Raw genomic sequence first — 56,991 nt, 5'->3', positions numbered from 1 at the left:
TAGAAAATTTCATTTATTCTCCTTTTTGCTCTCTGTATTTTTTTATCAATATTTTTGCTGTGTCAAAATCAAGTTGATCATCTATTACCATTTTTTTAATTAATGAAATATAAGCGTCATTTTCTATTTGATCATTCATTTGCATTTTTTGTATAAGTCGATCAAGTCTCAATCGCACGGTAGGATATGTTATATGATACAATTTTGCAACCTCTTTTAAAGAGCCAGATGACATAACAAAATTTTTTATAAATGTGATATCTTCATCACTTAAATTGTATATCCATTCTTGCGCTTTTCGTCTCATTACCAACCCCTTTCTTTAATATTATTGATATTATCATTTAATAATGTTAAAGTCAACTGCTAATATTATGTTATTTACATCTTTTTATCTTAATAATCATTCGAAACCTCAAACTTGTAAAGATAAGGTTTTCAGATTCGAGGTTACTCTCAACCCCCTTGCTTTTGTTTATATTTCTTCAATCATCAGTTATAAAAAACAGAAGCATTTTAATCAGTTCACCATATCGGTTTCATTTTGTGTTATACTATTTTATAAGATTTTTTTGTCGTCGCTGCCGCTTCGGTCGGTGCAAAGCGGACATCTACCAGATGTCCTGCACCCTTGTATTTGCCCTTATCAGAGTTCGTAAATCTATATGGAAGATATAATATAAGGGAAAGCTCACCTGCTGGTCTGAGTCTATTGGGACAGTATATTTATTATGAGGCACTGGTGGTACACGGAAGCGGCGATAAACTGGAAGGTTATGGAGGTAAACAAAATGAATGATAGCAAGTTAAAGGGTATAGCAGTTATTCTATTTGGAGTACTCTTAAGTGCAAGTGGCGCAGAAATGAATCGAACGGTATTGGCAGGTTTTAGCGATTTCCCGTTTGCTCTTATTGGGATAATTGTTGGAATTGTTGGACTTATAATGGTTTTCAAAAATAATAAAGGATAACAAACTAAGAAATTGTTTGGTATTACAGCGGAAGAACTTTTGAAAAAAGCACGGTAAAATGCTGACTTATCAATTGAAAAATAATTATTTTGTATGGAATATTTGCATGACCCCATAAGTATGCGGCAAATGTGGAGCCGTGGTCTTTCTCGATGGGCAGGAAAAATTCCGGCAGTTTGCACATGTATTACATAATTGCTTGAGATTTGTGTGCGTTTTTGTATCCAGATGCAGGATCAGAGTTGCTGTCTTAAGCGGCCGGAGCATCTGCCCCTCGGTAAGCCGGATGCCATCCGGGGCAAGCCGCCCATAAATCTGTGGGAGCAGGTCAAGGGAATAGGTATCTCCCAGAAAAGATAATTCTGCAAGATACAGGCGGCTCTGACGTTCTACCACATGTGCAAACGCTTCATAAGACTGTGATAAAAGCATCAGGCTGATGCAGTCCACAATGTAAGCTTCCTGGATCTGTTCATGGTTCAGATATAATTCCGACAGTTCATCCACTCCGTTCCCAAGCGTCACAAGCCCATAGGCATAGTGAGGCAGGGAAACCCCGTCTAAATCCTGATCCAGAGAGTAATACGCATAGGATTCAACCAGGGGAAGAAGTGCCGTATAAATTGCCTGAATATGGGGCAGGTCATCCGGAGGGAAATGGAAACGGCTGCAAAATTCGTTCCAGTCACCGGAGGATAATCCGGGAGTAAGTTTACATTTCATGGGATACATCCTCCTTATCGGAAGCTGCCATAACGGCTGCAATTTCCTGAAAGCGGCCCGTGACCTTATCATAGTTCTTTCGGTGATGGGGAAAGCCACAGTTTATGCAGGATTTGATACCATTTTTTAAATATTCACAGTTTCCACCACAGGATTTCCCAAGTGTATAGAGGGGACAATAACAAAACAGGCAGTTAAAGTCCTCCTCCGGAATTCCTTTATGGCATGGAAAATATTCACATTTTTTATTTTGAAAAAACTTATAATATTCGCTCAAAATGGTTTCCTCCAATCAAAGCACAATCATAGCATAATTATATCGGAACAACAAGCGGATCGCAAGAAATGCGAATGACATAAAAATTGCATTTCAGTGGGAAATGATACCTTTTGCCCCTTTTATCATTACAATATTTACATCTTTTTAAGAGCGCAGGTATAGTGGCTCAGGCAATTGAGGGATTGAAGCAAAAAGTTGAAAATTAAATAAAAAATACTTGACTTAAAGTTAACTTTAAATGGTATATTATGATAGATAAAATCGGAAGGAGAATTTATTATATGTATATCGAAAAGATTAACGGACCGGAAGATGTGAAGAAATTAAATATAGAAGAGATGACAGCTCTCGCAGAAGAAATGCGTCATGCATTATTAAAGAGGGCAAGTATTCACGGCGGGCATTTTGGCCCGAATTTTGGTATGGTAGAGGCAATCATTGCACTGCATTATGTTTTTGAGTCCCCAAAGGACAAAATGGTATTTGATGTTTCCCATCAGACCTATCCGCACAAGATGCTGACCGGTCGAAAAGATGCCTATTTATATGAAGAACATTACGACGACGTGACGGGATACAGCTGTCCGCAGGAAAGTGAACATGACCATTTTACGATCGGACATACCTCTACATCCGTCAGTCTGGCATGCGGTCTGGCAAAGGCAAGGGATCTTCGTGGGGAAAGTGCAAATGTGATCGCAATTATCGGAGACGGTTCTTTAAGCGGAGGAGAAGCCTTAGAAGGAATGGATTTTGCAGCAGAATTAGACAGCAACATGATCATTGTAGTAAATGACAATGATATGTCAATTGCAGAAAACCATGGAGGACTTTATTCAAATCTGAAATTACTCCGCGAGACAAACGGACAGGCAGAGTGCAATTTATTTAAAGCCATGGGACTTGATTATGTCTATGTGGATCATGGAAATGACTTAAGGGAACTGATCGGGGCTTTCAAACAGGTAAAAGACAGTAAGAAACCGGTTGTTGTCCACATTAATACATTAAAGGGAAAAGGTTATAAACCGGCAGAAGAGCATAAGGAAGAATGGCACTGGCATCTTCCATTTGATATTGAGACCGGAAAATCCCATTTTCCGGAAGTGGAAGATTATTCTTCGGTGACCTGTGAATATCTGATTGAAAAGATGAAACAGGATCCGACAGTTGTTGCAATTACATCCGGAACCCCGACGATTCTCGGATTTACGCAGGAGAAAAGGAAACAGGCCGGCCGGCAGTTTGTAGATGTGGGAATCGCGGAGGAGACAGCGATAGCACTTGCTTCCGGAATTGCCAAAGGTGGCGGAAAGCCGGTATACGGTGTGTATTCCAGCTTTATCCAGAGGACGTATGACCAGATTTCACAGGATCTGTGTATTGACGGGAATCCGGCAACGATTGTTGTGTATACGGGATCGGTATTTGGCATGACGGATGTTACCCATCTGGGACTGCAGGATATTCCGATGCTTTCCAATATTCCGGGACTGGTTTATCTGGCACCGGCAACAAAGGAAGAATATCTGTCAATGCTTGACTGGAGCGTGGAGCAGAAAGAAATGCCGGTTGCGATCAAACTTCCGGGCGGAGACATGATTTCGGATGGCAGAGAAGTCACAAAAGACTGGAGCCAGCTCAACACCTATGAGGTAACGGAGAAGGGAAGCAAAATTGCACTGATCGGACTCGGAACATTTTATTCCCTGGCACTGCAGACCGCAGAAATGCTGGAGAAAAAAGGTATTCATGCAACGGTAATCAACCCGTATTATATTACCGGACTGGATAAGGGACTGCTGGAGAAGCTGAAGGCAGACCATGACACGGTAGTTACACTGGAAGATGGCATCCTGAATGGTGGTTTCGGAGAAAAAATCGCAAGATTTTATGGAAGCAGTGATATGAAAGTCTATAATTACGGATTGAAAAAAGAATTCCTTGACCGGTATGATGTAAATGAGGTATTAAAAGAGAATCATCTGACAGCAGAGCAGATTGTAAATGACGTATTATAGAAGGCAGAAATAAACAACAAACCTTGTGAGAATCGACACAATATGGTAAAATATAACATACTAGAGCTTATTTTGCATAGTGGTTAGAATAGCGGGCTCATGGAAGGAGCGGTATCATATGAAGAATAAAGATTCGAAAGCAAGGATGCAGATGATTTTCGGGATACTTTTGTTTGCGTTTATTTTTATGGCAGAGTTGTATGCCATAGTCAATTTCCCGAAGATGTTTATTGTTCTGGCTGTTTTGGCAGCAGCAGATCTGATATGCCTGTATGTTGCAATCAGAGGCGTGATTTCAGTATATGAGACAAAATATGCCCGGAGAGAGGAACAGTATGAGAGTATTTTCAAGTCGGAAAAGGCATCATATCTCATGCTGAAAAAATATTTTGAGGAAATATCGGTGAAGCTTGCATATATGGAAGAGGCATCTAAGATTCCGACAGAGGAAATTGTCAATGCACAGAAGGGAATAGCGAAAGTAATTATCAAGCGGTCCCATGAGAATACCGATGCATTGATGAATTCATACGAACAGCTGATCGACCGGTTTGATACGTTCCAGAAAGGAATGGATGGGTTCGGTACAGTTGCGGGTGCTTATAAGGACGAGATTCTTTCAGCCTGTAAGGATGAAATTTCTTCGGTGCAGAAGGATGGAAAAGAACAGGAACATTCACAGGATAAAGAGATAGCCGCAAAGCTGCAGGAAATCATTATTGCAATGAAAGATATGGAACTGCGCCTGAATCAGACCATTATGAACAGTCAGAAAGTGGTTGTTTCCCAGCCGCAGGTTTCTGTACCTGTGGCAACACCTGTAGAGCCACAGCCGGCACCGCAGAATCATGTGGAAGAAATACAGGCAGAGCCGGAGATTTCACCAGAGCCGGAAGAAAGTATGGAGCCGGAGCCTGAGATTTCGCCGGATCTGGAAGAAAGTATGGAGCCGGAGCCTGAGATCTCACCGGAGCCGGAAGAAAGTATGGAACCGGAGCCGGAGATTTCACCGGAGCCGGAAGAAAGTATGGAGCCGGACCCGGAGATTCTGCCGGATATACCGGAAGGGGAGAGTTTTGAGCCGGAGGAAGAGCCTCCGGTCATGGCAGCGGATGAGATTATCCCGCCGGACCCGGAAGAATCCATTGAGGAAGCAGAAGAACTGGTAGAACCGGACCCGATTCCGGAGGATGCGATTGTTGAGGAAGCGAATGATGAGAACCTGCCGGAGGAAGAACTTTCGCCGATGCCGGATCTGTCCGATCCAAACCGCGCCATGAGCCCGGATGAAATAGCTGCCCTGTTTGCAAATATGGGCAATGACGACAATGCGGATAAAGCCGGGGAACCTGTCGAAGAAACGGTGGAACCGGAGGATATTCTCGAGCCGATTGAAGAGCCGGAAGCCGTAAAAGAAGCACCTCTTCAGCCGGAAGAACCGGCAGATCCCAATAAGGCATTAAGCCCGGATGAGATAGCTGCCCTGTTTGCAAGTATGGGAACCTGAAAAGAATAAAATAACAGGCAACGGACGCCATCTGTTCCACGTAAAAACGTGTGACAGATGGCGTTTTGCTATAAAAATGCCATACAATGAAAAAAAATAGTTGCATTTCTTTTCCATTGTGTTATACTTAGGTCGTTGCAATTTAATAGTTTAAAGCAGAGTAGACACATGTGCGTTAAGTGCCGGATGAACAGGGAGTTGTCACCCGGACGAAAAGAGAATCTTGCGGTACATGAGTCGCATCCCGCTGCATCCGAAGATAATATTATCTCCAGTTGTAGTACGGTGAGGTCTGCAAAGGAGGTAATTTTTTTATGAAAAAATTCGTTACTTTGTTCACCGATTCTTTCCGTGAATTAAAAGCGGTAAGAACCATCACTACCATGGCAATGCTTGCCGCAGTTGCTGTGATTCTAGGATTTTTCTCCATTGAATATGGACAGTTTATCCGTATCGGCTTTTCTGGTATTCCAAATGGTATCATTGATTATCTGTTTGGACCGGTAGTTGGAGGAATCTTTCATGGTGCGTTGGATATCATCAAGTATATGATGAAACCGACCGGACCATTTTGCCCGCAGTTGACACTGGTTGTCATTTTGGCAGGAATCCTGTATGGCTGCTTTTTTTACAAGAAAAAGCTTACCATATGGCGCGTATTGGCAGCGAAATTTGTAGTTATGCTGATCTGTAATGTGATTCTGACAACGCTTTGTCTGACCGTGTTATATGGACAGGCATTTATGGTGATTCTTCCGGCGCGTGCACTGAAGAATCTGATTATGTGGCCGATAGATTCGGTGATCTTTTTCGCTATTACGAAGGCGCTGGAACAGATTGGTCTGTTTCGGATGTTTCAGAAACCTGCACTGGCAAAATCCGCAAATATGCAGGGAAACTAAAACTTCATAAATAATAACAAAACCGTCCGAAATCTGAGATTCATCAGACTGCGGACGGTTTTTTGCAGATTCATTTATTTGCGAATGGGATGGGTGGCAATATGTTTTAAAATGCGGACAGCTGTCTGCATGCCTTCCACAGAGATGTGTTCGTATGGTCCGTGAAAACCGTAACCGCCGGTACCGAGATTTGGACACGGCAATCCCATAAAGGACAGTCTTGCGCCGTCTGTACCGCCACGGATCGGACGGGAGAGCGGTGTCAGACCTTCGGAGGCAATTGCCTGTTTTGCCAGATCCACGATTTCCATTTTATCTTCAATGACAGAGAGCATATTCTCATACGAATGTTCGATGTCGAGCGTGACGGTTTCCGGTCCATATTTCTGATTCATGGATTGTGCAACGTCACGCAGATTCTGCAGCCGTTTCTCAAATGTAGTTTTGTCATGGTCACGAATGATAAAGGAAAGGGTGGCGGAAGCCACATCTCCGGACATATCGGTCAGATGATAGAATCCTTCCCGGCCGTTGGTGTGTGCCGGCGTTTCCGCTTCCGGAAGCCGGGAAACAATTTCACATCCCACCAGTGCCGCATTGACCATAATGTCTTTTGCTTCGCCCGGATGAACATTTACACCTTTAATATGAAAGATGGCACTTGCAGCATTGAAATTTTCATAAGCCACTTCGCCCTCGTAATCGCCATCTACCGTATACGCGTAATCAGCCTGAAAGATCGAAAGGTCAAACAGATCTGCACCGGCACCGACTTCTTCATCCGGCGTAAAGCCGATCCACAGTTCTCCGTGAGGGGTGCCTTCTGCTATCAGTTCTTCGATGGCAGTCATGATTTCAGCAACGCCAGCCTTGTCATCCGCACCTAGAAGTGTGGTGCCGTCTGTAGTGATCAGTGTTCTTCCTTTTAAAGAAGTAAGGGATGGAAAATCGCTCACCTTTAAAACATTCTGACTGCCTTTTAACAGGACATCGCCACCGTCATAGTCGGGAATGATCTGTGGTCTGACATCCTTTCCGGAAAAATCCGGGGCGGTATCCATGTGAGCGATAAAGCCGATGGACTTACAGTTTTCCATGCCCGGTGTGGCAGGAAGCTTGGCATATACATAGCAGTGATCGGTGAGGAGTATATTGGTAAGACCGAGAGTTTCCAGTTCCTGCTTTAAGGCTTTTGCAAGCGTGAACTCACGCTCACTGCTTGGAATGTCACTGCAGGATTCATCGGAGGTTGTCCAATAGCTGACATATTTTAGTAATCTTTCTTCTACTTTCATGTTAAATTGTTCCTTTCAAATATGCTTTTAAAAAAATTTAAAAAAAATAAAAAAAGTGCTTGCTTTTTTAATACTCCTATTATATAATAACTCTTGTCTTAAGGAAAGACACAAAACAAACAATTTAAAAATGCGCGATTAGCTCAGCTGGCAGAGCACCTGACTCTTAATCAGGGTGTCCAGGGTTCGAACCCCTGATCGCGCACTCGCAAAGCTTATTTTGATTGAATCAAATGGCAAAAGAACTCTTGACGAACAATGTGATTCGTTGGGGGTTTTTTTATTATATAAAATGCAAATAATTATAGAAAGAAACCATAGGGGGAAATATGGAGAAAGTATATGAGTATGCAGCCGCGGTTCTGGCAGAGGTCAAACGTGCGATTGCGGGGAAAGATGCCTGTATTACCAAAGCTTTTGCTACAATTCTTGCGGGAGGGCATATTCTGATTGAGGATGTGCCGGGAGTGGGAAAGACAACACTTGCCATCGCCTTTTCGCGCGTCATGGGACTTTTGGATCACCGTGTACAGTTTACACCGGACGTGCTTCCGGCAGATATTGTAGGATTTAACATGTACCAGAAAGAGACGGGACAGTTTGTGTACCATCCGGGAACGATCATGTGTAATCTGTTTCTTGCGGATGAGATCAACCGGACTTCGCCAAAGACACAGTCCGCGCTTCTTGAGGTGATGGAGGAGGGCAAAGTAACGGTGGATGGTGTGAGCCGAAAAGTGCCACAGCCGTTTGTTGTCATTGCAACACAGAATCCCAAAGGCAGTGCGGGAACGCAGCTTCTTCCGGAATCACAGCTGGATCGGTTCATGACCTGCATGAGCATGGGGTACCCGGATCTGCAGAGTGAGATGGAAATTGCCCAGGGAAAAACGATGACGAAAGCGGAGGATCTGCAGCCGGTTCTTCTTCCAGAGCAGCTGTGGGAGATGCAGCAGTATGTGGAACAGATTTATGTGCATGATAATGTTGCAAAATATATCGTACAGCTGATGGAGGCTACCAGAAAAAATGCTTACATTGAGCTGGGGGTAAGTCCCCGTGGCACGATCGCATGCGTGCGGCTGGCAAAAGCATGGGCATTTTTGCAGGGAAGAAATTATGTGATTCCGGATGATGTGACGGACATTTTTGCGGATGTGGCAAAACACCGTATTGTGCTCAACACAAGGGCACGGATCGGACATGTGACAGTCGATGCCACCCTGCAGGAAATTCTGTCGGATGTGGACAAACCAACAACATACAAAAGACTTAGGGGATAAACGTGGGCAGTTTTCTGATTGGAACAGGGGTGACGCTTGTCACATTTTATATAGCGCTGATCTATGGAAGCATTGCGATTGGGCTGATTGGGTTTGCGGAACTGGTACTGATGCTGCTTGCATGTTTGTATCTGCTGATTTATTGCAGACATATCACGGCAGATATCAGGATTCCGCTTACCGTGGCGGAAAAAGGGAAAAAAGTTACGGTACAGCTTACCGTGGATCAGACCATGTTGTTTCCGGCAGCAAAAGTGCGTTACCGTGTGCGCTGTAGAAATACATTTGCCGGGTATGCCAGAAATTTCTGGTGGAACGGTGCCGGACTGATGCGCGGAATGCAGTGCATGGAAAAGCGTGTCGTGCTTTCTCATGTGGGAAGTTATGAGTATGAGCTTGTAAAAGTACGGATTTATGATCTGACCGGTCTGTTTTATGTGCATAAAAAAATAAAGAGATTTGCAGATATACAGGTGCTGCCAGAACTGGATGCTGTGGCAGTACAGGTGTCGGAGCGGGTACGCAGATATTTCGGAGAAGCGGAAAGCTACGATGATTTTCAGCCGGGAACAGATGTCAGCCAGATCTTTGATGTGCGGGAATATCGTCCGGGGGATCGCCTGCAGCGCATACACTGGAAACTCTCCGCCAAATCGGACGGGCTTCTGGTGCGGGAGGACAGTCAGCCGCTTGCCTGTGCGGTGGTATTTTTGCTGGACATGCTGCCACAGATGGCAGGAAAAGGCCGGCATATGAGGCGCAGCAGGGAAGCCTATGCGGAAACCTTTCTCACAATTGCGGCAGATCTGGTGTATTCGATGATGGATGCCGGCTGCCCGCATTATGTGGCATGGCAGGAGGAAACAGAAATCAAACGGTTGCGCGTCGAGGATGAGGAAAGCGTGTATCTGTTTTTGATGCAGTTTATGGAATGTCAGAAGGAAACGGCCGGTTTACTGCGACAGAGATATGAGCAGCAGTATCGCTGCGAGCACCCGGTACACAGGCTGGAACTGACACCGGAGCTTTTTCTTGTGCTGGATGGACAGACACTTGCGGATTTTGGTGGAGATAACTGGAGACAGAAGCTGGAAGAAATGGAGCTGGTATTGTGAACAGGAAGGACAGGAGAGGGAATAAAACCACATATTTGTCTGGCAATACCGGTATCCGGCTGATCTGTGAGGCGGTTGCTGTGGAACTGCTGTTTTATGCAATGCTTGCGATTTTCCGGAGTGCATTCGGATGGCAGCTGCCGATCCGTGCGCTTGGTAAACTGCAGGTGGCCATGCTGGTAAGTCTTGTGCTGTTTATCGTGGGAGTTCCTGTGACCGGAAAATATCAGAGGGTCTGCAAGGTTGTGCTTGAAATCGGATATCCGGCGGCACTCGTACTGTTTGGAATTTTTCACCGGAGAAAACTGACAGAGAGCGGAAAAATGCTGTTTCAGGCATATCTGTCATATTGGAATAAACAGTATGGAACAAATTATATGACCGGGGCCGGGACGGAGATGCGGTATACTTATATGCTGGCGTTTTTATTGGCAGTTGTTGTGCTGTTAAGTCTGATGTTTCGATATGTGACCGGTGTGCGGCTGGTTTTGCTGCTTCCGGATATAACAGCGTTGTCGGTTGCTCTTCTGGTCAATGCCAGACTGGGCTGGAGTGGAATTGCACTCTTTTTCGTGGGAACCGTGCTGGTGTCTGCGGCACCATGGACGCACATGGATGTAAGGGTGGCTGACGGTCGTACCCATGTATGGATGCAGCTACTGTCTTATGCTGCAGCCGGTGTGTTTGCCGTGATTCTTGTCTCGGTGAGCAGCTATGCGTTTTCCGGTGTGGCAAAGCAGATTCCGAAAAAGTCACCGAAGTTTTATGCGTTTCAGAGACAGGTGGAAGAACGTGTGAAAAACCTGACGTTTTCGGGGATAACTTTGCAGGGATCGCGGGAACATGTGGATAATACAACACCGGACTATACCGGAAAAACCGTATTTTCGATAGAAGCATCGAAAGCCCCGGCGGGCAAACTGTATCTGAAATCATTTGCCAGTGGCACATATCAGAACGGTACATGGGTAAATGAAGGGAAAACGTTTGCGCACGAAGTGGATAAGGCGGGATACCATCGCAGTGATGTTGCAATGTTAATGCAGCAGAATGCCGGTGAACTTGTAAAATACATCCGTTCGAGTGAGCTGGCAGAGGATGAAACACAGACGGTTTCGTATCAGATTTCCTATCGGGCACTGGGGTTAAAAAACGCGTATATGCCTTATTTTTCAGATTTGCAGACAGCCGGTGGGAAGGTCTGGCTCAGGGATGATACGGTGGTACGTAAAAAGAGGGCAACGGGAAAGGTTTCTTTTGAGGGACTGGATGAAAATACGGATCTGCGCGATGTTTTTGACAGGTTTTGTATGGTCCACGGAGAAACAGATACGGATCTGCAGCAATGGTATGATGCCTATGCGGACAGTAGATACCGTAAATTTGCCACGGATGTTCCGGCAGTGGGAGATTTTATTACACGAAGGCTGGCTCTGGAAAGTATCGGATATGGCGTGTATGAGGAAAACGGCACCTATGTGGCGGATCAGATGGAAACAGGCGGGTTATACGATGAGGATTGGCTGGCGGATACGGATGGAAACAATTCCGGACGGGCAGAAAGACAGATAACTACCAACAACATCCGGCAGAATCTTGCGACACAGGTTGCTAACTGGCTGGGTAACGAAAATACCTATAACTTATATCTGAATCACATCCCACAGGGGAAAGATACCATTGCTTATTTTCTGGAAACCGGACATGAGGGATATTGTATGCATTTTGCCAGCGCGGGTGCGCTGATTTTACAAAGTCTGGGAGTTCCGGCGCGTTATGCATCGGGATATGTGGTGGAACCATCGGCATTTCATAAAGAAAAGAAAGGCTATCAGGCAGATGTGCCGGACTACAATGCGCATGCATGGGTGGAAATTTATCTGGAAAATATCGGATGGGTGCCGGTGGAAATGACTCCGGGCTATACGAATGACAGTGCAAAGCTGCCGACGACTCCGGAATTGCGCGATACGTGGAAACAGCGGCATGAAGAGCACAAAGATGCGGCGGAGCAGAATCCGCAGACGCAAATGCAGACGAAAAACGAATCGCCGTCAGAAACACAGATGGAAACACAGCAGCAGACAGAAAGTCAGATGACGGAGAAGGAGACAAAGCGGCCGGTAAAAAATAATGGGAAAAAGAACCACACGCGAGATCTGCAAGTGTTTTTTGCGGTGTGTCTGACATTGGCTGCCGCGGTTCTGGTGCTGGTACTTGTGGCAAAATGGATGCGTATTTACCGGGAACAATTGCTTATGGAGTTGCGCAACCGGCAGAATCGTCATGCGGTATACCGGATCAACCGGCGGATTTACCGGGGATTACATCAGCGAAGTTTTGGCATGAAGACCGATGCGGACTATCTGGAAAAGCTGATGACAACCTATCCGTCCGTTCCGGCGGAGGATTGGAAGAAGTATCTGTGCATTGTGCAGAAAGCGGTCTTTTCCGAAGAAGAGATTTCACAGGAAGAAGCACGGTTTTGTTATCGGCTGTACCGGAAGTACAGAAACCGGCGGATTTTGGGAAAGTAGGATAACGGAAAAACCGCCTCCTTAGCGGGAGGCGATCAGTTTACATATCGGGTTGCCCTTAGAAGAAAATTTTTCTTCGTATTCGGTCATGATATTTCCTTCATTCATGGATGGATCATGGTGCAGGTCACGGGTGGAGGCATTAAGATGCCAGCGGTCGGAAGTTTCGATTTCCTCGAGAGAAAACGTAAACAGGTCCTGATTGTCTGTTTTAAATTCCAGCCGTCCGTCGGCTGCAAGAAACTGGTCATAGCGGTCTAAAAATTCATGGGAAGTCAGTCGGCGTCTGGCATGGCGGTCCTTTGGCCACGGGTCGGAAAAATTCAGATAGATCCGGTCAACTTCTTCCGGTGCAAAAATTTCCGGAAGTTTTGCGGCGTCTTCACACAGAAAATGAACATTTGGAAGCTGCAGGGTATCCATTTTCTGGACTGCGCGCAGCAGTACACTGGTGTAACGTTCGATGCCGATATAATTGATTTCGGGATGTAACGCAGCAAGATCCATCAGAAATCTGCCTTTTCCCATGCCGATTTCGATATGGATCGGATGGTCATTTTCAAAAAAGGCATGCCATTGTCCGCGGTGTTCTGCCGCATTCTGTATACAATATGGGCTGGCTGCCACAGCTTCATTGGCACCCGGTATATTTCTTAGTCTCATAGTAATTTCTCCTTGGAAAAGATAAATTCAGTTTTGCTAACTGTAAGAATACTATTACTATATACAAATTTCGTCCGTTCGGCAAATAAAAATTGAACGATTATGGAAATAATGGTATTATAAATATAAGAAAATCAAGAATTGGGGAGCCTTATGAAAATAAAAAAATACACCCGTGTAACAGCATTTTTTCTTGCCGTATGCACGGTTTTACTCATGTTACCGTTGTCTGTGCGTGCAGATGAGTACTGGCCGGACGGGGTAAAAACGCAGTCCAAAAGTGCCATTGTGATGGAAGTCAATACCGGCACCGTTTTATATGAAAAGAAGAGTCACGAGAAACATTATCCGGCGAGTATCACAAAGATCATGACGGTTCTTCTGGCAATCGAAAACTGTGATATGGATGAGGTCGTTACGTTTTCTGCGGATGCGGTATTTAAAAATGAGGGAGATACTTCCCATATTGCCCGGAATCTTGGAGAAAAACTGACGATGGAGCAGTGTCTGTATGCGGTTATGCTGGAGTCTGCCAATGAATGTGCTTATGCGGTTGCGGAGCATGTGGGGCAGAAACTGGGTGGTGATTACCGGACGTTTATTGACCTGATGAATAAGCGTGCAAAGGAATTGGGATGTACGGATACGCATTTCAATAACTGTAATGGTCTGCCGGATGAAGATCACTGGGTCAGCGCGTATGATATGGCACTGATTTCCGCAGAGGCATACAAAAACGAGACGTTCCGGATGATTGCAGGCAGTCCAAGCTATACACTTCCGAAGACCAATAAATGCAAGGCGGAATATCCGTGTCACAATCACCATAAAATGATCTACCCGTTTCGCGGGGACAGCTCTCATTTGTACAAATACTGTACTGGCGGAAAAACCGGCTACACGACAGTGGCGAATAATACTCTGGTGTCTTTTGCGGAGAAAGACGGAATTACTCTGGTGTGTGTGGTGATGGATGCGGCAACACCGGATCATTATACGGATACCAGAAAATTATTTGATTACTGTTTTGAAAATTTCCAGGCGCTGAATATTTCGGAAAACGATGCGGGTCTGGCAAAGGACAACGGAAAAAATTACGGGGTTTTGAACAACAGTGAACCTTATGTAAAGCTGGATGAGGATGCTTATATCATTATGCCAAAAGGAGCACAGTTTTCCGATGCATCCTATAAAAAGACAGAATCTGCAAAAGGAAAAAAGAAAGTTGCAAGGCTTGCATACACATATGCCGGTCATGAGGTCGGCAGTGTGGATATAGTAAAAACCGGAGCAGAGGTAAAAGATAATTATTACGTCAATACCGATAGCGGGCAGAAGAAAAATGAACGTGTCATACGGATCGATCCTGCATGGCTCATTGTTGCGGGAGTGGTTATTGTCGCAGCAGTGGTTCTGTTGTTTCTGGCAAAACGGGCATATGATAATTTTTATGTGATCCGTCATCAGATAAAAACGAAAAAAAATGATAAAATGCGTTTTCGTGAGAAGAAACGAAAGAAATACAATCGCAGGAAGGACAGGTTTTTTTAAATCGTTCAAATAAAGCGAAAATGCTTGCGTATTTGCCGCAAACAGGTATAATTACAATTGATGGATTTCATTTTAATAATGAAATTGGAGGTTACCATGTCACAATCTGTTACGATAAAAAGTAATAAATACGGAATTAATCTTGTCTTAGACCCGGAGATTGGGTTTGATGAGTTATTGAAGGATGTTGTCGAAAAGTTCAAAGCATCCAGTACATTTTTTAAAAATGCAAAACTGGCATTGTCCTTTGAAGGAAGAAAACTTTCGGAAGAGGAAGAACAGCAGATCATCTCAGCAATTGAAAGCAACACATCGATTGAAATCCTGTGTATCGTTGAAAATGGAACAAGACAGGAAGCTGTCATGAAAGAACAGGTCGAGGCGTTTTACGATGCCGTACAGCAGCAGTATGAGAATGCCGCAGCAGGAAACGGGCCGGAGCAGTTTTATCGTGGCACTTTAAGGTCGGGACAGGTGATTTCGAGTGAATCGAGTGTCACGATCATTGGCGATGTCAATCCGGGAGCCAAAATTATTTCCCAGGGAAACATTGTGATTCTTGGGGCATTAAAAGGTAACGCACAGGCAGGATGTATGGGTGATCGTAACTGCTTTATTTTTGCGCTGGATATGCAGCCGATTCAGATTCAGATTGGGGATCTGATCGCAAAGAGTCCGGACAAGCCGGAACCGAAACGTCGTACACTCCGCCGGTCAAAGACACCGGAAGTGGAAGCACAGATCGCCATTGCAAGAGATGGAAATATCTATATTGAGCCAATCACCAAAAATATATTAAATAACATTTAGGGACGTAGGAGGAATAAGTTTCATGAGCGAAGTAATCGTTATCACATCAGGAAAGGGTGGTGTAGGTAAGACCACAACCACAGCAAACATTGGTACAGGTCTTGCACAGTTAAACAAGAAAGTTGTAATGATTGATACCGATATCGGACTGCGTAACCTGGATGTGGTTATGGGTCTGGAAAATCGTATTGTATACAATCTGGTAGATGTTGTGGAAGGAAAATGCCGTATCCGTCAGGCACTGATTAAGGATAAGAGATATCCGGAATTATGTCTTCTTCCGTCTGCACAGACCAGAGATAAGGATGCAGTGACACCAGAGCAGATGGTTGCACTGATCAATGAACTTCGTGAAGAATTTGATTATATTTTACTGGATTGCCCGGCCGGTATCGAGCAGGGATTTAAGAATGCGGTAGCAGGTGCGGATCGTGCACTGGTTGTTACGACACCGGAAGTATCTGCGATCCGTGATGCCGACCGCATCGTAGGACTCCTTGAGGCAAACGAGATGAAACGGATTGACCTGATTGTAAACCGTCTGCGTGTGGATATGGTAAAACGCGGTGAGATGATGACAGTAGATGATGTAACCGATATTCTGGCAGTAAACCTGATCGGGGCCGTGCCGGATGATGAGCAGATCGTTATTTCCACAAACCGTGGTGAGCCACTGGTTGGAACCAACTGTCTGGCAGGAAAAGCATATTCTAATATCTGTCATCGTATTATGGGAGAAGAAGTTCCATTCCTGAACCTGAATGAGAAGCAGGGGGTATTGGAAAAATTAAAAGATATCTTTAAGAAGAATTAGAGGGGGGTACTTATTGTGGGAATAATGGATTTATTTAAGAAAAAGACTTCCGGCAACGTCGCAAAAGACCGCCTGAAGCTGGTGCTGGTTTCTGACCGTGCCAACTGTTCTTCCGAGATGATGGAGATGATGAAGAATGACATTATTGAAGTGATCTCACGTTACATGGATATTGATGCGGAGGCGCTTGATGTAAAAATCACCGAGACAGAGTCCGATTCCAATAACGGAACGGTACCGGCACTTGTTGCTAATATTCCGATCCGTGATATGAAGCATCGTCCGGACCCGAGATAGAAATTACAGAGTACATAAGAAAATGCCCGGCAGGTTCCTACTTGCCGGGCGTTTTTACAACAGGGGTTTATATGATACGAACAATGTTCAGATCGGAATCAAGGAGAAGGACATCAGCTCTTGCACCAGGCGCAAGAGTGCCGATGGTATGTTCTAACCCGATACTTTTTGCCGGATTGTAGGTGGCAGCTTTGACAGCGACAGCAAGTGGAATGCCAAAATTTACTGCATTTTTCATACAGTCAAAAAGGTTTGTTGCTGAACCGGCAATAGTTCCGTCTTTTAAGGTGGCGAGCCGTCCCTTTTTCGTTACAGGTTGTCCTCCGAGTTCATATGTTCCATCGTCCATACCTGTGGCACGCATGGCATCACTGATCAATATCATGCGGTCTTCGCCAAACATACGAAAGGTATTCCGGATAACAGATGGGTGGATATGTATGCCGTCACAAATTATTTCGGCCATGGCATGTGGGCAGTCAGTGGCTGCACCGATAATACCTGGATTCCGGTGATGCAATGGTGGCATGGCATTAAATAAATGCGTGACATGACTGGCTCCCGCAGCGAAAGCGTTTTGGGCAATTTCATAGGATGCCGTGGAATGACCGAGGGAGATGGTCAGCTGGGAATGAAATTCCCGGATAAAAGCATCCGCGCCTGAAAGTTCCGGTGCAATCGTAATGATGCGGATTTTGTTATCGCATGCCTGGGAAAGACGTCGGAACATATCGATATCCGGTGCGCGAAGATAGCTTGCTTTTTGTGCACCTTTTTTTTCAGGAGAGAGAAATGGTCCTTCCATGTGGATTCCTGCGATAAAAGCATGGCTATTGTCATCTGGAATTTCGCGCGTCGATGCAAAGGCTGTCAGCAACTGGTTTTCCGGTAAAGTCATGGAGGTTGGACAAAAAGCTGTTACGCCGCAGGAACGAAGATATTTTGCAATTTTTAAAAGTCCTTCCGCGCTGCCGTCACTGAAATCACATCCCATAGCACCGTGAATATGGATATCGACAAGTCCTGGAATTACATACAAACCGGATGCATCAATAATGGTGTCATCTGTCGTATCAGCAGAATCCATTGCGATGCGATGGGTATCGCTATCAATATGCAAATCTTTTGTCAGGAAAGATCCGCTTTCTTCCCAGACAAGTCCGTTTTTTATAATCATAAGGAACTCCTTTACAAAAGCAATAAATATTAAATAAGATTTTTTTCAATGATACGTGATAGTGCAGCTTCATCGGCAACAATGGAAACATCATCGTGCAGCTGCAGTATGGATGCGGGCACCTGGGGAGTAATTGGACCAAACAGGGACTGATACAGGGCATCTGCTTTTCCTTCTCCATTTGCGATTAACAGGATATGTTTTGCCTCCATAATATTTTTGATTCCGGTCGTATATGCGTGAGTAGGAACTTCATCAATGGAATCAAAAAAACGGGCATTTGCCTGAATGGTTGTTTTTGTCAGTTCTACACAGTGGGTTTCTTTTGCAAATGTATCGGATGGTTCATTAAAGCCAATATGTCCATTGTTACCAATACCAAGAAGTTGTAAATCAATGCCGCCAAGCTGGTGGATAATCGAATTGTAACGGGTACATTCTTTATCAACATCTTCTTCCATACCATTTGGAATATAGGTATTTTCCGGTTTGATATTTACATGATCAAAAAGATTGTGACGCATGAAATAAGCGTAGCTTTCCGAATTGGATGCGTCAAGTCCTTTGTATTCATCCAGATTGATGCTGTGGATCTGCGAGAAATCCAGATCCCCTTTTTTATACCAATTGATGAGCTGTTTATAAGTTCCAATTGGCGAGGAACCTGTGGCGAGACCAAGTACTGATTCTGGTTTCAAAATCATCTGTGCGGAGATAATATTTGCTGCCTTGCGGCTCATTTCATCATAATTTTTTGTTTTGTAGATTCTCATAAATGTCCTCCTTGTTATGGTTCTCGTTTATTTGAGAATAATTATAGAATTAAAAACCCAAAAAAGCTATATCTTTGAAGAAAACGGAAAGAACTATCAAAAAATGGAGTGAAAACACAAATATAAGGAAGTATAGGAACTGTTGCGGAAACTACTTTCAGAAATTATGACTAAAGATTGTATTTTATAGGTAGATTCGCTATAATTGCATGTAAAATAAAAAAGGCAGGCATAAGTGGAGAAAATGGTATGGTGGGAACAAGTGAGAATATTGGGAATTACAAACAAAGAACCGTCAGGATCCGATTGGTGAAACTGACGGAAGAACAATATGGCAATGTGTGGATCACAAATCTTATTACGGATGCCCCGGTTACAAGAGATGCAATTCCATCCCGCCATTTGCTTTTCATAGGAGATTCGCTTACCGCTGGATATGGAGTGGATGGAATAAATGGGATTAGTGCATTCCGGACAGCGGATGAAGATGTGACTAAAACTTATGCATATCAGGCAGCAGAGATGCTTCATGCAGACAGCAGGATTGTTGCATATAGTGGGAATGGGGTATTATCCCGCTGGATTGCCCCGGAGCAGGATACACCTTATACGAAAAACATTCTTCCCGAAATTTTTCCCTATATACAAAACGAAGTTCCAGATCTGATCGTGTGTAATCTGGGGACGAATGATGCAAGTTATGTGAGGCAGATTCCTTCCCGCGAGCGTGCGTTTGTAGAAAAATATACGGATTTTATACAGCAGCTGAAGAAGGTTTTTGCTGATGCGAAAATGCTTCTGCTTTATGGTCTGATGGAACAGACATTATGTGAAAAAGTACAGGAAACCGCGCAGCGATGTGGCACAGAGTTTCTGAAGCTTCCGTTGCAGAATCCGGTCAATGGCATGGGAACAGATGGGCATCCGGGTGCCAGGACGCAGCAGGAAATTGCGTTATATGTGGAAAGATATATGGAACAGATGATGATGTGGAGAACAGATGAACGATGATTATATGATCTCATTTCAAAATGAGACAAAACAGACAATAGAAGCATCCTATAAAAAAATGACAGCGGTTGAACGCAGTGTGGCAGATTTTTTTATTGGTAATAAAGATGATATGGATTTTTCTTCTAAAAATATATCCCGTGTGCTGTATGTATCTGAGGCTACTTTGTCAAGGTTTTCCCAGAAGTGCGGATACAAAGGATATCGGGAATTTATTTTTTCTTATGAAAGAGACTTAAAATTTGAACAAAAAAGCGAGGGAACAGAAAAGGATGTCGGATTATTTGCGCGTCGCGTACAAAATTCGTACCAGAAACTGTTACAGGAAAATTTTCGGATTCTTGATGAGGAGCAGGTCCGGCGGGTGGCGGGAATGCTTAACATCAGTAAACGTGTACTGATTTTTGGAATCGGAAATTCCGGTTATGCAGCGGAAGAATTCCAGCTGCGTTTCATGCGTATCGGGATGGATGTTAATGCAGTTACAGATTCCCATATGATGAAGATAGGTGCAGCACTGGCGGGGGAGGAAACACTTGTGATTGCCATTACGTTAAGTGGGGAGACGGCAGAAGTGTTAGAAAGTATTCGGATCGCCAAAAGCAGAGGTGCAAGTATTATATGCATAACAGCAGTTTCCGGGTCATCCGTTGCAAAGGAATCGCAGGAAGTAATTCAGGTAGCAGCATTAAAAAATCTGGATACAGGAACAAAAATTTCACCGCAATTTTCGATTTTAGCAATTATGGATGTTTTATACTCTTATTATTTTGCAAATGATTCTTACTTTAAAACACAAAAATATAAGGCAACCCTGTCTGCTATTCGTGCAAAAGGGGAACACACGGAGGATAAAGATGAATAAAAAAAAGTATATTGGAATTGATATTGGAGGAACGGCAGTAAAGATTGGAAGTGTAGATGAAGATGGCACGATTCATGCAACAGAAACTTATGCCGTAAATTTTGATGGATATGAAACACCTATTTTGCAGACGGTAGTGAAGAGCTGCCATAATTTTTTGGAAAAATATCGTGAGAATGCTTCTGAATATGCAGGAATCGGGGTGTCAGCAACGGGAGCAATCTCTACAAAAAAAGGAGTGGTCGAAGGAACCGCAGGACATATTAAAAACTGGATCAACAGCCCGATTCGACAGGTGATGGAGGAGGAATTCCATATTCCGACAGAAGTGCTTAATGATGCGAATGCAGCGGCTCTTGGGGAAGCGTGGATTGGTGCTGCAAAGGGCAAAAAAGATGTTGTCGTTGTCACGATTGGAACAGGTGTAGGTGGCGGCATTCTCATGAATGGAAAGATTTTGCTCGGAGCAAGTGGATTTGCGGGTGAACTTGGACATATTCCGGTGCAGTATGAAGGGGAAATGTGCACTTGCGGAAATCGGGGATGTCTTGAGCATTATGGATCGACTTCAGCACTGGTACGAAAAGTCCGTTGGGCAATACAGGAAGGTGCGATTGCAGGGGCAGCAGATACACCAGTTGATGGGCGATGGATTTTTGCACAGGCAGCGACAGGAAATGTGGTGGTGCAGAAAATCCTGCAGGAATGGATAGAGGTGATTGCTTCAGCGCTTGTTGGATTTGTGCATATGTTTAATCCAGAGCAGATATTAATTGGCGGAGGAGTTTCTGCACAGGAAGATCTTTTTATTGCTCCTGTCAGATCATATGTGATGAAACATGTGATGCCAAATTTTGCAAAAGATCTTGAAATCTGTGCAGCTGCATTGAAGAATGAGGCAGGTATGGTAGGAGCCGTATATTATTGCATACAGCAGGAAAGAGCGTGTGATTGTTGAAAGTAGTTTCCGTGGATGGGGAGATGCCCGGATTGCACTTTCAGAAAGGGGCGATTTTGAATGGGGAATATTATTCTTCTTCAGGACCGGAAATATATGACTGGAAGGTGGAAAATAACCAGTTTGTCGTTAATTGCAGTGCAGTAGAACGCATCAATATGATTGTTGGCGGACCAGTAGCTTTGGGTGTGACCCGGTTGGCGGAACATGGAGTCCCTCTGACAGAAGCATTTTATCCGTTAACAGGAAAAGAAACATATATTCGTGCAGAATGTATAGATGAACATGGGCACACGGCATGGACAAATCCTATCTGGTTGTCAGAATTTGCAAAAAGGAGGAAATAAGAGATGAATGTATTTGATAAAATAAAAGGCGGTTTGATCGTCTCCTGTCAGGCATTGGAGACCGAGCCTCTTTACAGTTCAAAAATTATGGCGAGGATGGCATTTGCAGCAAAAGAAGGCGGTGCCGTTGGAATTCGCGCAAATACACCGGAAGACATTATTGCAATTAAAAAGGAAGTGGATCTTCCGGTGATCGGTTTATATAAAGTAGACTATGATAATTCGGAAATTTATATTACACCAACCATGAAAGAAATTGATGCCATCATGACAGCTGCACCAGATATCATTGCATTGGATGCAACAAACCGAAAACGGCCGGATGGAAGCACCATAGAAACATTTTTCCCGGAAGTGCGTAAAAAGTACCCGGATATGATCTTTATGGCAGATTGTGCGTCTTATGAAGATGGCATGCGTGCACAGAAACTTGGGTTTGACATTGTTGGAACCACACTTTGTGGTTATACGCCGGATACCAAAGGTACAGAAATTCCGTGCTTTCCAATGTTAGAAAAGCTGGCACAGGATTTGACAATTCCGCTGGTTGCAGAGGGTGGAATCTGGGAGTCGCAGCAGTTACAGAAAGCATTTGCGTGTGGTGCATATGCGGCAGTGATTGGTACCGCAATCACAAGACCACGGGAAATTACAAAAAGATTTGTAAATGCAATTACAAAATAAAAGCGATTCACGAATACGAAAAGGAAGCCTGTTTAAAATCGGCTTCCTTTTTTGGTAAAACGGTGCGCAGATTTTATAGGATATACTATTTTCTTGACTAATATTACTGGGAAATGTAAAATATGAAGTAAAATACCACGTTGATTTTTACAGAGCGGAAAATGTCGACAAATACAGAAAATGCCCGGCAGCTTCCGACTGCCGGGCGTTTTTAAAAAGCAGGTAACCAGGAGAATTTGAAATTGCATGACAAATCGTTAAAAGAGTTATGTGGGCAGTTATCCATATCGGCTGCTACCGGCCGTAACTGGGTAAAACTAGGAAAGATAACTCCCCAATATATAAAAAACGGGATGCCCTATTTTGATGAAAAGCATATTGCAATCATAGAAAATGAAATCCGGTCAGGAAAAAATGTGGCATTAAAAAGCCGCAGAAATAAAAAATATGTTTCCGGAAATGCGTTATATCGTTCTTATGTTTCCCAAAACTGCAAGAACCTTACCGTTTTGCAGAAACTGCTCTCCGAGATAACACGGGAACAAATTCTGCTGACCTCTGATGTGATATCCTATTTTGTGGCAGACTGTGCGTTGCAGTTATTCGGGCAGAAACCATTGTTTTTCCAATATCTGCAGGGAAAAATTTCTATAGGGAAATATGACATCTTACTGGATGCATTGATTGGTGACAGACAAAGGGCAATGGATTTCTGTCAGAAATATCCAGCATTTTTTGCACATGAATACATCTGGGAGCCGGGAGAAGACATTCTGGGACTTATATATCTTTCCTGTAAAAATATGAGCAGCCGGAAAGCGCGCGGTTCGTATTATACACCCACAAAAGTTGTAAAAAAGCTGATTTCTCATCTGGATATCGAACATATAGGAAAAGTGTTAGATCCGTGTTGCGGTACCGGAAATTTTTTACTTCAGCTTCCGGAAAGTGTGGATCTGGCAGATATTTATGGCACGGATACCGATGCGGTGAGTATCCGTATCGCACGACTCAATATGGCTCTGAAATATCCGGACGCGGATGTTGAGGAGATCTGCGAACATATTACAGAGAAGAATTTTCTCACAGAATATGACAGAACAGGATTTGATACCATCATTGGAAATCCGCCGTGGGGCTATGCTTTTTCCAATGAAGACAAAGCAGTGTTAAAGACCAGATATGCCACGGCTTCCGGAAGAAATACCGAGTCCTATGATGTTTTTATCGAACGGGCTCTGGAGATTCTTGTTCCGGATGGAACGCTGGCGTTTGTGCTGCCGGAAGCGGTCTTAAATGTAAAGGCACATATGCGCATCCGCACAATTCTGCTTCAGGGAAGTTCTGTAAAATCCCTTACGTTTCTGGGAGATATGTTTGACGGGGTACAGTGTCCCTGCATCCTGTTGCAGCTTATTGCGACCGGAAAGCCTTTGTCAACGGCAGGTATGATGATAGAAGACCGGACACGTACATTTATCATAGCAATGGAGCGGACGGTAGTGCCGGAAAATTTCAGTTTTCGGATGACAGATGAAGAGTATCGTGTGCTGGAGAAAATAAAAAATTCCATTCCCGTCTGTTATCTGGCCAATCATGCAGATTTTGCACTTGGCATTGTTACCGGAAACAACAAAAAGTTTCTCTCCACAGAGAAAACGGAACATTCGGAGATGGTACTGAAAGGTACAGATATTTGCAAATACCACATAAATCCGGCAAAACAGTATCTGCGGTTTGAACCGGAACAGTTTCAGCAGGTTGCACCTCTGGAGATATACCGGGCACCGGAAAAACTGTTGTACCGTTTTATCAGCAATCAGCTGGTGGTGGCTTATGATGACCGGCAGATGCTTTCTTTGAATAGCTGCAACATTGTGATCCCAAAGATCGAGGGAATGCAGATCAAATATATTCTGGCAATTTTAAATTCCAGTGTTTCTCAGTTTGTTTATCAGAAGGAATTCCATTCCATAAAAGTATTGCGGGCGCATATGGAGCATATTCCGATTCCGCGTGTTGGGAAAGCGATACAGAATGAAATTATAGCGATGACCGAGCCGCTGATTTGTGGAATGGGAAAAGAGGCAGCAGAGACTTGCCAGAAACGGCTGGATTGCAGAATCATGGATTTGTTCCGGTTATCCGCGGAGGAACAGTGGATCATCCGGCATGCTTTACATTAACCTATAAAGGACAGAAATGTACAAAAAGACAAAAATAAAGACGATAAACCGAAATAAAGACAAATTAAAGGCATTAAACTATAAAATTAAAGCATAAACGACATTGCAAAATTACTGCTGATTTATCAGACGATTTAATAATGAAAGCAGCTGTTTTTTGTCTTCGGTGTAAATTAACAGACCATTACAGGCGCGAACGATGGTAAGAATCTGCCCGGCAAAGAGATCACTCTGTTCGAATGTATGCAGCAGAAGTTCCTGCATATGGGAGGGTACGGACAGGAAAACGGTCTCTACCTGTTCCATTGGATGGAGGGAGACATTTGCATCTGCAAATAATTTCCCAAGGCATTGTTCCTGTTCCACCTGTGCAGCTGTCTTGTCCACAATAAAAAATCCATCGGCATCCTTCGGCATATGCAAAGACTGGACGGCGCGCTGCACCTGTTTGGTCAGGGCATCCGATGTCGGATACAGAGATTCAAAATAACTCATAAAATCGGCAGCTTTTCGAAAGTGCCGGTTTTTTCCGTTTTGGGTAAGTTCGGTCATGAGAATCCGGCGAATGATGCTTTCGCATGTCTCGCGGGAAGGATTTTTGCGCAGCTGGTTTTTCTGATTCAAAATGGGATCTCCTTTGTTACAGTTTCAGATTATCTTTACTATATACTATTTTCTTGACGAATTCCACAGGAAAAGGTAGAATACGAAGTGAAATACCACGTTAATTTTTATGGAGCGGAAAATGTCGACAAATACAAAAAAGAGTAAATCATCAGAAGAAACATTGGAAAAACTGCGCGCTTTCATTAATGAAAAAGGCGGCATCGTTAAAAAGGAAGAATTTGCGGCACTTGATGTGGATTACCGCAAGATTCTGGAATTTGTGGAAACCGGGACACTGGTGCGGATAAAAAACGGTTATTATACCGACCGGATCGACCGCTTTTCCGAGGAAGAACTGATCGCACGGCTGTTTCCGGATGCGCGTCTGTGCATGGAAAGTGCGCTCTATGCGTATGGATATATCCGGGAAAAGCCTTACGGATGGCACTTAGCGGTGGATAAAAATACATCCAAGTCGCGGTTTAAGATGGATTATCCGAAAGTAATCCCATACTATACAGAGCCGGAAGCTTTGGAACTTGGTTCCACAACGATTGAGCAGAATGGACTGATGTTTCAGATTTATGATAAGGAACGGATGATCTGTGACTGCCTGAAATATGAGGCAAAGCTTGACCGGGCGATTTTCCGGGAGGCGGTCCAGTCCTATATCCGGGACAATGATAAAGACATTTCCATGCTGATGGAATATGCCAGAGCGCGAAAAGTAACAGGAAAGGTACAGAGTCTGATCGGAGTGTGGCTGTAATGAAAGTCGGTGTATGTGAGGCAACAGAACTGAAAAAGAGAAGCGAAATGCTCTCCATTCCATTTGCGGATCTCCTGTGGGGATATGCGGTGGAAGATCTGATGCTGCGTGTCAGTACGTCTGCATACCGCGAATTTTTATGGCTGATGAGCCTGCCGCTTCTGGGGGAAGAGGCATACCGGCAGCGCGCCAAGAAGCGCATCCGCTTTTTTTATAAGGGAAGTGAGGAAGAACTCACGCCGGACAAACTGCAGCCCGGCCAGCGATTATCCATCGCCATGGGCGAACATATCAAAACAACACTGTTTGCAAAAGAAAATGCACAGAAAATCCGTTGGGAAGGTACGGTGACGGCATTGAGCGGCGGAATCCGGCTTAGCATGACCGCCGGGTATTTTGATATGAAAGTTCCGCTGAATATTGAGATCTACAGTTTTGGTGCGGTCAGCCAGATTCCGGGAACCAGGGAAGAAGAACTGATTGCAGTGGGCGGAGGCAGAACAATTTCCTATCTGGTGTATTCGCCGGAGAGTGAACTGAGTTATGATCTGTTTGCGATCATGGACAAGCTGGAACTGATCGGCAGCATGGGAAGTTATTATGATGCATACCGGCTGCTCCGGACACAGCCGCTCAGCGGGCGTTATGTGCTGGAGGAACTGACGGTGCTTACCGCTGCATCTCCGAAGATGCGAAAAGAGCAGAGATTAAAGCAGCTGGACGGATACCGGGCTTACACATATATGCGCAAGCGCTGGGAAAAGTATCTGCGCAACCATGGGCTGGCAGAGGTCCCCTGGGAAGACGCAATCGATCTGATTCTGGTGTTTGTGTCCCCGATCTGGGAGAGTCTTTGCCGCAATGAGATCTTTTTTGATGACTGGATGCCGGAACTTGGCCGGTTCTTAGGATAGTGGAGGAAATATGCTGGAACAAAAACTAAATGAACTGGAACAATCGGACATCTATCCGTTTCATATGCCAGGGCATAAACGGGCATTCCTGCCTTTTGCCAATCCCTATGCCATTGACATTACGGAAATTGAGGGATTTGACAATCTTCACCATGCAACCGGAATCCTGCAGGAGGCGCAGCAGAAAGCGGCAGATCTGTATGGTGCAAAAAAAACGTATTATCTGGTAAACGGAAGCACCTGCGGACTTCTTGCGGCGATCAGTGCAGCAGTCCCACGGGGCGAAAAAATCCTTATGGCGAGAAACTGTCACAAAGCGGTATATCACGCGATGTATCTGCGGCAGCTGGTTCCTGTTTATCTCTATCCGGAAGATACCGCCTACGGCATCCAGGGGCAGGTAACACCACAGATGGTGCGAAAGCAGCTGGAACAGACACCGGATATCCGGGCCGTTGTCATTACTTCCCCGACATACGACGGGGTCGTATCGGATATCAAAAACATTGCGGATACCGTGCATGCATATGGGATTCCGCTGATCGTGGATGAAGCGCATGGAGCGCATTTCGGGTTTTCCCCGGAGTTTCCGGAAAATGCCACAAGGCTTGGTGCGGATGCCGTGATTATGAGTGTACACAAAACACTTCCCGCATTTACACAGACCGCATTGCTGCATCTGTGTTCCGACCGGATCGCGGAGAAAAAGGTCGCACAGTTTCTGGGAATTTATGAGACAAGTTCTCCGTCGTACCTTCTGATGGCGGGGATTGAAAAAAGTCTGCAGATTATAGAAAAAGATCGGGAAATGCTGTTTGCTGCATACAGCAGAAGGCTTGCAGAGTTTCGGGATAAGACCAAAAATCTGAAAACACTGCAGGTATTACAGCCCTCCGATTTTTCAAAACAGGAGGCGTTCTCGTTTGATCCGGGAAAACTTCTGATTCTGACCGGAAACAGCATGAGCGGACAGGCTCTTCAGGAGATATTGCTGCAGGAATATGGTCTGCAGATGGAGATGGCAAGCGGAAACTATGTGGTTGCCATGACTTCCATTATGGATACGGACGAAGGGTTTGCGCGGCTTTCGGACGCACTGGAATGTATTGACGGAACGGTTCATAAGAAGGAAGAGACCAGCGAGATTTCACCGCGGGAGATTTACCGGGAACAAAAAACCGTCATGACGATAGATCAGGCACTGGACGCAGAACAAAAAACGGTCCGGCTGGAGGAAGCCGCAGGAGCGGTGAGCGGGGATTATGTGTATCTGTATCCGCCCGGAATTCCGGTTCTTGTGCCTGGCGAAGCGATTGACGTGCAGACCGTAGAAACGATCCGGCATTGTATCCGGCTGGGCCTGGAGGTAGAGGGACTGCCGGATTTGACGTGTATAAACGTTGTGAAATGACGGCAAATATATTATACTAGAGGAAAGAGATCAATGGGCAAAATTTATTGTGTCATGGGAAAGAGTTCTTCCGGAAAAGACAGTATCTACAGCCGGATTATGCAGCAGGGGAATCCTGCACTTTTACGCATTGTACCGTATACCACCCGGCCTCGCCGAGAGGGAGAGACGGATGGCAGGGAATATGTGTTTACGGATGAGGCACATGTACAGCAGCTGGAAAGCGCAGGCAAGGTGATCGAGCTGCGGGCATATCACACGGTCTATGGGATCTGGAAATATTTTACGGTAGATGATGGAAGAATTGACCTGTCGGCGCACAGTTATCTGTATATTGTGACACTGGAAGGGTATCAGAAAATACAAAGATACTTTGGAAGCTCACAGGTAGTGCCGATTTATATAGAAGTGGAGGATGGCGAGCGGCTGCTTCGGGCGATTGCCAGGGAGCGGCAGCAGAAAACTCCGCAGTATGAGGAAATGTGCCGGAGATTTCTTGCGGATGCAGCCGATTTTTCCGAGGAAAAACTGACAGAGGCAGGCATCACACGACGGTTTATAAATAAGGATATGGAAGGAACCATCCGGGAGATCACGGAATATATCCGGCGGGATATGTCCGGGATGGAGAAACAGGATAAGAGGATTTCTATATGGCGATAAAAGTAAACGATATATCCGCGGTCAATCAGGTACCGGAGGCCACAAAAACAGTAGAAGGCGATGGCTCGTTCAAGTTTACACTTGCAAGTGCGATCACAGATGCGGATCTGCAGGCAAAAGTGGATGAACTGCTCAGTGATATTACGGCGCAGGGAAACCGTCTTGCGGAGCACATGGACATCCGGGATATGAAAAAGTACCGTGGACTGATAAAAGACTTTCTGAATGAAGTAGTTTACCGTTCCCACCGGTTTTCAAGGGAAAATTTTCTTGACCGCAGGGGACGCCACCGGGTATATGGCATTATCCGCCTGATCGATAAGAATCTGGATGAATTGGCAGGCGAACTGGTGGCAGACGAAAAGGATCATATTTCGATTCTGGACCGTATTGGGGAAATTAAAGGACTTTTGCTTGATATTTTGACCTAGACAGATACAAGGAGGGGATGGCTATGGCAGGATTTTCAGACATCATTGGACATGAACAGATCATCGGGCATTTGAAGAATGCAATTGCCCTCGACAAAGTCAGTCATGCATATATTTTTAACGGACCAAAGCTTTCCGGAAAAATGATGCTTGCAGAGGCTTTTGCCATGGCACTGCAATGTGAGGGAGAAGGGACAAGACCATGCCTTTTATGCCGCTCCTGCAAACAGGCGGTGGATCATAATCAGCCCGATATCATCTATGTATCCCACGAAAAGCCGAATACCATCGGGGTGGACGATATCCGTACCCAGATCAATAACGATATTGTGATAAAACCATACAGCAGCCGCTACAAAGTGTATATTGTGGATGAGGCGGAAAAAATGAACCAGCAGGCACAGAATGCATTGCTGAAAACAATCGAGGAACCGCCGGCATATGCTGTCATCCTGCTTCTGACCACAAATGCGGACAGTTTTCTGCCAACGATTTTATCGCGCTGCATTACACTGAATCTCAAAGTGGTAAAAGAAGATGTGATCAAATCTTACCTGATGAAAACGTATCACATTCCGGATTACCAGGCAGATGTCTGTGCCGCATTTTCCCAGGGAAATGTAGGGAAAGCCATTCAGCTGGCATCTTCCGAAGAATTTGGGGAACTGAAAGCATCGGTGCTGCAGCTGATGAAGCGTCTGGAAGATATTGATCTGTATGAAATGACAGCAGCAGTAAAGCAGATTGCAGAGTATAAGCTGACGGTCAATGATTATTTTGACCTCATGATGATCTGGTTCCGCGATGTACTTTACATGAAAGCAACCAATGATGTAAATGGACTCATTTTTAAGGATGAGGTTTATGACATAAAAAAACAGGCAGCAAAGCGGTCGTATCAGGGAATTGAGACGATCATCCGTGCACTTGAGACAGCGAAAGTCCGGATTTCGGCAAATGTAAATTTCGATCTTGTGATTGAGCTGCTGTTACTGACAATTAAGGAGAATTAATATGATAAAAGTGGTAGGAATCCGTTTTCAGCGTGCGGGAAAGATTTATTATTTTGACCCGCTGGATTATGATCTGGAGACGGCGATGCACGTCATCGTGGAGACGGCGCGCGGCGTAGAGATGGGAACAGTGTTGATCCCACCCAAAGAGGTGGATGACGATAAGGTTGTCCAGCCTTTGAAACCGGTGATCCGTATTGCGACAGACGATGACGAAAAAGTTATAGAAAAAAATAAAGAAAAAGAAGCGGAAGCCTACGTGATCTGCAAGGAAAAAATTGCAAAGCACGGGCTGGATATGAAACTGGTTGCAGCGGAATATACATTTGACAACAATAAGCTTTTGTTCTACTTTACGGCAGACGGACGAATTGATTTCCGTGAGCTGGTCAAGGATCTGGCTTCGGTGTTCCGCACCCGTATCGAATTGCGGCAGATTGGTGTGCGCGATGAGACAAAGATGCTTGGCGGTATCGGAATCTGTGGGAGGGAATTGTGCTGCAGATCCTATCTGACCGATTTTGTACCGGTATCCATCAAGATGGCAAAGGAACAGAATCTGTCTTTAAATCCGACAAAAATTTCGGGTGTATGCGGCAGACTCATGTGTTGTCTGAAGAACGAGCAGGAAACATACGAATACTTAAACAGCCGTCTGCCGTCGGTGGGAGATTCGGTAATCACACCGACCGGAATGCATGGAGAAGTGTCCGGTGTTAATGTACTGCGTCAGCTGGTTAAGGTTGTTGTGGATAACGGAGAAGAAAAAGAACTGCAGGAATATGCGGTAGATGACCTGAAGTTTACACCGCGCCGCCGCAGGGATGTCCGTGTAACGGATGAGGAAATGAAAGAGCTGGAAGGGCTTGAGGATAACGGAAGCACGGAGGAAGAAAACGAACGTCCGCAGCGGGAGAACCGCAGGGAAAACAACCGTGGCAAATACCGCAGAGAGCAAAACGATGCGTCACCGGAGACGGATGTCGGAAGCGAAAGCCGTGAGAATCGTGAGAAAAACGATAGCGGCGAGAAACGCGAGTATCGTGACCGCAGTAACTATCGCGGCAAAAAGCGCGAATACCGCGACCGGAATGACAACGGTGAGAAACGCGAGTACCGGGAACGCAGCAATTACCGTGGCAGAAACTACAATCGTGACCGCGGCGAGAATGCAGACCGTGAAAACAGTGGCGGGGGCGGAGAAAAACGCGAATACCGCGGAGAGCGGAATTTCCGGCGGCATCGAAACTACGACAGAAAGAATTATCAGGGTGGAAACAACGAACGTGGAGAACAAAAACGGGGTGACAATCCACAGTCATGAACGACTGGATGAACTTCATAGAAACGGCTACTGGATCATTCAGGATCCGGGACGGTTCTGTTTTGGCATGGATGCAGTGCTGCTGTCCGGCTTTGCGAAAGTAAAGCCCGGGGAACGGGCACTGGATCTGGGTACCGGAACCGGGATCATACCAATCCTGCTGGAGGCAAAGACCAAAGGGGAACATTTTACCGGGCTGGAAATTCAGCCGGAGAGTGCAGATATGGCGGCGCGAAGCGTCGCCTACAATCATCTGGAAGAGAAGATTACGATTGTGACCGGAGATATCAAGGAGGCTTCTGCGCGTTTCGGAGCCGGATCGTTTGAAGTAATCACAACGAATCCGCCGTATATGATCGGGCAGCATGGAATCCAGAATGATGCCAGTGCCAAGACGATTGCAAGGCATGAGGTTCTCTGCGATCTGGATGATATCCTGCGTGAGAGTGCAAAGATGTTAAAGCAGGGTGGACGTTTTTACATGGTACACCGGCCCTTCCGCCTTGCGGAAATTTTCAGTAAGATGGTGGCATATCATATCGAGCCGAAGCGCATGCGGCTGGTCTATCCGTTTGTGGATAAGGAGCCGAATATGGTGCTGATAGAGGGGCTGCGGGGCGGCAAATCCCGTCTGACGGTGGAAAAACCACTCATTGTATACAAAGAGCCGGGGGTATATATGCCGGAGATTTATGATATTTACGGATATTAGGAAGGAGTGCGTGGTATGGGAATTTATCTGAATCCATCTGCGGATGGATTTGCATCCATTATGAAAACCGGAGATTATGTGGATAAAACCGGATTGATTACCTATATGAATGCGGTATTAAACTCTTCCAGAAATATGCTGTGTTCAAGCAGACCACGAAGATTTGGAAAATCTTATGCTGCACAGATGCTTTCCGCTTTTTATTCTAAGGGAGCAGATGCGAGGGATCTGTTTGCACATTTGCGTGTAGCAAATCCACCGGATGAGACAAAAGAGAAAGAGAAAGAGTGGTACAATAAATATCGTAATAATTGTGACGTCCTGTTTTGGGATATGGCGTGGTTTATTTCCAATGCACAGAATATAGAGGATACAATTTTGAATCTGCAGCGTGACATTGGAAAGGAATTACGGGAAGCCTTTCCGGATTGTGTGACAGAGGAAGTCGTATCTTTGCCGGAAATATTACTTACAATCAGTGTAAAAACCGGGCATAAATTTTTGATTATTATTGACGAGTGGGATGCGTTGTTCCGTGAAGCGCCGGAAAATACAGAACTGCAAAAGACATATATTCAGTTGTTGCGCGCATTGTTCAAGGGAATTCAGGTTTCCCGTTTTTTGTGTGGAGCTTATATGACGGGAATTTTACCGATCAAAAAATATGGAACGCAGTCGGCCCTTACCGATTTTACCGAATTTACGATGCTTGAGCCGGGACCGCTGGCACCCTATGTTGGTTTTACAGAGGATGAGGTAAAAAAGCTGTGTACCGGTCATCACATGGATTATGAGGAAATGCGCAGATGGTACGATGGGTATTATTTTGATGAGATCGGGCATGTGTATAATCCAAATTCGGTGATAAAGGCAGTTTTTTGCGGAAAATACAGTAATTACTGGACACAGACAGAAACTTATGAATCACTGCGAATTTATATAGATTTAAATTTTGATGGTCTGAAGGAATGTCTGGTCGATATGCTTGGAGGAAAGCGTTGCCGGGTCGATATCGGGTCGTTTCAGAATGACATGACTTCCATGAAAAGCCGGGATGATGTACTTACTTTACTGGTGCATCTGGGATATCTGGGATATGATGCAGACAATAAAGAGGTGTATATTCCAAACGAAGAAATCAGGGAAGAGTTTATTCGTGCAATCAAAAACGGCAGACGTCAGGAACTGGTGAAAGCAATTCAGCTGTCAGATCATTTGTTGAAGGCAACGATAAACCTGCATTACTGATCGAGTTGAAATGGGACAAATCTGCAGAAAAAGCGATTACACAGATCAAAGAAAAGAATTATACGCAGTTGGTGAAAAAATTGGGATATGATGGGGAGGTTCTTCTGGTTGGAATCAATTATAGCACCAAAACAAAGAAACATTCCTGTGTGATTAAAAATTTTAGATAATTATGTAGAGAAACCGTGGTACATATCAGGATGCATCACGGTTTTTGGTTGTCAGGAGAAAGTGATAAAACAATGTATAGAAAAATAAAACATAGTTGATATATACAATCAAATATGCTAATGTGAAAACACAACGGGCAATGATGATTTTATGGAGGATGAATGGGAAAATATAGGGTATTAGATATTTTATCTTATGTACCAAAGCAGGAAATTGATTTGGTACAGTTGGAAACCATATTTGTTAATGAAATTAACAATGTAAATGCAGCGGCAAATGGTTATTACGTCGAAAAATATAAACAAAGCCGTGAGTTAGAGAAAAATATAAAAATAGCGGTTGAAGATTTACAGAATGAAGGAAAGAAGATTGAAAGATAATAGCTGTGGTAGGATATAAGGTAACATAAGCTATATTGTATAGGAAACAGATATGAAAAAGTTTTTTCTGATTTTTATAATAATTTTTAGCCTGATAGGATTTGTTGGGTGTACTCAAAAAGATGATACAAAATCGCAATTTATTAAAGATTTTGATATAGATATTGAGGAAAAAGATATTGAACTTAAAGAAGAGTTTAATGATTATGGAGGTTTTCCATATGAGGGAATGGCTCTTTATAAGATAACTCTGGATGAGGATGCTGCCGAGGAATTTGCGAAGTGGGAGAGTTTGCCGTTTTCGAAAAAGGCTGGGGATTTTTTGACAAGTGTTTCTACTTATATTGAACTTCCAACAATTGAAGATGGTTATTGGAAACTTGTTGATCGGAATCCAGGAACAAAAATGTACACGAATGTTTCCTTTTGTGTATATGATGCAGAAAATAAAATTGCATATTTAATAACAATGGATAGTTAGAGTATTTGAAGGGATAAATAATGTTAAAGAAAATATTACCGGTAATTATTATAACGGTCTGTTTATTATTTGCGGGTTGCAAAGCTCCTGCAGATCAAGAACAGAAAAATAATACAGAAACAGCTGTCTTATCTACGGAAACACAGGAAGAGGATTGGAAACAGGTTCATTCTACACAAAAGGATCTGGAAAAACTTCCGCAGAAGATACAGAAAATTTTTTCAGATAATCAAACATTCTTTGATGTGGAAAAAGGAAAAGAATATGATAAGAATTCTTTTATAAAAACATTGACAAAAGAAGGTTATCGGCCTCGGTGGGCAGAATTTCTGGTGGCAGACTGGGATAATGATGGAGAATATGAATTAGCTGTTTATATAAAAAACAGTCCGGATTATAATGACTGCAGAATTTTTGATGCGTCAAATAAGAAAGTGTATGCGCATGCTTTTACGGCCCGTGCAATTGAGGGAATCAGTGATATGGGAATTATCAGAGGTTCAAGCGGTGCAGCTGATACAGACTATGACAGATTGTTTCTGGATGGAAAAGAACAAAAATTTTATGAATATAAAGGGGAAAAGGTATATTTATCGGTAGAATATGCATGGAGCCATGATTCTATTGTCTCGGGGATGTGAAATAAGAGCCGGGGGTATATATGCCGGATATTTATAATATTTACAGGTATGAAAAACCGTGGTGCATATCAGGATGCATCACGGTTTTCTTTTTACTGTAAAGTTCCGTTTTTGGTACAGGAAATGGAAACAGTACGCGTAGTTGAAGTGATTTCGGAATTGGAAAGGATATGTGAGCCTGTTGCAGAAGCATATCCGGTATTTCCGGATTTCCAACTCGATTTATTGGTAACTTTCCATGCTGAAGAATTACTTTCTGCGGTAACATCAGCGCTTGTGCAGGAAGAAGTGCTTCCGTTATAGGTAAAAGAAGCATGTACCGTCACATACCATAAAGTAGTGCCGGAAGAATTTACATAACGTTGTGTTTTACTTCCACTTTTGGTCTGGGTAGCTGAAAAAGGCTGAATTCCAGAACCTGACGTTTCAACAAGTTCTGTCACACAGTAGAGATCATCGGAAATGGCTTCTTTTGTAACTGTAACGGTTTGAGCCTGAAGAGACTGACTGGGTATTGCGGCACATATAAGTGCGGAAGAAAGTAATAAAGCAGAAATAAATTTACCTGATTTTATCATTGAGGGTCCTCCTTTAATATAGTTACTTCTTTTTGTATAAAAGTATCTAATTCCTTTTTGTGTTGTACATTTATGTTATAGATATATATGGCTGAGAATATCAAAACGAAAACGGTAATGATGATACAGATCGTTTTTATATTCCATGTAAAACACACATTTTTCTTTTGCTTATCAATTGATTGCTCCGAAAAATAATCGTTTACCAGTTCCTGTGGATCTCCAAATTGTGAAACAAGCTGTTCATAATCGAGAGAATCCTGTTGCGCTGCATAAGAAATGACAGCGTCTTTCAAATTAGAAATAAATCTTGCGTCTGTGGTATGGTAGTGTTTAAACTGCTTCTGCACAGCCTTTATATATTTATCCGTAATTTTATCCTTGGTCATTGTCTCCCCCTTCTTCCTCCGGTGTAACCGTATATTTCAATACCTGTTGGATCGCATTGGCAGTCGCGTAATAATCCTCCAAAAGTTGTTGAAGATGCGTGCGGCCACTGTCTTCCAGGTGATAATAAACATTCACCTGACGGCGTCCAACCTGTTTTTTGTAGTCTGAAATATATCCGGCATCTATTAATTTGTAGAGGGCGGGATACAAAGAACCAACTGGAATATTCAGGTATCCATCGGTCTGTTCCCGGATCAGGGTTGATATTTCATAACCATAATAGTCCTGCTGGCTAAGCAGATGCAAAATTAACAATTCGACGGAACCGCGCCGGAAGTTACTTTTGTTGTTCATAGGCTTTTCCTTATTTTGAGTGTATTGTAAATTAAATAAGATAATAAGTCAATATATAGAAAAACTAAAATATAGTTGACATACACAATCGAATATGCTAACGTGAAAATGTAACAAGTAATTCAACATTCAAACACAGGAGGGTAAATATGGTAAAAACAAAAAAACTTCAAAAAAATCTTGGAAAAGGGTTATTGGCAGGCGCATTGGAGAAACCAGAGGTGCCTGATACAATAAAATTTAAAAAGCATTTTAAGAAACTCGTCAGCGTTGCTCTTTCCGCTGTCATGGTTATGGGTATGTCTGTAACAGCTTTTGCCGCTGAACCGCAGACTAGCGAAATTGAAAAGACTATTTCAGCAAATGGTTATGATTTTACAGTTACAGAACACACTGCACCAGATTATTCCGTAAGTCGTACTTACACTAAAAGTATGATGACACGTTCTGCTACAACTGAAGATGAAACAAGAGCAATGCTTCTTGCTCTTGGCATGAACGAAGATGAAATCAATGCTATTCCTGCGGACACGCTACAAGATTTCGCAAATGGCAAAGAGGTAACAGTCGTTACTTCTTATACAAAACGTAATGAAACCGCCAACACTACTGTTGGGTTGCCCGAAGAAACCGCTTTAACATCTGCCGCCGCTCTTAGCGAAGAACAGGAAAATTATATACTTGAAAATCAGCAAGGAATCGCTACTTGCGGAGAAAAGCCGAATAACTCAACTACTGCTGGAGTATTTGAAGATAGCTATATGAAAATCACTCATTCCGCTATAAATCAAGGAAACGGTTCTTACAAATTTACAGTAAACGCCACATGGCTTACAATGCCTTTCTTCCGAGGATATGACTCTATCGGTTCATGTGCAATGAATGGAACTGTAACCCCAAATACAAGTTCCGGAAAATATTGGTATACAACAAAAACATATTACTTAGGAAAAGTAACTTCCACTCCGTCTGGCAATATTACGATTACAAATAAGAGTAACGCTGTAAACGGAAATTGGTATGGCTCTGCTGGTATTTTTAATCTTCCGAATGACCCAGGTAGTTCTAATGGAACGACCGTTTTACACACAGACCTAAAAGCATATTATGAATACAAAGGTCACGTTTCAAAGCCTAAAGCGGAAAGCTACTTTAATACCGTTGGAACTTATAGTCACGCCACCGTAGGAATAAGCTTTAGTCCTTCTATTTCGATTGATACCACAGGAACTGCTTCTGCTTCTATTGGATTGTCACTATTTGCCGACAAAGATGTAAGAAATGCAGAAAGAGAAATTCACTACCGTCCATAATTAAAAAAAGTGGGGAGAACCTCCCCACTTTTTTATTTCTTTTTATTATTAAAATATACTATAAGACCACTTGCAACAGCAATACTTACTATCGCTCCTAACTCAGGATAACCACCAAAAAATTCTATTCCCAATACCATAGAAACCAAACCAACAACAAGCGTTAAAACCAGTGTAAAAATAACTTTCCCCATTTTTATTTCTCCTTTCTTATCACCGTGATTAAATATACTCTAACTGTTTGCCATTTCCATGCAGAAGCTCTTTCTCAATTTCTTCTTTTCCACGAATAACACAAGCATAGGTTAGAACTTTTGGATTGTCCGTTGCAATTTCCACCTCTTTCCCGATACATTTCAGAATACAATAATAACTTTCGTTAAAATCTTCAATAAAGAAACCAGAGGTGCCTGACACAATAAAATTGATTGCTCCGAAAAATAATCGTTTACCAGTTCCTGTGGATCTCCAAACTGTGAAACAAGCTGTTCATAATCGAGAGAATCCTGTTGCGCTGCATAAGAAATGACAGCGTCTTTCAAATCAGAAATAAATCTTGTGTCTGCGGCATGGTAGTGCTTAAACTGTTTCTGCACAGCCTTTATATATTCATCCGTAATTTTATCCTTGGTCATTGTATCCCCCTTTTTTCTACTGTGTAACCGTATATTTCAATACCTGTTGGATCGCATTGGCAGTCGCGTAATAATCCTCCAAAAGTTGTTGCAGATGCGTGCGGCCACTGTCTTCCAGGTGATAATAAACATTCACCTGACGGCGTCCCACCTGTTTTTTGTAGTCTGAAATATATCCGGCATCTATTAATTTGTAGAGAGCAGGATACAAAGAACCAACTGGAATATTCAGGTATCCATTGGTCTGTTCCCGGATCAGGGTGGATATTTCATAACCATAATAGTCCTGCTGGCTAAGCAGATGCAAAATTAACAATTCGACGGAACCGCGCCGGAAGTTACTTTTGTTGTTCATAGGCTTTTCCTTATTTTGAGTGTATTGTAAATTAAATAAGATAATAAGTCAATATATAGAAAAACTAAAATATAGTTGACATACACAATCGAATATGCTAACGTGAAAATGTAACAAGTAATTCAACATTCAAACACAGGAGAATAATAATGAAAAAAGAAGGTTCCACTGCTTCTATGCTGTGGCTGGATATCCGTAGGGGATTTTGCAGTAAGCGGTTTTGGGGCATTGTTGGGGTAGTTACAATTGTTTTTGTAGTGTTTCTTACACTTGACATCATATATCCATTACAAAAATATTATAATGGGTATGGAACGTTTGACTGGAAATTGGACTCAATCTCGATGGCTCCATTTGCTGTTCGTATCGGTATTTTATCAATGGATCTGTTTGTCACTTTTTTTCCATTTATTGGAGTAATAGCATATGCTGGAACGATAATAGATGAGCGAAAAGACGGATATTGTTATCAGATTATACAAAAAAGAGGGTTTCATTCCTATTACTGGAGTCATTTTGTCGCAAGTGGGCTGCTTGGGGGACTTCTTGCGGTAGCTATTCTTATAAGCTTATATCTGTTGACAGACATTGGGATAGGACAAAATCCATTATGGAAAGATGCAATACAAGTGTATCTTACACCCGAATTTGGATCGGAAAACGAGACGGTTTATTTTGGCATCCATATTCTTACAAAATCAGCAGGACACGTTGAACTTGTATTGTTGGGAATGGTCAGCTTCTTTTTGACGGGATGTTTGTTTGGGTTATTAGGAGCGATAATTGCATTTGTATCAGATGCACGGGTTCTTGTATATGCAATGCCAATGATCATTATGGAGACCGGGTGTGGGGGACTTTATGCAATTTCCCTGTTGTTTGGAAGAGATTCTGTTGCCGCAAATGTGCTGGCATATTTTTATAACATAACAGGAGCATATATTTCATTTGGAAACTTATTAAGCCGGTGCATTGTGATCTTTTTGATTATTTTAATGCTATGTATTGGAAAAGGGATGGAATCTAAAGTGGTTCGGTATTATCTCGGAGAGGAGATCAGACAGGTATGAGAGAAACCATAGGGGCGGTTGTTCGCAAACCGGTGTTTCGAATAAAATTAATTGCTATTTCGCTACTTTTCGTTGTTTCGTTGATTGAACAGGTATCCAATAACTATATTCAGTCATCCGGGCAACAAGTGGGAAGAATGACGGTTATTTTATTGTTGATGCATACATTCAGTTATTTTTCATTTTATCTTTCAGTTTTTTTGGTTGGATATATATTACTGATTCCGGATATTGTTAAGGATGCATTTATAGAAAGGCAGACAATGATGCGGTGTCAGTCCCGTATGCGGGCGGCAAAGTATGCCATAGGAAAAATTATAGCCTTTTCGATTCTTTATGTTATTTGGTTTGTAATGCTTACCATCCTTGTTGGGGGGATCTGGTTCCATGACTTTTCATTGGCATGGCCTAAATTTATGGATATCCAGCAAAGACAGCTTGCAGCCAATGGATTATCTACAATTACATGGATTAATATACCGGTTGGAGCAGGCAAATATCCAACACTGCTTGTGGCAGGATTAAGCTGTTTGCGAAGTACGATTGGGTTTATTTTTCTGGGATTGCTGGCTTTACTGGTAACATTAATTACTGGTAAAACGCGCAATGGAATGGGGATTGTTATTCTTTTGGCAGCGATTGCAGGCTATGTAAAACTATATATGAATGATGTATTTACTTATTGGAATTCAGCACATCCGATTGGAAATAAACGCAGTTATATTCGTATATCAAAGGCTACCATAACACCATTGTTTACAACCTGTCTAAAATCGGATGAATTTATGCCATGGATGCGCTATGGTATTATTGCGGGCATTCTTTTATGTGTCATCACCGGAGCAGGAATTATGCTTTATTACAGGAAAGGGGATTTGGGCGATGAGGATCGAGATGAATAATATTAACAAAACAATAAAGGGTGTATCGCTTCTGACAGACATTAACCTGGCACTGGAATCCGGTCATATCTATGGATTTGTCGGAGATAATGGCAGTGGAAAAACGGTATTGTTTAAGGTGTTATTGGGACTGATGCACAAGACTTCCGGGACCATTCTGGTAGATGGCAGGGAACAGAAGGATCTGATGCAGGATGTTGGTTTCATCATTGAACGACCGGAGTACATACCATATTATTCAGCAAAAAAGAATCTGGAAATCATCGCGGCCTATCGGAAAGTCGCGGATGATCAGCGCATTTGCACGGTATTGGAGATGTTCGGCTTAGACCCGTCGGATAAGAAGGAGGTGGGAAAGTATTCGCTCGGTATGAAGCAAAAGCTTGCACTTTCCATGGCATTTCTGGAAGATCCGAAAGTATTGATACTGGATGAACCGCTCAGCGCGCTGGATGCAGATTCGGTGCAGGAAGCCCGCAAGCGCATTTTGGAGGAAAAGGAGCGTGGAAAGCTGATTCTTATTGCATCCCATTATCCGGAGGATATCCAATCACTGTGTGATGAGGTATATTGGATGAAGAATGGACATGTTTTACCGTCGAAGGAAAATAAATGATGTCAAAGTTATCAGAAAAAGAATAAGAAATGGCATATTTTTGTAGTATGAAAAAGGTACGGGAGTGTACTTGTGTTTCCAATCGTTTTCTGCTACAGTAGGCTTATACAGAACAGATGATTAGCAAAGGAGCTTTCTCGGGATAAGAGAAAGCTCTTTTTGCTGTATAAATCATAAAGGATCAGGGAGGCGAATCTATGGTGCAGAAATGATCACATTGTTGTCAGAGGCAATGCCATTAAGCCAGTTGTTCGAAGTTTTGTTCGATAGCTGCATATTCCGCAAAAACAGAGCACTCGCTCCGCATGAGCGGAGCGCTGTTCCACTAGGAAATGATATTATTCCCGTAACCATCTGCAAATATCAACAACTTGCACACCTTGATAATCATAGGTTTCATGATGCGTCCTTGCAATTATCATCTTAGGATATGCATCCCTTATTGCAAGCAGTGGCGAATGTTCTCTTTCAAATGTTTTTTCATCCGAAATATTATCGCTTACCTGAATATATATTTGCGTCTCACGTTTCTTAGCTACAAAGTCCACTTCTCTTTTATAGAGTTTCCCAACATATACCTCATATCCTCTTCTGCGTAACTCCAGATAAACAATATTCTCATAAACTCTTCCAAAATCCATGTTACGTGTACCATTGACTGCATAACGGAATGATGAATCGCAAAGATAATACTTGCTATTGTTCGCTAGGTATTTTTTCCCCTTTAAATCATACCGTTTTGCCTCATAGAACAGAAAAGCATTTTCCAAATAACCAATATATTTCGATACCGTCTTTCGGGTTATCTCACTTCGGTCATTGTTTAAGGTTTTGCTGATATTATTTGGAGAAAGTAAGTTACCAATATTATCCATCATAAATTCTGATATATTGGTAAACTCTGATTTATTTCTTATCTTATACTTTTCTACCAAGTCTCTGACAAGAATGGTTGAATACACATCTCTAACATAGTCATACTGTCTATCCTCAGTCTTATATACATAAGCCCCCGGCATGCCACCAGTTCGGACATACTGATCAAATGCATCGTCATATCCATCTGTAATTTCATAATAAGTTAGATATTCCATGAAAGAAAATGGATATACCTTTATTTCCATCGTTCTTCCGGTAAAAAGTGTTGCCAAATCTGAACTCAGCAAAAATGCATTTGAACCGGTAATGTAAATATCATAGATTCCTTTGGCGTAAATACTATTGATTGCAAGCTCAAACTGAGGGCACAACTGAACCTCATCTATCAATAAAACATTCGTCATTCCCTCTTTGTATTGATCGAGAATGTACTTATGCAATGTGTGATATTCTAACAAATAATCAAACTCTAATTCCTGAAGGTTTATCATTACAATATTTATCGGTTCCTCTAATGACTGCAAGTATGTAACAAACTCTTGCAGCAATACTGATTTGCCGCTTCGTCTGATCCCCGTGATAACTTTTATATCTGGTGTTCCATACAATTCAATTAGTTCATCTAAATACTTTTTTCTTACTATAAGCTGCATGGTGCCATCCCCTATTCCCACTTTTAAAAATTTTTTTATTTTTCGGTAATATAATTTTCAAACACATATTAACACAATCTGTATCTTCTGTCATTATTCTATTCCCACTTTTTAAAAAATATTCATTTTCAGGTAATAAGCACCTGAAATCAGAAATCAGAGGTGCCAGAAATCAGAGGTGCCTGACACAATAAATATTTAATCCAGAAGGCTGGAAAGCATGAGTGCGACCATAGCCTTCTGCTTCAAATCCGGCATGGAATCAATAAGGATGGAAACCTCCTGTTTGGAAGGGACAAAGGGAAGATATTCGTCAAATCTGCGCATAGGAAGCTGGGTATCATCCCACGGTTGGTGAAGGACATACAGGGTAAAAAAGCGCAGCTGTGAAATAGCACAGTTTATGGTACGGTCAGAAAGATTTCTGGAATTTTGAAGCCATCGGATATAATCACGGAGTTCCGGCCAGGAAACATCTTCCGGAAGTTTGTGAAGGCAGGTGGAAAGATAATCCAGATAAGCCCTGATATAGGTGCAGTAATTTTTAAGAGTATGGTCAGTAAGACCACGGAGGGAAATCATTTCCCGAAAAGAATTTAAATAATTGTCCATGATAAAATCTCCTTTGAAATGTAATAGAAAATAGAAATATTTCAAAAAGGGGAGGTGGACGGATAAAAAAACAGAATGTGCTTACTGTGGAGGAGCAGCTTGTAACAGTAAACGAAAGAATCCAGGAAGTAGAGAATGAATTGAAACAACTTCGTTCACAGAGAAAAGAAATTCTGGAGAAAATTGAAGAACAGAAAAAAGAAACTTTATTTCGAGCGGTGATTGCTTCGGGAAGAATCGTAGAAGATGTTCTTGCAATATTAAAAGCCCAAGATCAGAAAAAAGAACAGTAATTTAGAAAAAAGATGTTTATTGCTATGAAACGTGTAGCAGTAAACATCTTTTTTGTTACCGTGATGGAACAATCACGCTGCGACTATCAAGATAGGAGCCAATATATATATTTGAAAAATATGATGATGTCGAGGGTATGGGGAGCGAAATCCGCATCAAGTTTGTCGAGTAGGAAAAAGTCACGAAGTGAGTTTTGAGTTACTCAGGCGAAACTTGCTCTTTATTGACAATCTGAAAGTTGCATTAATGAATATTTAAATGAGGTATTTAACAAATATAGATTTTTTAGTGATATTTATGATTTATAATATTTGAAAAGAAGATCTTAGAGTATTAGTTGTAAATGAAAGGTCTAATCCCCCAGCTATGCTGGGGAGAATGGAGTAAGCAGAAGCGTGTAAGATAATAATAGAAAGCCTCCTATGCTAAAATGAGAATGGTGTCGCAAGCAAAACTCAAAATTTAGTATAGGAGGCGGTCCAAGATGGACAATAAGAGTTTATCACACGTAAGGTGGAAATGCCAATACCATATAGTTTTTATTCCGAAATACAGAAAGAAAGTGTTGTATGGAAAGCTAAAAACAGATGTACGAGAGATAATTTCTACATTATGTAGATATAAAGATATAAAGATGTGGAGATTATAGATGGTGCAGTATGCGAGGATCATATTCATTTAAGTGTAGCAATTCCGCCTAAGTATAGTATTTCAAAATTTATGGGGGTACTTAAAAGGTAAGAGTACGCTAATGATATATGATAGATATCCAGAATTGCAGAGTAAATGGGATAAAGCGTTCTGGACCAGAGGATATTATGTTTCAACAATTGGTAATATCACAGAAGAGGCAATAAAGAAATATATAAGAGAGCAGGCAGAAGAGCCGAGAAAAGAAGATTCAAGAAGTACCGATTTATAAGCGGACCAGTAACAATGCTTGCGATACCGCCCTTTTGGGTGAGCATGTAATCGACCCTTATGAGGTCCAATCCAAACCACCACTTGAAGTGGTGGTAATGACTAGAAATATTTATTTTTGAGGAGGATACATGAATATTTATATGTTGAAAAAAGAAATAAAGTATTTGTTAAAAAATACTATTTTTTATTTAGGGATTATAATTGTGATTTGTACGTTAGTGTTAACATTAAAGCCGTATTTAAATTTATATGAAAATGTTAGAGAAGAAAATAGCAAAATTGTATATGGTGATGAAGGTATAATTAATGGGTATATACCAACTGAAGCTAATGAGCAAAGAGAACAGGCTTTTAATAGAATATACGAATCATTGATTGAAGATTTTGATGTCTCAGAAGAAGAAGCTACAGATGCATTAAATAAAATAAAAAAGATGCATACACAAGAAGAGATAGCAGAATATTTACATGAAAATTATGGAATATCAGAGAGAGGAGTTGATAATGTTTTTGAAAGTTACATGGAAAAACATGCTACAAAAAAAGAAATGAAAGAGTATCTAAGAGAAACTTTTTCAAAATCGACGTTTCCAGAAAGTTTTTCTTTTAAGTACATTGATTATTTAGGCATTGGCTTAATTTACTTATCTATCATTACATTCGTGTTGATTTTCATGAGGGATATGAAAAAAGATATATTTAGTTTGCTCCATACCAAGCCGATAAGTGGTGTTTCTTATATAATGACAAAACTTTTAGCAGGTTTAATTCCCATATGTGTATTTGCGCTGATAATGACTGGTATATTTGATGGAATTGCTAATATGGTTGCGCCACAATATGGCTCGGAAATGGAATGGGTTAGTATTTGGGTAAAGTTAGTACTATTTATTTTGCCTAATATATTTATGATTGGGGTATTCTTTATTTTTATTACTGTGATTTTTAAAAGCATATTACCAACAATTCCGATGTTATTAGTGTATGCAACGTATTCAAATATGGGGAGAATTACAGAGGTTGGGTATAAGTATATTCCCAATCCATTATCAATAGTGGTTCGTTTCCCAAATGATTTAGGTAATAATTATATTCCTACATGGACTATTATTAATCAAAGCATATTAATTATATTGGCAATTTGTTTGCTTGGAATTTCTATAAAGTTGTGGAAGAGGAGAAGGATAATATGAGGTTTATAAAATTTTACGTGATGGAGGATTGTGGATTATGAAGTGTAATTTTAAAATTAGTCTTCCGTTATATAAATTATTATATTCTATGGTATTTATGTTTGTAATGGCATTAATTAGACCCACAGTAACACCAGTAGAAATTCTAACTGTCATAGAGCCTAATTTATGCTTTCTAGCAATTGTTTTTGTGGCAGATATATATTACTGTGAGTTTAGAGAAAATAGAATAAATGTGTTTTATCTATTTCCGGACAGATTAAAATATAAAGCTGTAGTACAGAGATTTTTAATAGATTTTGTGTATTTGATATTACTGGATCTTATATTTTATTGGATTTATATTTTGCTTCAAAATAGCAATTTATTTACTGAAGAAATAATTTCGATATATGGATATAGTATTTTAATGTGTTTTATGACAGTGCTATTTTTTGCATCACTTTCTGTTACTATGGTGAATTTTTTTCAAAATATGTGGTTCGGACTTGCAATAAGTTTAGCAGTATGGTTTGTATTTAATACAAAAGTTAAAGAATATTTACCAACGGTATTAAATATATTTGCATATAAAATAACTCCAGAAATTAATGGTGGGATAACTCCATATTTTTTTAGTCGTGCATTATATATGGTAGTTGGCATTGTAATGTTAATCATGAATTATTTGTTGGTGAAACGTTCACCAATGAGAAAAGTAAAGGAAGGGAAAAAATGATTGAAATAAGAAATTTAACAGTTCAGTATAAAAATGGTGTAAAGGGATTAGATAATGTAAATCTAACAATTCCAAACGGAATATATGGACTTTTGGGAGAAAATGGGGCAGGAAAATCAACATTGATGAATGTATTAACTACATTGTTAACACCAACTAGAGGAACGGTTATTGTTAATTCTGTAAATGTTATACCACAAAATTATACAAAAGTAAAGAAAATGATAGGGTACTTACCGCAGGAACTAGGAATGTATCCCAATCTTACTGTTCGTGAAACTTTAGAATATGTAGCAGCTTTATCAGGAGTTGATCCGATTAAAAAAAAGAAAAAAATAGAGTATTTGTTGGAGCGAACTAGCCTAAAAGAACATGAGAAAAAGAAGAACAAACAATTATCAGGAGGAATGAAAAGAAGAGTTGGTTTGGCACAGGCTTTGATAACAGATCCTCAGTTTTTGATTGTTGATGAACCAACTACTGGATTAGATCCAGAGGAACGTATTAGAATTAGAAATTTGCTTGTAGACTTTGGAAGAGATAGGTCTGTTTTATTCTCATCTCATGTAGTAGAAGATTTGGCATCTACATGCAATGATTTGTGTATTTTGAAAAAAGGAAAGAAAATATATGATGGTACAATACAGCATTTAATATGTGAGGCTGATAATCATGTCTTTTCATGTATGTTAAGTAGTGAAGAAGAATTTTTGAAGGTTCAGGAGAAATATAAGATAACAGGTAAGAATTATTCTAATGAGGGTATCGATATTCGACTGGTAAGTAAAAGTGTTCCTGATGTAACTGGGATAGAATTTCAATATGTTAAACCTACTTTAGAAGATGCATATATCTATAAATCTAGTTCAGAGAAATTTGAAGAAATATAAAAACTTTTAAGAAAGAGAAGGGCGGAATGTACAAGTGAAAAAGTTAAAACCGTATCGAGAAATCATAAATGGGGATAAAGTCATTATTGCTAATAGGGATACAGGATCTTGGATTAGAATATCCCGTCAGTGTAGAGATATTGTATGTACAGCATGTGAATTTTCTTTAACAAATAGCGAAATTCTAGAAAGCTTAGCAGATGATGAAGATCGGATTTATATCAATGAATTACTGAAAAAATTGAAGGAACTGGGGGTAATTGGCGATGAAGAAAAAGAAGAGGTAATTGATGTTGTATATTTGTTGCTTACTAATCGATGCAATTTGAAATGCATTCACTGCTGTGCTGATGCCGCCGATGAAAATTCAGAAGTTTATAGAAGAGAAATGAGTACACAGGAATGGACAGGAATAATCGATAAAATTGTTGATATAGAACCAGGAGGAATCGTATTAACAGGTGGAGAACCTTTACTAAGAAAAGATTTTTTTGAAATAATAAGGTATCTTAGAAGTAAATACAATGGAAAAGTTGCACTGGCTACGAATGCAACTTTAATAAATGACGATAATGTTAAATTATTAGCTGAACTGATTGATAAATTTGATATTAGTATTGATGGTGTGGATGAGGAAAGTTGCTCGATAGTTCGAGGAAAAGGTGCATATGATAAGGTGATTAACTCTGTTCATTTGCTAAAAAAGAATGATGTGAAAGAAATAACATTATCTATGACTTTTGGTACAACAAATTTTCATCTTAAAGAAAAATTTTTTGAATTAAATAAAAAATTGAATACAAAGCCTATTGTAAGAATTTTTATGCCGAAAGGGAGGGGAGAGAAGAGTGTAAAAAAATTTAATAGCTATATACAAGAAGATATAGATACCGTGCTTTCTGAAAAAGAAATCAGAGATGCAAAAAAGTCAATGAAAATAATTACGTGTGGGGCAGGAATAAGTGAATTTGTTGTGAACTATGATGGTTGGATCTATCCGTGTCCTAATATGATTAATAATAAATACAAGTTGATTCATATGAATGATGTTGGTAACTTAAAAAAATTGAATGATGAAATTTTTGAAAAAAATGCGGAAGGTTTTTGTCAGTTGATGAATATTCAACCGGAAAATGTAAAAAGGTGTAAAGACTGCAAAGTTAATTTATTTTGTTGGAGTTGTTTAGAGGACATAGAATTACATATTAAGGATGAAGCTGCATTTTTAAGACGATGTGAAAACAAGAAAAAAATTCTTTATCAAATTTTATGGGACTAGAATCTGGAGGTGACATAGATGTATGCTTTTGCTATTTGGGTAACTACTAAATGTAATATGCGTTGCTCTTATTGCTACGAAGGTAATGATAAGGATAGTCATTTTATGGACAAGAAAACAGCAGATGAAACCATAAAATTTGTAATAGAAAAGATAAATAAATCAGATATGACTATAATTGATTTTCATGGTGGAGAACCGTTGTTGAATTTTCCGGCGATAAAATATATTGTTGATAAGTTACACAATGAGTACAGGGATTATAAATTTAGTTTTGGGATTACAACGAATGGCACCATATGTACACCAGAAATCTTAGAATTTCTTTCTCATAATTTTGGGTATTCTTTAACGGTAAGTCTTGATGGAACTAAGAAAGCTCACGAAGCAAATCGGAAATTATCAAATGGAAGAGGTACGTATTATGAAGCATTGAGGACAGCGATGGCTTTGTTAACAGATAAGCAACGTTGCGATGTAAGAATACGAATGACAGTTGTTCCTAATAATATAAGGGAGCTGGCAAAAGGTGTAATAGAACTGATAGAAAAAGGATTTAAGATTATTATTCCAGTAATTGACTATTTTGACAAAAATTGGAAACAGTCAGATATAGAGATTATATATCAGGAATTAGATAAAATTAAAAAATACCTCATAAAGAAAAATAAATTTTCTGAGGTAGTAGTGTCTATGGTTAATGACAAAAATAAAATATTAGGGAAATGTAATGGGGGGATGACCTCGTTTCATATAACACCTGATGGTGATATATATCCGTGTGCTTATGCAGTTGGAAATAGTAATGAAAAAATGGGTGATGTGTTTCAGGGAATTGATCAAAAAAAGGTTGATGTATATCAAAAATTATATTTATTAGAAAATGAGCAGTGTATCGGATGTGGAAATTATAACAAGTGTGCATCTTCAAGATGTAAATTTTTGAATCATAGTGTTATGGGAGAATATACAAAACCGATTCCAGTATTATGTATGATTGAAAATATAAAACATGATATAAGCACTCAAGAAAATTTATGACATAAAGCAAATATGTACATTGATAAGGAGGAAACATTATGTCAGAAAAATTGAAAATTTAAAAAATTGAAGAATGTGAGAAAGAGAATCTGGAAATTCAGGGATAGTCAGGTGGCTGTTGGCATGATTGCAAAACATGGTATGGAAATACGACAATACCTAAATGTGAGTATACACATACAGCGCATGATAACTGGTTCTTATAATATTTTATGGATAAGAACTATATAATACTTTACATAATATTCTAAGGTCAAAGTGGTGTCATAAGTAAATTGAGTGGTTATTATAGCGGCAGTGGGCAATTATAGTCCACTGCCGTGTAATTATGAAATTTAATTTGTCAAGCCTATTGGAACCTTCACGAACTGAAAGATGGAAACGACTTCAATAACTCGTTTATGCAGATGGGTGCATATTGATTAGTGAGTATGGTATTGGTTATTCGTATATTATATATTAGATTGGTGGTGTGGTTAGATGAAAAAAAATATAAAAATAGCGCTTATAGATAGTGGCATAGATAGTAGGTTTCAAGAACAGGTTGCTTCGGGAGTTTGCATTTTGTATGATGAGAATAAGAATTCAGTATATCTATCAGATGATTACACTGATGAAAATGGACATGGAACCTACTGTGCACAAATAATTACTTCACATTGTAAACATATTGAATTTATCATAATTAAAATATTGGATCAAAATAATATAGGATATAGTCGAGCTTTGGTTGAAGGGTTGAAGTATATTATTCCATTTTCTGTGGATATTGTGAATATGAGTTTAGCAGTGCTTTGTGATGAATATAAAAAAGAAATAGAGGTACTGTGTTCTAGGATAAGAGATAATGGTGCGATTATTAATGTTTCTGTATTAAATCATGCATCAACAAGTTTTCCAGCTTCTTTAGACTCTACTTTAGGTATACGGGGGGCTTTTAATGTTGATCCCTATAAAATATGGTATAATGCAAAGAACGAAATTCAGTGTGTATCCAATTTAACACCTGTTTTGGTTAGCAATATTGATTGTAAAAAAACATTTTTTGGTGGTAACAGTAAAGCAACAGCTTTAGTATCTGGATTATTAGCAAAAGCTATGTATACAATGCAAATTGATGGAGAAAATGCACTGAAAAGTTTAGTGATAAAAACTGATTGGTGTGAAGATGACATTCAAAAAGAGTTTACTGTCCAAAATAAGGAAAAGGTAGGAGTGGAACTTTTAGCACTTTCAGAACAAGTGTGTGATTTTTTAAAATTCAATAAAAAGCAGAGGGAGAATATATTAGAAAGAACATTATTTCCGCCATCAATATATATAGAAAAGGAACAATTTATTTGCTTGATTGAATATCTGTCTGCGTTTTATCATAAAGAAGTGATACTGGGGCAATTTGAGATTTCTAATTTGTCTACAATTTCATCAATCTATCGTTACTTTAAAGGAGAAAAATAGGTAATATGAGTGGAGAAAGAAAAAGAAATTTAAAAAATTTTTTTCAATTATTAATGCGGTATAAATGGCATCATATTGCTGCAATGATTTTTTCGGTTTTAAATTCGGTATTAGTATTACTACAACCCATATTTTTAATGAAGATTATAGATGAAGGTATAACAAATTTGGATATGGCCTCATTATTAAAGAATATCTTATATTTTATAGGAATTATTATTGTACAAAATATATGTGAATATTTTACAACATATATTTACTCAATTATAGGTAAGAGATTTATTCTAGATTTGAGAATTAGGGTAATTAAACATGTTGAAAGCATGTCTGGAGAGTTTTTTACCAATACGGATGCAAGTGAGATTTTTACTATTTTTGATGATGATATTGATAATATTGAACAGCTAGCATCTAAAATGATTTTTTCGGTGATTTCAGATATTTGTATTGCCATTATTATGTGTATATATTTGGGACACTTACAGTTGGAACTTTTTACAGCTATTTTGGTTATACAACCAATTATGTTTATAGTTCAGAAGAAAATAAATAGGAATAGTAACAATTTAGCATTTGAAGCGAGATCTACATTAGGAGAAATAATTAAGCAAGTTCAAGAATATTTAATGTCAATGATTCAGTATATTAAACTAAATGCTAAGAATGTTTTCTGGAGAAGATATAAAAAAAGTAGTGATGAATATGTACATAAATGTATAGGATTAGATATGGCTTATTGCAAGAGTGGCGTTTTGGGATCTTTATTGAGTGGGAGTGTAGCATGTATAATATTTGGTTATGGAGGTTATAAAGTTATTTTAGGAGAATTGACGCTGGGTGGACTTATTACTTTTAATCAATATTCGCAAAAGCTTTTTCAGCCAGTAGTTTCAATTGCACAGAATAGTACACAATTGAAAAGAATATTGGTGTCTGTTGATAGAGTATTTAATTTACTAAATCAAGAAAATGAAATTATTCCGATAGAACCTATTTGTGATTTGCCTATTCGAAGAGGTGATATATATTTTAAAAAAGTAAGTTTTCATTATGTGGAAGGTAAAGAAGTTTTTCATGCTTTAGAATGTCATTTCATGTCATGTTCTTTTAATGGAATTGTTGGAAAAAGTGGTGAAGGAAAAACAACTTTTATAAACCTCTTATTTCGTTTGTGGGATATTCAGTCAGGAGAAATAGAAATAGATAATATAAATGTTAAAAATTACAATATTAACAAATTAAGAGAGAATATAGACATTGTTTCACAGGAAGTTTTTCTGCTGAATGATACTATAAAGAATAATCTTACTCTTTTAAATGAGAACATATCAATGGAAAAAGTAGTCACTATTGCAAAAAAAGTTGGCTTATATGATATGATTTTAGATTCTCCCAAAGGGTTTGATACGGTAGTTGGTGATAATGGAATTAAGTTGTCGGGTGGGCAAAAACAAAGATTATCCATTGCAAGAGTATTGCTGAGGGAAGCACAGATTGTTATATTTGATGAGGCAACTTCGTCATTAGATAATGCTGCCCAAGAAAATATAATAGACTTAATATTTAGCTTACTTAAAAATAGAACAGTGATTATTATAGCACACAGACTAAGTGCAGTAAAAAGGTGTGATAACATTATAGTAATTAATAATGGGCGAGTAACAGAATCTGGAAATCATAATGAGCTTATGGAAATGCAAGGAGAATATTATGCATTGTATAATGCGGAAATATAGATTTGCGATTCGGGGAAATTTTGTTATAATTTATAAATATTATAAAAGGAGAATAGTGGCTATTATAAACATATAGCTAGTTGGTAAACATTGATGAAAGCAAATATTTTAGTTGTAGACGATGATTCTAATATTATAAAAGTAATTAAGGATTTTTTAGAAATGGAGAATTACAGTATCTATGTAGCTGAAGATGGGAAAACAGCTTTAATGTTGCTAGGGGAGAAAATTGATTTAATAATATTAGATATTAATTTACCTGATATAGATGGAATCGAACTGTGCAAAAAAGTTCGTAACTATTTGAATGTGCCTATTATTTTTTTATCAGCAAGAATAGAAGAAAGTGATAAAATTATTGGCTTAAGAGCAGGTGGAGATGATTATATTATAAAACCATTTTCTTTGGGAGAGTTGCAGGCACGTATAGAAGCTCATTTAAGACGAGAACGAAAAAAGCATGATCGGAGAAAGGTATACTCAGATGGGAAATTATGGATTGATTATAAGGAGAAAAAAATATTTTATAACGAATGTTTAATAGGCTTAACTAAAAGTGAATTTATGATAGTTGAATTGTTATCTAATTATCCAACGCAAATATTTGATAGAGAAATGATTTATGAAAAACTTTGGGGGTTTGATAAAGAGGGTGATAATAGAATGGTAACAGAGTTTATTAGTAGAATAAGGAGAAAGATAAAAAAGTTTACAGATTATGAATATATTGAAACGGTATGGGGATGTGGATATAAATGGAACGAAAGAAAGTAAGTAGTATAAAATGGTCATTATTTTTGCATTTAGCTGTTGCCCTTATATTGTCTACTAGTTGCTCTGTGATTGTAAATACATTAGCCAGTCATGTTGAAGATGCTATTTGGCTAAAATCTGTAGATAATATTTCGGAATATTATGAGATTTATAATGAATACAGTAAGTTGTTTGGAGGAGAATTATCAATACCCCCAACTCAATTGAGCGAATTGAGTAAAGCTGATGCAGTAATTATTGGAATATGTGATTTTGCTATTACATGGTGTAGTCTAATTTTTACCTCTTTTTCAGTACTCATTATTTTAACAAGGTTTTATAAAAAAAGATTAAAAAAACCTTTAGTTCTTTTAGAAGACAGTGCAATGAGAATAGGTAATCAGGATTTAAACTTTCGGATTGATTATAGGATAAATGATGAAATGGGGCAACTTTGTACAGCATTTGAAAAAATGAGGGAACAACTTTGGGAAAATAATAAAGCAATGTGGAAAGCGATTGAGGAGCAGAAACAAATGCGGGCGGCTTTTTCACATGATTTGAGAACTCCTATGTCAGTTTTGAAAGCGTATATAGAATATTTAAATCGATATTTCCCACAAGGAAAACTAACAAATGAAAAGGTAATGGAGGTAGTAAATGATTTAGATGAGCAAATCTTGCGTATTGAAAAATTTGCCAATACTATGAAAGAAATAAACTATTTAGAAGAAATTCGCCCAACAAAATCATGTATAGATAGTTGCACAATAGAAAAAAAGACAAGAAAAATTTTGGAAACGTTAGCTGATAAAGGAAAAAAGAATTATAAAGTAAGTTATCAGTGTGATATATCAGAGATGTATTTAGATTTAAATATTTATCTTGAAATAGTTGAAAATGTAGTTGCAAATGCAGTGAGATTTGCTAACAGAAAAATTAGTGCAGAGTTATACAGTAACAAGAATCAGTTATATGTAATAATTTGTGATGATGGTCCTGGCTTTAAGCAGCAAGAAATTGATAAAGCAACAAAGCCATATTATCATGGGGGAGGTTTGGAAGAAACACATTATGGAATGGGATTGTATATAAGTGATGTTCTATGCAGAAAGCATGGAGGGAAGTTGATTTTAAGTAATCTTACATCTGGAGGAGCTTGTGTAAAAATAATTTTTGAAAATGTAAAGAAATCAGAGGTGCCTGACACAATAAATAGGGATACTTTGCGTTGATTGTCGGAAATGTGAGGTAATGCAAATCGACCAGATGGCGTCTTAAAGAAAACTTAAGTTGTATTCCGTAGCGGATATGTTACAATGTGGCAAAGAAAAATGTGTCAGCTCTATTGTTAAAAGGGCTGATAGGCAAAGGAGATATTCACACATGAAAAAGATAGCTTATGTTTTAATATTCGCTTTATTGGTACCGTATTTGTTTGTGACGCAACCGACCGTGGCAAGTGCAAAGGCAACGTACCGCGGAGCCTATTCGAATCTTGTAGATGCCAAATCACGCAAAGAAGTGAAAAAGGTATTGCTTGATGCGGGACTTTCCGAAAAGAATGTGAACGCATGGCTTTCCGATGTAAAGGATTATAATAAAACGATCAAAAACACCGGACTTGTCAAGAAAGGGTTTAAGAAGCTTTCGACAAAAAATCCGCAGTATGATGAGAACAAGATCATGGAATTGTGGAATAAAAAATATCCGGATTTTATCGGATACAATTGCCGCATTACCGCATTTGATCTGATGAAAGACAAGATCTCGGTGAAGGCAGATGCAAAGGTAAATGCGTCGAATCTGTTTATGGATCAGGATGCGCTTAAACATGCGCCGGCAAAGAAATTTACCAAGAAGCAGAAACATGCTTTTGAGACCTTGTATTCTACGTTAAATACGGCTTATACAACGGATGTCGATACACACATCAAAAAGCAGAAGAAAGCGTGGAAGCAAAATGAGGTAAAAATCTCCGGAACGAAAGCATCTCTGATTACGGTTGTATTTCATTCCAGTTTCGGGGAAAATGAGAATGAACTATTTATCGGTCATGCCGGTGTATTGGTGCCAACGAAAGACAAGAAGCTGCTTTTTGTGGAAAAGCTGTCCTTTTCCCTGCCTTATCAGGTGCTAAAGTTTGAGAACCGAAAGCAGTTGAAAAATTACCTGATGGGAATGTATGATATCTCGTGGGGACAGGAAGAGGCAAAGCCGTTTATCATGGAAAATACGAAAACTGCTTTGTAATAAGGTGGGACTGCTTGAGAAGTTCTCAATAATTTCTTAAGAATTAGAGCGCAAATCTTAAAGATATCTTCCTTTTTCAAACACAGGGTGTTCATATTCCTTTGCTAATCTATTATCAGCGTAAACAACGACAAAATGTTAAAACTTAGGAAGGGAAAGGATATGAAACAGATAAACAGAGCAGCAGCGCAGATCACGCTTCTGGCAGCAGCGATCCTGATGATCGGATACGGTGCGATGCGCGGGGAGGCAGCCACGGTACTCTCAAAGGCAATCAAATTATGTCTGGAGTGTGTTGGAATTGGATAAGAAAAAACATAAAATATCACAGTTTCTGGCGCACTTTCGGGGATGGATTCAGGCCGTGGCAACGATTCTTACCAATATCCATCTGCCGAACTTTTTTAAAGGAGAGATTTACAGAGGGGATGCAAAGACCATCTGTGTACCGGGACTGAATTGCTATTCCTGTCCGGCTGCATCAGGGGCGTGTCCGATCGGTGCTTTTCAGGCTGTAATCGGTTCTTCGAAGTTTAAATTTTCTTATTACATAACGGGATT

At 40.6% G+C, this 56,991-nt stretch carries 61 protein-coding genes, 1 tRNA gene, 3 pseudogenes and 1 riboswitch (1 of these 66 only partly in view); of the genes and pseudogenes, 48 read left to right on the top strand and 17 right to left on the bottom strand.

Going from position 1 to position 56,991, the window contains the following annotated elements:
• Positions 1-13 carry the 5' portion of a hypothetical protein gene (locus DXD06_RS14265; protein WP_117832683.1) on the bottom strand. The gene continues 383 nt to the left of window position 1, outside the view, so the window shows 13 of its 396 coding nt (coding positions 1-13); its start codon is at positions 11-13; the stop codon falls past the left edge of the window.
• Positions 14-307 carry a DUF2089 family protein gene (locus DXD06_RS14260; RefSeq protein WP_022044781.1) on the bottom strand — a complete coding sequence of 98 codons (294 nt, stop codon included), beginning with the start codon at positions 305-307 and terminating at the stop codon, positions 14-16.
• Between the two features lie 484 nt (positions 308-791).
• Here DXD06_RS14260 and DXD06_RS14250 point away from each other — a divergent pair, with 484 nt between their 5' ends.
• Positions 792-971 (top strand): hypothetical protein, encoded by a 180-nt coding sequence (locus DXD06_RS14250; RefSeq protein ID WP_117832679.1) that lies wholly within the window; start codon positions 792-794, stop codon positions 969-971.
• 84 nt (positions 972-1,055) lie between these two features.
• On the opposite strand, the gene DXD06_RS14245 is transcribed toward DXD06_RS14250, so the two are convergent.
• Both DXD06_RS14245 and DXD06_RS14240 read right to left on the bottom strand, forming a co-directional pair.
• A complete protein-coding gene (locus tag DXD06_RS14245; protein WP_117832677.1) occupies positions 1,056-1,694 on the bottom strand; it encodes a hypothetical protein in 639 nt (212 codons plus the stop codon).
• Positions 1,684-1,971: a cysteine-rich small domain-containing protein gene (locus DXD06_RS14240; protein ID WP_117832675.1), complete on the bottom strand. Its 288-nt coding sequence runs from the start codon at positions 1,969-1,971 to the stop codon at positions 1,684-1,686. The genes DXD06_RS14245 and DXD06_RS14240 overlap by 11 nt, the downstream gene beginning before the upstream one ends.
• Positions 1,972-2,255: 284 nt before the next feature.
• Between DXD06_RS14240 and DXD06_RS14235 the strand changes: the two genes are divergently transcribed.
• The 3 genes from DXD06_RS14235 (at position 2,256) to DXD06_RS14225 (ending at position 6,404) form a co-directional block, all read left to right on the top strand.
• Positions 2,256-3,995, top strand: coding sequence for a 1-deoxy-D-xylulose-5-phosphate synthase (locus DXD06_RS14235; RefSeq protein ID WP_117832673.1), 1,740 nt, complete (start codon positions 2,256-2,258; stop codon positions 3,993-3,995).
• A 118-nt stretch (positions 3,996-4,113) separates the two neighbouring features.
• The gene (locus DXD06_RS14230; RefSeq protein ID WP_117832671.1) at positions 4,114-5,502 is read left to right on the top strand and encodes a hypothetical protein; all 1,389 of its coding nucleotides are present in this window, start codon (positions 4,114-4,116) and stop codon (positions 5,500-5,502) included.
• A 154-nt stretch (positions 5,503-5,656) separates the two neighbouring features.
• Positions 5,657-5,754, top strand: a riboswitch (THF riboswitch).
• Between the two features lie 62 nt (positions 5,755-5,816).
• On the top strand, positions 5,817-6,404 hold the full coding sequence (locus tag DXD06_RS14225) for a folate family ECF transporter S component (RefSeq protein WP_055066720.1): 588 nt from the start codon (positions 5,817-5,819) through the stop codon (positions 6,402-6,404).
• A 74-nt stretch (positions 6,405-6,478) separates the two neighbouring features.
• Here DXD06_RS14225 and pepT read toward each other — a convergent pair whose 3' ends face one another.
• Positions 6,479-7,699: a peptidase T gene (pepT, locus tag DXD06_RS14220; RefSeq protein ID WP_117832669.1), complete on the bottom strand. Its 1,221-nt coding sequence runs from the start codon at positions 7,697-7,699 to the stop codon at positions 6,479-6,481.
• A gap of 132 nt (positions 7,700-7,831) precedes the next feature.
• On the opposite strand from pepT, the gene DXD06_RS14215 reads away from it, so the two are divergent.
• From DXD06_RS14215 to DXD06_RS14200, 4 genes are all read left to right on the top strand, one after another.
• A tRNA-Lys gene (locus DXD06_RS14215) sits at positions 7,832-7,904 on the top strand.
• Positions 7,905-8,028: 124 nt separating this feature from the next.
• Positions 8,029-8,982, top strand: a complete 954-nt coding sequence (locus tag DXD06_RS14210) for an AAA family ATPase (RefSeq protein WP_117832666.1) — start codon at positions 8,029-8,031, stop codon at positions 8,980-8,982.
• A 2-nt stretch (positions 8,983-8,984) separates the two neighbouring features.
• The gene (locus DXD06_RS14205; protein WP_117832664.1) at positions 8,985-10,097 is read left to right on the top strand and encodes a DUF58 domain-containing protein; all 1,113 of its coding nucleotides are present in this window, start codon (positions 8,985-8,987) and stop codon (positions 10,095-10,097) included.
• The gene (locus tag DXD06_RS14200; protein ID WP_147343640.1) at positions 10,094-12,634 is read left to right on the top strand and encodes a transglutaminase-like domain-containing protein; all 2,541 of its coding nucleotides are present in this window, start codon (positions 10,094-10,096) and stop codon (positions 12,632-12,634) included. The genes DXD06_RS14205 and DXD06_RS14200 overlap by 4 nt, the downstream gene beginning before the upstream one ends.
• A gap of 21 nt (positions 12,635-12,655) precedes the next feature.
• On the opposite strand, the gene trmB is transcribed toward DXD06_RS14200, so the two are convergent.
• A complete protein-coding gene (trmB, locus tag DXD06_RS14195) occupies positions 12,656-13,297 on the bottom strand; it encodes a tRNA (guanosine(46)-N7)-methyltransferase TrmB (RefSeq protein ID WP_055262611.1) in 642 nt (213 codons plus the stop codon).
• Positions 13,298-13,450: 153 nt separating this feature from the next.
• Between trmB and DXD06_RS14190 the strand changes: the two genes are divergently transcribed.
• The 4 genes from DXD06_RS14190 (at position 13,451) to minE (ending at position 16,769) form a co-directional block, all read left to right on the top strand.
• Positions 13,451-14,848 carry a D-alanyl-D-alanine carboxypeptidase family protein gene (locus DXD06_RS14190; RefSeq protein WP_117832660.1) on the top strand — a complete coding sequence of 466 codons (1,398 nt, stop codon included), beginning with the start codon at positions 13,451-13,453 and terminating at the stop codon, positions 14,846-14,848.
• 96 nt (positions 14,849-14,944) lie between these two features.
• Positions 14,945-15,658 carry a septum site-determining protein MinC gene (minC, locus tag DXD06_RS14185; protein ID WP_022045714.1) on the top strand — a complete coding sequence of 238 codons (714 nt, stop codon included), beginning with the start codon at positions 14,945-14,947 and terminating at the stop codon, positions 15,656-15,658.
• A gap of 22 nt (positions 15,659-15,680) precedes the next feature.
• Entirely contained in the window at positions 15,681-16,472 is a 792-nt protein-coding gene (gene minD / locus DXD06_RS14180; RefSeq protein WP_117832658.1) for a septum site-determining protein MinD, read from the top strand.
• 15 nt (positions 16,473-16,487) lie between these two features.
• Complete coding sequence (minE, locus tag DXD06_RS14175; RefSeq protein ID WP_022045712.1) at positions 16,488-16,769, top strand: cell division topological specificity factor MinE; 282 nt, start codon at positions 16,488-16,490, stop codon at positions 16,767-16,769.
• A gap of 67 nt (positions 16,770-16,836) precedes the next feature.
• On the opposite strand, the gene nagA is transcribed toward minE, so the two are convergent.
• Positions 16,837-17,946, bottom strand: a complete 1,110-nt coding sequence (nagA, locus tag DXD06_RS14170; protein WP_117832656.1) for an N-acetylglucosamine-6-phosphate deacetylase — start codon at positions 17,944-17,946, stop codon at positions 16,837-16,839.
• A gap of 29 nt (positions 17,947-17,975) precedes the next feature.
• Positions 17,976-18,719, bottom strand: a complete 744-nt coding sequence (gene nagB, locus DXD06_RS14165) for a glucosamine-6-phosphate deaminase (RefSeq protein ID WP_055262615.1) — start codon at positions 18,717-18,719, stop codon at positions 17,976-17,978.
• 249 nt (positions 18,720-18,968) lie between these two features.
• Here nagB and DXD06_RS14160 point away from each other — a divergent pair, with 249 nt between their 5' ends.
• From DXD06_RS14160 to DXD06_RS14135, 6 genes are all read left to right on the top strand, one after another.
• On the top strand, positions 18,969-19,730 hold the full coding sequence (locus DXD06_RS14160) for an SGNH/GDSL hydrolase family protein (RefSeq protein WP_117832654.1): 762 nt from the start codon (positions 18,969-18,971) through the stop codon (positions 19,728-19,730).
• Positions 19,720-20,595 carry a MurR/RpiR family transcriptional regulator gene (locus DXD06_RS14155; protein WP_055262617.1) on the top strand — a complete coding sequence of 292 codons (876 nt, stop codon included), beginning with the start codon at positions 19,720-19,722 and terminating at the stop codon, positions 20,593-20,595. Before DXD06_RS14160 ends, DXD06_RS14155 begins: the two co-directional genes overlap by 11 nt.
• Positions 20,588-21,553 carry an ROK family protein gene (locus DXD06_RS14150; protein WP_117832652.1) on the top strand — a complete coding sequence of 322 codons (966 nt, stop codon included), beginning with the start codon at positions 20,588-20,590 and terminating at the stop codon, positions 21,551-21,553. The genes DXD06_RS14155 and DXD06_RS14150 overlap by 8 nt, the downstream gene beginning before the upstream one ends.
• Positions 21,547-21,900 carry a hypothetical protein gene (locus DXD06_RS14145; RefSeq protein ID WP_117832650.1) on the top strand — a complete coding sequence of 118 codons (354 nt, stop codon included), beginning with the start codon at positions 21,547-21,549 and terminating at the stop codon, positions 21,898-21,900. Before DXD06_RS14150 ends, DXD06_RS14145 begins: the two co-directional genes overlap by 7 nt.
• A 3-nt stretch (positions 21,901-21,903) precedes the next feature.
• The gene (locus tag DXD06_RS14140) at positions 21,904-22,584 is read left to right on the top strand and encodes an N-acetylmannosamine-6-phosphate 2-epimerase (RefSeq protein WP_117832648.1); all 681 of its coding nucleotides are present in this window, start codon (positions 21,904-21,906) and stop codon (positions 22,582-22,584) included.
• 242 nt (positions 22,585-22,826) lie between these two features.
• Entirely contained in the window at positions 22,827-24,770 is a 1,944-nt protein-coding gene (locus tag DXD06_RS14135) for a TaqI-like C-terminal specificity domain-containing protein (RefSeq protein ID WP_147343639.1), read from the top strand.
• 111 nt (positions 24,771-24,881) lie between these two features.
• Here DXD06_RS14135 and DXD06_RS14130 read toward each other — a convergent pair whose 3' ends face one another.
• The gene (locus DXD06_RS14130; RefSeq protein WP_117832645.1) at positions 24,882-25,394 is read right to left on the bottom strand and encodes a hypothetical protein; all 513 of its coding nucleotides are present in this window, start codon (positions 25,392-25,394) and stop codon (positions 24,882-24,884) included.
• 121 nt (positions 25,395-25,515) lie between these two features.
• Here DXD06_RS14130 and DXD06_RS14125 point away from each other — a divergent pair, with 121 nt between their 5' ends.
• The 12 genes and pseudogenes from DXD06_RS14125 (at position 25,516) to DXD06_RS14070 (ending at position 35,534) form a co-directional block, all read left to right on the top strand.
• A complete protein-coding gene (locus DXD06_RS14125; RefSeq protein WP_243001116.1) occupies positions 25,516-26,145 on the top strand; it encodes a type IV toxin-antitoxin system AbiEi family antitoxin domain-containing protein in 630 nt (209 codons plus the stop codon).
• Positions 26,145-27,059, top strand: a complete 915-nt coding sequence (locus tag DXD06_RS14120; protein WP_117832642.1) for a hypothetical protein — start codon at positions 26,145-26,147, stop codon at positions 27,057-27,059. Before DXD06_RS14125 ends, DXD06_RS14120 begins: the two co-directional genes overlap by 1 nt.
• A 10-nt stretch (positions 27,060-27,069) precedes the next feature.
• Positions 27,070-28,470, top strand: a complete 1,401-nt coding sequence (locus tag DXD06_RS14115) for an aminotransferase class I/II-fold pyridoxal phosphate-dependent enzyme (protein ID WP_199535230.1) — start codon at positions 27,070-27,072, stop codon at positions 28,468-28,470.
• Between the two features lie 33 nt (positions 28,471-28,503).
• Positions 28,504-29,133, top strand: a complete 630-nt coding sequence (locus DXD06_RS14110; RefSeq protein ID WP_055066733.1) for a guanylate kinase — start codon at positions 28,504-28,506, stop codon at positions 29,131-29,133.
• Positions 29,124-29,564, top strand: a complete 441-nt coding sequence (locus DXD06_RS14105) for a YaaR family protein (RefSeq protein WP_055066734.1) — start codon at positions 29,124-29,126, stop codon at positions 29,562-29,564. The genes DXD06_RS14110 and DXD06_RS14105 overlap by 10 nt, the downstream gene beginning before the upstream one ends.
• A gap of 23 nt (positions 29,565-29,587) precedes the next feature.
• On the top strand, positions 29,588-30,577 hold the full coding sequence (locus tag DXD06_RS14100) for a DNA polymerase III subunit (RefSeq protein ID WP_055066735.1): 990 nt from the start codon (positions 29,588-29,590) through the stop codon (positions 30,575-30,577).
• A gap of 1 nt (position 30,578) precedes the next feature.
• Positions 30,579-31,448: pseudogene (locus tag DXD06_RS17735) on the top strand (PSP1 domain-containing protein); the annotation flags it as partial.
• A 415-nt stretch (positions 31,449-31,863) separates the two neighbouring features.
• On the top strand, positions 31,864-32,613 hold the full coding sequence (locus tag DXD06_RS14090; RefSeq protein WP_199535232.1) for a tRNA1(Val) (adenine(37)-N6)-methyltransferase: 750 nt from the start codon (positions 31,864-31,866) through the stop codon (positions 32,611-32,613).
• Between the two features lie 15 nt (positions 32,614-32,628).
• Positions 32,629-33,861 (top strand): AAA family ATPase, encoded by a 1,233-nt coding sequence (locus DXD06_RS14085; protein WP_243001114.1) that lies wholly within the window; start codon positions 32,629-32,631, stop codon positions 33,859-33,861.
• A 332-nt stretch (positions 33,862-34,193) separates the two neighbouring features.
• Positions 34,194-34,412, top strand: a complete 219-nt coding sequence (locus tag DXD06_RS14080; protein WP_117832636.1) for a hypothetical protein — start codon at positions 34,194-34,196, stop codon at positions 34,410-34,412.
• 52 nt (positions 34,413-34,464) lie between these two features.
• The gene (locus DXD06_RS14075) at positions 34,465-34,893 is read left to right on the top strand and encodes a hypothetical protein (RefSeq protein ID WP_055262634.1); all 429 of its coding nucleotides are present in this window, start codon (positions 34,465-34,467) and stop codon (positions 34,891-34,893) included.
• A 20-nt stretch (positions 34,894-34,913) separates the two neighbouring features.
• The gene (locus tag DXD06_RS14070; RefSeq protein ID WP_117832634.1) at positions 34,914-35,534 is read left to right on the top strand and encodes a hypothetical protein; all 621 of its coding nucleotides are present in this window, start codon (positions 34,914-34,916) and stop codon (positions 35,532-35,534) included.
• Positions 35,535-35,626: 92 nt separating this feature from the next.
• Here DXD06_RS14070 and DXD06_RS14065 read toward each other — a convergent pair whose 3' ends face one another.
• From DXD06_RS14065 to DXD06_RS14055, 3 genes are read right to left on the bottom strand one after another with little or no spacing between them, the layout of a single operon-like run.
• Positions 35,627-36,112 carry a hypothetical protein gene (locus DXD06_RS14065; RefSeq protein ID WP_117832632.1) on the bottom strand — a complete coding sequence of 162 codons (486 nt, stop codon included), beginning with the start codon at positions 36,110-36,112 and terminating at the stop codon, positions 35,627-35,629.
• Positions 36,109-36,501, bottom strand: coding sequence for a DUF6120 family protein (locus DXD06_RS14060; RefSeq protein ID WP_117832630.1), 393 nt, complete (start codon positions 36,499-36,501; stop codon positions 36,109-36,111). Before DXD06_RS14060 ends, DXD06_RS14065 begins: the two co-directional genes overlap by 4 nt.
• On the bottom strand, positions 36,488-36,856 hold the full coding sequence (locus DXD06_RS14055) for a PadR family transcriptional regulator (RefSeq protein WP_117832629.1): 369 nt from the start codon (positions 36,854-36,856) through the stop codon (positions 36,488-36,490). The genes DXD06_RS14060 and DXD06_RS14055 overlap by 14 nt, the downstream gene beginning before the upstream one ends.
• A 149-nt stretch (positions 36,857-37,005) precedes the next feature.
• Here DXD06_RS14055 and DXD06_RS14050 point away from each other — a divergent pair, with 149 nt between their 5' ends.
• A complete protein-coding gene (locus DXD06_RS14050) occupies positions 37,006-38,169 on the top strand; it encodes a hypothetical protein (RefSeq protein WP_117832627.1) in 1,164 nt (387 codons plus the stop codon).
• A 32-nt stretch (positions 38,170-38,201) separates the two neighbouring features.
• On the opposite strand, the gene DXD06_RS17165 is transcribed toward DXD06_RS14050, so the two are convergent.
• From DXD06_RS17165 to DXD06_RS14040, 3 genes are all read right to left on the bottom strand, one after another.
• A complete protein-coding gene (locus tag DXD06_RS17165) occupies positions 38,202-38,363 on the bottom strand; it encodes a hypothetical protein (protein ID WP_158569549.1) in 162 nt (53 codons plus the stop codon).
• 162 nt (positions 38,364-38,525) lie between these two features.
• Positions 38,526-38,804, bottom strand: a complete 279-nt coding sequence (locus tag DXD06_RS14045) for a hypothetical protein (RefSeq protein WP_117832625.1) — start codon at positions 38,802-38,804, stop codon at positions 38,526-38,528.
• A gap of 16 nt (positions 38,805-38,820) precedes the next feature.
• Positions 38,821-39,159 (bottom strand): PadR family transcriptional regulator, encoded by a 339-nt coding sequence (locus DXD06_RS14040; protein ID WP_117832623.1) that lies wholly within the window; start codon positions 39,157-39,159, stop codon positions 38,821-38,823.
• A 149-nt stretch (positions 39,160-39,308) separates the two neighbouring features.
• Between DXD06_RS14040 and DXD06_RS14035 the strand changes: the two genes are divergently transcribed.
• Genes DXD06_RS14035 through DXD06_RS14025 form a run of 3 tightly spaced genes read left to right on the top strand, consistent with a single transcriptional unit; the run spans position 39,309 to position 41,747 of the window.
• Entirely contained in the window at positions 39,309-40,229 is a 921-nt protein-coding gene (locus DXD06_RS14035) for a hypothetical protein (RefSeq protein ID WP_117832621.1), read from the top strand.
• Positions 40,226-41,131 carry a hypothetical protein gene (locus DXD06_RS14030; protein WP_117832619.1) on the top strand — a complete coding sequence of 302 codons (906 nt, stop codon included), beginning with the start codon at positions 40,226-40,228 and terminating at the stop codon, positions 41,129-41,131. The genes DXD06_RS14035 and DXD06_RS14030 overlap by 4 nt, the downstream gene beginning before the upstream one ends.
• Positions 41,124-41,747 carry an ABC transporter ATP-binding protein gene (locus DXD06_RS14025; protein ID WP_243001112.1) on the top strand — a complete coding sequence of 208 codons (624 nt, stop codon included), beginning with the start codon at positions 41,124-41,126 and terminating at the stop codon, positions 41,745-41,747. The genes DXD06_RS14030 and DXD06_RS14025 overlap by 8 nt, the downstream gene beginning before the upstream one ends.
• A 338-nt stretch (positions 41,748-42,085) precedes the next feature.
• On the opposite strand, the gene DXD06_RS14020 is transcribed toward DXD06_RS14025, so the two are convergent.
• Together DXD06_RS14020 and DXD06_RS14015 are read right to left on the bottom strand one after the other, a co-directional pair.
• Positions 42,086-43,279, bottom strand: a complete 1,194-nt coding sequence (locus DXD06_RS14020) for an ATP-binding protein (RefSeq protein WP_117832615.1) — start codon at positions 43,277-43,279, stop codon at positions 42,086-42,088.
• Between the two features lie 198 nt (positions 43,280-43,477).
• The gene (locus DXD06_RS14015; RefSeq protein ID WP_243001110.1) at positions 43,478-43,891 is read right to left on the bottom strand and encodes a site-specific integrase; all 414 of its coding nucleotides are present in this window, start codon (positions 43,889-43,891) and stop codon (positions 43,478-43,480) included.
• Between the two features lie 86 nt (positions 43,892-43,977).
• Between DXD06_RS14015 and DXD06_RS14010 the strand changes: the two genes are divergently transcribed.
• The 14 genes and pseudogenes from DXD06_RS14010 to DXD06_RS13945 form a co-directional block, all read left to right on the top strand.
• Positions 43,978-44,184 carry a hypothetical protein gene (locus DXD06_RS14010; RefSeq protein WP_243001108.1) on the top strand — a complete coding sequence of 69 codons (207 nt, stop codon included), beginning with the start codon at positions 43,978-43,980 and terminating at the stop codon, positions 44,182-44,184.
• Positions 44,185-44,669: 485 nt separating this feature from the next.
• A pseudogene (gene tnpA, locus DXD06_RS14005) lies at positions 44,670-45,107 on the top strand (IS200/IS605 family transposase).
• 130 nt (positions 45,108-45,237) lie between these two features.
• The gene (locus tag DXD06_RS14000) at positions 45,238-46,302 is read left to right on the top strand and encodes a hypothetical protein (protein WP_117832611.1); all 1,065 of its coding nucleotides are present in this window, start codon (positions 45,238-45,240) and stop codon (positions 46,300-46,302) included.
• A 37-nt stretch (positions 46,303-46,339) separates the two neighbouring features.
• Positions 46,340-47,020 (top strand): hypothetical protein, encoded by a 681-nt coding sequence (locus DXD06_RS13995; RefSeq protein WP_117832609.1) that lies wholly within the window; start codon positions 46,340-46,342, stop codon positions 47,018-47,020.
• Positions 47,017-47,910 (top strand): ABC transporter ATP-binding protein, encoded by an 894-nt coding sequence (locus DXD06_RS13990; RefSeq protein ID WP_117832607.1) that lies wholly within the window; start codon positions 47,017-47,019, stop codon positions 47,908-47,910. Before DXD06_RS13995 ends, DXD06_RS13990 begins: the two co-directional genes overlap by 4 nt.
• 34 nt (positions 47,911-47,944) lie before the next feature.
• Complete coding sequence (locus DXD06_RS13985) at positions 47,945-49,189, top strand: radical SAM/SPASM domain-containing protein (RefSeq protein WP_117832605.1); 1,245 nt, start codon at positions 47,945-47,947, stop codon at positions 49,187-49,189.
• A gap of 18 nt (positions 49,190-49,207) precedes the next feature.
• Positions 49,208-50,230, top strand: coding sequence for a radical SAM/SPASM domain-containing protein (locus tag DXD06_RS13980; protein ID WP_117832603.1), 1,023 nt, complete (start codon positions 49,208-49,210; stop codon positions 50,228-50,230).
• A 480-nt stretch (positions 50,231-50,710) separates the two neighbouring features.
• The gene (locus DXD06_RS13975) at positions 50,711-51,688 is read left to right on the top strand and encodes a S8 family serine peptidase (RefSeq protein WP_117832601.1); all 978 of its coding nucleotides are present in this window, start codon (positions 50,711-50,713) and stop codon (positions 51,686-51,688) included.
• A 5-nt stretch (positions 51,689-51,693) separates the two neighbouring features.
• Positions 51,694-53,424: an ABC transporter ATP-binding protein gene (locus DXD06_RS13970; protein ID WP_117832599.1), complete on the top strand. Its 1,731-nt coding sequence runs from the start codon at positions 51,694-51,696 to the stop codon at positions 53,422-53,424.
• Between the two features lie 93 nt (positions 53,425-53,517).
• Entirely contained in the window at positions 53,518-54,198 is a 681-nt protein-coding gene (locus DXD06_RS13965) for a response regulator transcription factor (RefSeq protein WP_117832597.1), read from the top strand.
• Positions 54,180-55,412, top strand: a complete 1,233-nt coding sequence (locus tag DXD06_RS13960) for a HAMP domain-containing sensor histidine kinase (RefSeq protein WP_117832596.1) — start codon at positions 54,180-54,182, stop codon at positions 55,410-55,412. Before DXD06_RS13965 ends, DXD06_RS13960 begins: the two co-directional genes overlap by 19 nt.
• A gap of 151 nt (positions 55,413-55,563) precedes the next feature.
• Entirely contained in the window at positions 55,564-56,430 is an 867-nt protein-coding gene (locus DXD06_RS13955) for a DUF4300 family protein (RefSeq protein WP_158569548.1), read from the top strand.
• 162 nt (positions 56,431-56,592) lie between these two features.
• Complete coding sequence (locus DXD06_RS13950; RefSeq protein WP_117832395.1) at positions 56,593-56,739, top strand: CD1871A family CXXC motif-containing protein; 147 nt, start codon at positions 56,593-56,595, stop codon at positions 56,737-56,739.
• Positions 56,732-56,991: pseudogene (locus DXD06_RS13945) on the top strand (4Fe-4S binding protein); the annotation flags it as partial. The gene DXD06_RS13950 and the pseudogene DXD06_RS13945, both read left to right, overlap by 8 nt.

The sequence above is a fragment of the Roseburia sp. TF10-5 genome, from assembly GCF_003462365.1.
GTDB classification, from domain to species: Bacteria; Bacillota; Clostridia; order Lachnospirales; family Lachnospiraceae; genus Roseburia; species Roseburia faecis.
Note: the sequence above shows the minus strand (reverse complement) of the source record. Positions and strands in the feature narration are given on the sequence as shown.

Bases quoted from the DNA above. Each gene is read 5' to 3' on its own strand.
- DXD06_RS14260 (WP_022044781.1), bottom strand. From the start codon at position 307: ATGAGACGAAAAGCGCAAGAATGGATATACAATTTAAGTGATGAAGAT.
- DXD06_RS14250 (WP_117832679.1), top strand. From the start codon at position 792: ATGAATGATAGCAAGTTAAAGGGTATAGCAGTTATTCTATTTGGAGTA.
- DXD06_RS14245 (WP_117832677.1), bottom strand. From the start codon at position 1,694: ATGAAATGTAAACTTACTCCCGGATTATCCTCCGGTGACTGGAACGAA.
- DXD06_RS14235 (WP_117832673.1), top strand. From the start codon at position 2,256: ATGTATATCGAAAAGATTAACGGACCGGAAGATGTGAAGAAATTAAAT.
- DXD06_RS14230 (WP_117832671.1), top strand. From the start codon at position 4,114: ATGAAGAATAAAGATTCGAAAGCAAGGATGCAGATGATTTTCGGGATA.
- DXD06_RS14225 (WP_055066720.1), top strand. From the start codon at position 5,817: ATGAAAAAATTCGTTACTTTGTTCACCGATTCTTTCCGTGAATTAAAA.
- pepT (WP_117832669.1), bottom strand. From the start codon at position 7,699: ATGAAAGTAGAAGAAAGATTACTAAAATATGTCAGCTATTGGACAACC.
- DXD06_RS14210 (WP_117832666.1), top strand. From the start codon at position 8,029: ATGGAGAAAGTATATGAGTATGCAGCCGCGGTTCTGGCAGAGGTCAAA.
- trmB (WP_055262611.1), bottom strand. From the start codon at position 13,297: ATGAGACTAAGAAATATACCGGGTGCCAATGAAGCTGTGGCAGCCAGC.
- DXD06_RS14190 (WP_117832660.1), top strand. From the start codon at position 13,451: ATGAAAATAAAAAAATACACCCGTGTAACAGCATTTTTTCTTGCCGTA.
- minC (WP_022045714.1), top strand. From the start codon at position 14,945: ATGTCACAATCTGTTACGATAAAAAGTAATAAATACGGAATTAATCTT.
- minD (WP_117832658.1), top strand. From the start codon at position 15,681: ATGAGCGAAGTAATCGTTATCACATCAGGAAAGGGTGGTGTAGGTAAG.
- nagA (WP_117832656.1), bottom strand. From the start codon at position 17,946: ATGATTATAAAAAACGGACTTGTCTGGGAAGAAAGCGGATCTTTCCTG.
- nagB (WP_055262615.1), bottom strand. From the start codon at position 18,719: ATGAGAATCTACAAAACAAAAAATTATGATGAAATGAGCCGCAAGGCA.
- DXD06_RS14160 (WP_117832654.1), top strand. From the start codon at position 18,969: ATGGTGGGAACAAGTGAGAATATTGGGAATTACAAACAAAGAACCGTC.
- DXD06_RS14155 (WP_055262617.1), top strand. From the start codon at position 19,720: ATGAACGATGATTATATGATCTCATTTCAAAATGAGACAAAACAGACA.
- DXD06_RS14150 (WP_117832652.1), top strand. From the start codon at position 20,588: ATGAATAAAAAAAAGTATATTGGAATTGATATTGGAGGAACGGCAGTA.
- DXD06_RS14140 (WP_117832648.1), top strand. From the start codon at position 21,904: ATGAATGTATTTGATAAAATAAAAGGCGGTTTGATCGTCTCCTGTCAG.
- DXD06_RS14125 (WP_243001116.1), top strand. From the start codon at position 25,516: ATGTCGACAAATACAAAAAAGAGTAAATCATCAGAAGAAACATTGGAA.
- DXD06_RS14120 (WP_117832642.1), top strand. From the start codon at position 26,145: ATGAAAGTCGGTGTATGTGAGGCAACAGAACTGAAAAAGAGAAGCGAA.
- DXD06_RS14115 (WP_199535230.1), top strand. From the start codon at position 27,070: ATGCTGGAACAAAAACTAAATGAACTGGAACAATCGGACATCTATCCG.
- DXD06_RS14110 (WP_055066733.1), top strand. From the start codon at position 28,504: ATGGGCAAAATTTATTGTGTCATGGGAAAGAGTTCTTCCGGAAAAGAC.
- DXD06_RS14105 (WP_055066734.1), top strand. From the start codon at position 29,124: ATGGCGATAAAAGTAAACGATATATCCGCGGTCAATCAGGTACCGGAG.
- DXD06_RS14100 (WP_055066735.1), top strand. From the start codon at position 29,588: ATGGCAGGATTTTCAGACATCATTGGACATGAACAGATCATCGGGCAT.
- DXD06_RS14085 (WP_243001114.1), top strand. From the start codon at position 32,629: ATGGGAATTTATCTGAATCCATCTGCGGATGGATTTGCATCCATTATG.
- DXD06_RS14080 (WP_117832636.1), top strand. From the start codon at position 34,194: ATGGGAAAATATAGGGTATTAGATATTTTATCTTATGTACCAAAGCAG.
- DXD06_RS14075 (WP_055262634.1), top strand. From the start codon at position 34,465: ATGAAAAAGTTTTTTCTGATTTTTATAATAATTTTTAGCCTGATAGGA.
- DXD06_RS14070 (WP_117832634.1), top strand. From the start codon at position 34,914: ATGTTAAAGAAAATATTACCGGTAATTATTATAACGGTCTGTTTATTA.
- DXD06_RS14065 (WP_117832632.1), bottom strand. From the start codon at position 36,112: ATGATAAAATCAGGTAAATTTATTTCTGCTTTATTACTTTCTTCCGCA.
- DXD06_RS14060 (WP_117832630.1), bottom strand. From the start codon at position 36,501: ATGACCAAGGATAAAATTACGGATAAATATATAAAGGCTGTGCAGAAG.
- DXD06_RS14055 (WP_117832629.1), bottom strand. From the start codon at position 36,856: ATGAACAACAAAAGTAACTTCCGGCGCGGTTCCGTCGAATTGTTAATT.
- DXD06_RS14050 (WP_117832627.1), top strand. From the start codon at position 37,006: ATGGTAAAAACAAAAAAACTTCAAAAAAATCTTGGAAAAGGGTTATTG.
- DXD06_RS17165 (WP_158569549.1), bottom strand. From the start codon at position 38,363: ATGGGGAAAGTTATTTTTACACTGGTTTTAACGCTTGTTGTTGGTTTG.
- DXD06_RS14045 (WP_117832625.1), bottom strand. From the start codon at position 38,804: ATGACCAAGGATAAAATTACGGATGAATATATAAAGGCTGTGCAGAAA.
- DXD06_RS14040 (WP_117832623.1), bottom strand. From the start codon at position 39,159: ATGAACAACAAAAGTAACTTCCGGCGCGGTTCCGTCGAATTGTTAATT.
- DXD06_RS14035 (WP_117832621.1), top strand. From the start codon at position 39,309: ATGAAAAAAGAAGGTTCCACTGCTTCTATGCTGTGGCTGGATATCCGT.
- DXD06_RS14030 (WP_117832619.1), top strand. From the start codon at position 40,226: ATGAGAGAAACCATAGGGGCGGTTGTTCGCAAACCGGTGTTTCGAATA.
- DXD06_RS14025 (WP_243001112.1), top strand. From the start codon at position 41,124: ATGAATAATATTAACAAAACAATAAAGGGTGTATCGCTTCTGACAGAC.
- DXD06_RS14020 (WP_117832615.1), bottom strand. From the start codon at position 43,279: ATGCAGCTTATAGTAAGAAAAAAGTATTTAGATGAACTAATTGAATTG.
- DXD06_RS14015 (WP_243001110.1), bottom strand. From the start codon at position 43,891: ATGGACAATTATTTAAATTCTTTTCGGGAAATGATTTCCCTCCGTGGT.
- DXD06_RS14000 (WP_117832611.1), top strand. From the start codon at position 45,238: ATGAATATTTATATGTTGAAAAAAGAAATAAAGTATTTGTTAAAAAAT.
- DXD06_RS13995 (WP_117832609.1), top strand. From the start codon at position 46,340: ATGAAGTGTAATTTTAAAATTAGTCTTCCGTTATATAAATTATTATAT.
- DXD06_RS13990 (WP_117832607.1), top strand. From the start codon at position 47,017: ATGATTGAAATAAGAAATTTAACAGTTCAGTATAAAAATGGTGTAAAG.
- DXD06_RS13980 (WP_117832603.1), top strand. From the start codon at position 49,208: ATGTATGCTTTTGCTATTTGGGTAACTACTAAATGTAATATGCGTTGC.
- DXD06_RS13975 (WP_117832601.1), top strand. From the start codon at position 50,711: ATGAAAAAAAATATAAAAATAGCGCTTATAGATAGTGGCATAGATAGT.
- DXD06_RS13970 (WP_117832599.1), top strand. From the start codon at position 51,694: ATGAGTGGAGAAAGAAAAAGAAATTTAAAAAATTTTTTTCAATTATTA.
- DXD06_RS13965 (WP_117832597.1), top strand. From the start codon at position 53,518: ATGAAAGCAAATATTTTAGTTGTAGACGATGATTCTAATATTATAAAA.
- DXD06_RS13960 (WP_117832596.1), top strand. From the start codon at position 54,180: ATGGAACGAAAGAAAGTAAGTAGTATAAAATGGTCATTATTTTTGCAT.
- DXD06_RS13955 (WP_158569548.1), top strand. From the start codon at position 55,564: ATGAAAAAGATAGCTTATGTTTTAATATTCGCTTTATTGGTACCGTAT.
- DXD06_RS13950 (WP_117832395.1), top strand. From the start codon at position 56,593: ATGAAACAGATAAACAGAGCAGCAGCGCAGATCACGCTTCTGGCAGCA.